General features: G+C 45.3%; 45 protein-coding genes and 2 pseudogenes (1 of these 47 running past the window's edge). 28 read left to right on the top strand and 19 right to left on the bottom strand.

Translation table 11 applies throughout. From position 1 onward, the window contains the following. The 5 genes from AB4384_RS10615 to xsc form a co-directional block, all read right to left on the bottom strand. Positions 1-778, bottom strand: partial view of a TRAP transporter substrate-binding protein gene (locus tag AB4384_RS10615; RefSeq protein ID WP_050620488.1) — the 5' portion only. 224 nt of this gene lie to the left of the window's left edge; 778 of the gene's 1,002 nt are visible here — the first part of the coding sequence; it begins with the start codon at positions 776-778; its stop codon lies off the left edge, out of view. Between the two features lie 120 nt (positions 779-898). Further along, positions 899-2,383, bottom strand: a complete 1,485-nt coding sequence (locus AB4384_RS10610) for an NAD(P)/FAD-dependent oxidoreductase (protein WP_372129474.1) — start codon at positions 2,381-2,383, stop codon at positions 899-901. Between the two features lie 48 nt (positions 2,384-2,431). Next, on the bottom strand, positions 2,432-2,869 hold the full coding sequence (locus AB4384_RS10605) for a nuclear transport factor 2 family protein (RefSeq protein ID WP_102393921.1): 438 nt from the start codon (positions 2,867-2,869) through the stop codon (positions 2,432-2,434). A gap of 262 nt (positions 2,870-3,131) precedes the next feature. Next, complete coding sequence (locus AB4384_RS10600) at positions 3,132-3,938, bottom strand: FRG domain-containing protein (RefSeq protein WP_372129472.1); 807 nt, start codon at positions 3,936-3,938, stop codon at positions 3,132-3,134. Positions 3,939-4,367: 429 nt separating this feature from the next. Further along, entirely contained in the window at positions 4,368-6,179 is a 1,812-nt protein-coding gene (xsc, locus tag AB4384_RS10595; protein ID WP_372129470.1) for a sulfoacetaldehyde acetyltransferase, read from the bottom strand. Positions 6,180-6,441: 262 nt separating this feature from the next. Here xsc and AB4384_RS10590 point away from each other — a divergent pair, with 262 nt between their 5' ends. Together AB4384_RS10590 and AB4384_RS10585 are read left to right on the top strand one after the other, a co-directional pair. Next, on the top strand, positions 6,442-7,425 hold the full coding sequence (locus AB4384_RS10590; RefSeq protein ID WP_372129469.1) for an AAA family ATPase: 984 nt from the start codon (positions 6,442-6,444) through the stop codon (positions 7,423-7,425). 3 nt (positions 7,426-7,428) lie between these two features. Beyond that, positions 7,429-9,147 (top strand): cobaltochelatase CobT-related protein, encoded by a 1,719-nt coding sequence (locus tag AB4384_RS10585; RefSeq protein WP_372129467.1) that lies wholly within the window; start codon positions 7,429-7,431, stop codon positions 9,145-9,147. A gap of 84 nt (positions 9,148-9,231) precedes the next feature. Here AB4384_RS10585 and AB4384_RS10580 read toward each other — a convergent pair whose 3' ends face one another. Then, positions 9,232-9,996, bottom strand: a complete 765-nt coding sequence (locus AB4384_RS10580; RefSeq protein ID WP_065605238.1) for a sulfite exporter TauE/SafE family protein — start codon at positions 9,994-9,996, stop codon at positions 9,232-9,234. Positions 9,997-10,069: 73 nt separating this feature from the next. Next, on the bottom strand, positions 10,070-11,143 hold the full coding sequence (gene pta / locus AB4384_RS10575) for a phosphate acetyltransferase (protein WP_108192241.1): 1,074 nt from the start codon (positions 11,141-11,143) through the stop codon (positions 10,070-10,072). Between the two features lie 153 nt (positions 11,144-11,296). On the opposite strand from pta, the gene AB4384_RS10570 reads away from it, so the two are divergent. Together AB4384_RS10570 and AB4384_RS10565 are read left to right on the top strand one after the other, a co-directional pair. Beyond that, positions 11,297-12,085 carry an IclR family transcriptional regulator gene (locus tag AB4384_RS10570; protein ID WP_372129465.1) on the top strand — a complete coding sequence of 263 codons (789 nt, stop codon included), beginning with the start codon at positions 11,297-11,299 and terminating at the stop codon, positions 12,083-12,085. A 216-nt stretch (positions 12,086-12,301) separates the two neighbouring features. Beyond that, a complete protein-coding gene (locus tag AB4384_RS10565) occupies positions 12,302-13,729 on the top strand; it encodes an NAD-dependent succinate-semialdehyde dehydrogenase (protein WP_065585104.1) in 1,428 nt (475 codons plus the stop codon). A gap of 210 nt (positions 13,730-13,939) precedes the next feature. Here AB4384_RS10565 and AB4384_RS10560 read toward each other — a convergent pair whose 3' ends face one another. Together AB4384_RS10560 and AB4384_RS10555 are read right to left on the bottom strand one after the other, a co-directional pair. Next, positions 13,940-16,123, bottom strand: a complete 2,184-nt coding sequence (locus AB4384_RS10560; RefSeq protein WP_372129464.1) for a malate synthase G — start codon at positions 16,121-16,123, stop codon at positions 13,940-13,942. A gap of 155 nt (positions 16,124-16,278) precedes the next feature. Next, a complete protein-coding gene (locus AB4384_RS10555; RefSeq protein ID WP_012600244.1) occupies positions 16,279-17,232 on the bottom strand; it encodes a LysR family transcriptional regulator in 954 nt (317 codons plus the stop codon). Positions 17,233-17,373: 141 nt separating this feature from the next. Here AB4384_RS10555 and AB4384_RS10550 point away from each other — a divergent pair, with 141 nt between their 5' ends. Together AB4384_RS10550 and AB4384_RS10545 are read left to right on the top strand one after the other, a co-directional pair. After that, complete coding sequence (locus tag AB4384_RS10550; protein WP_372129463.1) at positions 17,374-18,972, top strand: isocitrate lyase; 1,599 nt, start codon at positions 17,374-17,376, stop codon at positions 18,970-18,972. Between the two features lie 212 nt (positions 18,973-19,184). After that, positions 19,185-19,763, top strand: a complete 579-nt coding sequence (locus AB4384_RS10545) for a hypothetical protein (protein ID WP_017059982.1) — start codon at positions 19,185-19,187, stop codon at positions 19,761-19,763. A 103-nt stretch (positions 19,764-19,866) separates the two neighbouring features. On the opposite strand, the gene AB4384_RS10540 is transcribed toward AB4384_RS10545, so the two are convergent. Then, on the bottom strand, positions 19,867-20,259 hold the full coding sequence (locus tag AB4384_RS10540; RefSeq protein ID WP_017064277.1) for a cystatin domain-containing protein: 393 nt from the start codon (positions 20,257-20,259) through the stop codon (positions 19,867-19,869). Between the two features lie 668 nt (positions 20,260-20,927). Here AB4384_RS10540 and AB4384_RS10535 point away from each other — a divergent pair. After that, the gene (locus AB4384_RS10535; protein ID WP_372129461.1) at positions 20,928-22,139 is read left to right on the top strand and encodes an acyl-homoserine-lactone synthase; all 1,212 of its coding nucleotides are present in this window, start codon (positions 20,928-20,930) and stop codon (positions 22,137-22,139) included. Continuing rightward, complete coding sequence (locus tag AB4384_RS10530) at positions 22,132-24,741, top strand: response regulator (protein ID WP_372129459.1); 2,610 nt, start codon at positions 22,132-22,134, stop codon at positions 24,739-24,741. The genes AB4384_RS10535 and AB4384_RS10530 overlap by 8 nt, the downstream gene beginning before the upstream one ends. 122 nt (positions 24,742-24,863) lie before the next feature. Here the strand turns inward: AB4384_RS10530 and AB4384_RS10525 are convergent, their stop codons facing one another. Beyond that, complete coding sequence (locus tag AB4384_RS10525; protein WP_017059986.1) at positions 24,864-25,502, bottom strand: RpiB/LacA/LacB family sugar-phosphate isomerase; 639 nt, start codon at positions 25,500-25,502, stop codon at positions 24,864-24,866. Between the two features lie 53 nt (positions 25,503-25,555). Then, positions 25,556-26,317 (bottom strand): 2-dehydro-3-deoxy-D-gluconate 5-dehydrogenase KduD, encoded by a 762-nt coding sequence (gene kduD / locus AB4384_RS10520; protein ID WP_017059987.1) that lies wholly within the window; start codon positions 26,315-26,317, stop codon positions 25,556-25,558. A 317-nt stretch (positions 26,318-26,634) separates the two neighbouring features. On the opposite strand from kduD, the gene AB4384_RS10515 reads away from it, so the two are divergent. Beyond that, entirely contained in the window at positions 26,635-27,966 is a 1,332-nt protein-coding gene (locus AB4384_RS10515; RefSeq protein WP_372129456.1) for an MFS transporter, read from the top strand. A 191-nt stretch (positions 27,967-28,157) separates the two neighbouring features. Then, complete coding sequence (locus tag AB4384_RS10510) at positions 28,158-29,039, top strand: multidrug transporter (protein WP_372051486.1); 882 nt, start codon at positions 28,158-28,160, stop codon at positions 29,037-29,039. Here the strand turns inward: AB4384_RS10510 and AB4384_RS10505 are convergent. Next, positions 29,008-30,216, bottom strand: coding sequence for a GGDEF domain-containing protein (locus AB4384_RS10505; protein ID WP_372129454.1), 1,209 nt, complete (start codon positions 30,214-30,216; stop codon positions 29,008-29,010). The two genes, AB4384_RS10510 and AB4384_RS10505, sit on opposite strands and share 32 nt — an antisense overlap. A gap of 319 nt (positions 30,217-30,535) precedes the next feature. On the opposite strand from AB4384_RS10505, the gene AB4384_RS10500 reads away from it, so the two are divergent. The 8 genes from AB4384_RS10500 to AB4384_RS10465 all read left to right on the top strand — a co-directional run bounded on the left by AB4384_RS10500 (position 30,536) and on the right by AB4384_RS10465 (position 40,250). Continuing rightward, positions 30,536-31,324, top strand: coding sequence for a phytanoyl-CoA dioxygenase family protein (locus tag AB4384_RS10500; RefSeq protein WP_372129452.1), 789 nt, complete (start codon positions 30,536-30,538; stop codon positions 31,322-31,324). 20 nt (positions 31,325-31,344) lie between these two features. Next, entirely contained in the window at positions 31,345-32,334 is a 990-nt protein-coding gene (locus AB4384_RS10495) for a zinc-dependent alcohol dehydrogenase family protein (RefSeq protein ID WP_372129450.1), read from the top strand. Between the two features lie 301 nt (positions 32,335-32,635). Then, on the top strand, positions 32,636-34,540 hold the full coding sequence (locus AB4384_RS10490) for a bifunctional UDP-sugar hydrolase/5'-nucleotidase (protein WP_372129448.1): 1,905 nt from the start codon (positions 32,636-32,638) through the stop codon (positions 34,538-34,540). 742 nt (positions 34,541-35,282) lie between these two features. Continuing rightward, a complete protein-coding gene (locus AB4384_RS10485; protein WP_102321294.1) occupies positions 35,283-35,981 on the top strand; it encodes an ABC transporter ATP-binding protein in 699 nt (232 codons plus the stop codon). Positions 35,982-35,989: 8 nt separating this feature from the next. Further along, entirely contained in the window at positions 35,990-38,524 is a 2,535-nt protein-coding gene (locus AB4384_RS10480; RefSeq protein ID WP_372129446.1) for an FtsX-like permease family protein, read from the top strand. An 11-nt stretch (positions 38,525-38,535) separates the two neighbouring features. Next, positions 38,536-39,657 carry a lipocalin-like domain-containing protein gene (locus AB4384_RS10475; protein ID WP_372129488.1) on the top strand — a complete coding sequence of 374 codons (1,122 nt, stop codon included), beginning with the start codon at positions 38,536-38,538 and terminating at the stop codon, positions 39,655-39,657. A gap of 204 nt (positions 39,658-39,861) precedes the next feature. Then, positions 39,862-40,071, top strand: coding sequence for a hypothetical protein (locus AB4384_RS10470; RefSeq protein ID WP_048609786.1), 210 nt, complete (start codon positions 39,862-39,864; stop codon positions 40,069-40,071). Next, positions 40,068-40,250, top strand: a complete 183-nt coding sequence (locus tag AB4384_RS10465; RefSeq protein ID WP_065583542.1) for a hypothetical protein — start codon at positions 40,068-40,070, stop codon at positions 40,248-40,250. Before AB4384_RS10470 ends, AB4384_RS10465 begins: the two co-directional genes overlap by 4 nt. A gap of 100 nt (positions 40,251-40,350) precedes the next feature. Here the strand turns inward: AB4384_RS10465 and AB4384_RS10460 are convergent, their stop codons facing one another. Further along, positions 40,351-41,139: a helix-turn-helix domain-containing protein gene (locus AB4384_RS10460; RefSeq protein ID WP_029235520.1), complete on the bottom strand. Its 789-nt coding sequence runs from the start codon at positions 41,137-41,139 to the stop codon at positions 40,351-40,353. A gap of 98 nt (positions 41,140-41,237) precedes the next feature. On the opposite strand from AB4384_RS10460, the pseudogene AB4384_RS10455 reads away from it, so the two are divergent. The 4 genes and pseudogenes from AB4384_RS10455 (at position 41,238) to AB4384_RS10440 (ending at position 43,856) form a co-directional block, all read left to right on the top strand. Further along, positions 41,238-42,130, top strand: a pseudogene (locus AB4384_RS10455) (DMT family transporter). 48 nt (positions 42,131-42,178) lie between these two features. After that, positions 42,179-42,433, top strand: a pseudogene (locus AB4384_RS10450) (peptide ABC transporter substrate-binding protein); the annotation flags it as partial. A gap of 409 nt (positions 42,434-42,842) precedes the next feature. Next, entirely contained in the window at positions 42,843-43,346 is a 504-nt protein-coding gene (locus tag AB4384_RS10445; RefSeq protein ID WP_019822926.1) for an acyl-CoA thioesterase, read from the top strand. Positions 43,347-43,583: 237 nt separating this feature from the next. Further along, positions 43,584-43,856 (top strand): hypothetical protein, encoded by a 273-nt coding sequence (locus AB4384_RS10440; RefSeq protein ID WP_019822928.1) that lies wholly within the window; start codon positions 43,584-43,586, stop codon positions 43,854-43,856. Positions 43,857-44,417: 561 nt separating this feature from the next. On the opposite strand, the gene malG is transcribed toward AB4384_RS10440, so the two are convergent. The 3 genes from malG to malE form a co-directional block, all read right to left on the bottom strand. After that, positions 44,418-45,308, bottom strand: a complete 891-nt coding sequence (malG, locus tag AB4384_RS10435) for a maltose ABC transporter permease MalG (RefSeq protein WP_017060050.1) — start codon at positions 45,306-45,308, stop codon at positions 44,418-44,420. A gap of 11 nt (positions 45,309-45,319) precedes the next feature. After that, complete coding sequence (malF, locus tag AB4384_RS10430) at positions 45,320-46,891, bottom strand: maltose ABC transporter permease MalF (RefSeq protein WP_017060049.1); 1,572 nt, start codon at positions 46,889-46,891, stop codon at positions 45,320-45,322. A gap of 81 nt (positions 46,892-46,972) precedes the next feature. After that, complete coding sequence (malE, locus tag AB4384_RS10425; RefSeq protein ID WP_017067915.1) at positions 46,973-48,157, bottom strand: maltose/maltodextrin ABC transporter substrate-binding protein MalE; 1,185 nt, start codon at positions 48,155-48,157, stop codon at positions 46,973-46,975. Between the two features lie 664 nt (positions 48,158-48,821). Between malE and malK the strand changes: the two genes are divergently transcribed. Continuing rightward, complete coding sequence (gene malK, locus AB4384_RS10420) at positions 48,822-49,934, top strand: maltose/maltodextrin ABC transporter ATP-binding protein MalK (RefSeq protein ID WP_081229370.1); 1,113 nt, start codon at positions 48,822-48,824, stop codon at positions 49,932-49,934. Positions 49,935-50,173: 239 nt separating this feature from the next. Here the strand turns inward: malK and AB4384_RS10415 are convergent, their stop codons facing one another. Both AB4384_RS10415 and AB4384_RS10410 read right to left on the bottom strand, forming a co-directional pair. Continuing rightward, complete coding sequence (locus tag AB4384_RS10415; RefSeq protein ID WP_010431457.1) at positions 50,174-50,374, bottom strand: hypothetical protein; 201 nt, start codon at positions 50,372-50,374, stop codon at positions 50,174-50,176. 208 nt (positions 50,375-50,582) lie between these two features. Further along, positions 50,583-52,499: a methyl-accepting chemotaxis protein gene (locus AB4384_RS10410; RefSeq protein ID WP_372129444.1), complete on the bottom strand. Its 1,917-nt coding sequence runs from the start codon at positions 52,497-52,499 to the stop codon at positions 50,583-50,585. A gap of 454 nt (positions 52,500-52,953) precedes the next feature. Between AB4384_RS10410 and AB4384_RS10405 the strand changes: the two genes are divergently transcribed. The 5 genes from AB4384_RS10405 to AB4384_RS10385 all read left to right on the top strand — a co-directional run. After that, on the top strand, positions 52,954-53,910 hold the full coding sequence (locus AB4384_RS10405) for a MoxR family ATPase (RefSeq protein WP_017060045.1): 957 nt from the start codon (positions 52,954-52,956) through the stop codon (positions 53,908-53,910). A 10-nt stretch (positions 53,911-53,920) separates the two neighbouring features. Further along, entirely contained in the window at positions 53,921-54,847 is a 927-nt protein-coding gene (locus tag AB4384_RS10400) for a DUF58 domain-containing protein (protein WP_372129443.1), read from the top strand. Further along, complete coding sequence (locus tag AB4384_RS10395) at positions 54,844-55,329, top strand: DUF4381 domain-containing protein (RefSeq protein ID WP_372129441.1); 486 nt, start codon at positions 54,844-54,846, stop codon at positions 55,327-55,329. Before AB4384_RS10400 ends, AB4384_RS10395 begins: the two co-directional genes overlap by 4 nt. Then, positions 55,322-56,329 (top strand): VWA domain-containing protein, encoded by a 1,008-nt coding sequence (locus AB4384_RS10390; protein WP_372129440.1) that lies wholly within the window; start codon positions 55,322-55,324, stop codon positions 56,327-56,329. Before AB4384_RS10395 ends, AB4384_RS10390 begins: the two co-directional genes overlap by 8 nt. Next, positions 56,322-57,671 (top strand): VWA domain-containing protein (locus AB4384_RS10385; RefSeq protein ID WP_372129439.1); only part of this gene is annotated, 1,350 nt, incomplete at its 3' end. The genes AB4384_RS10390 and AB4384_RS10385, both read left to right, overlap by 8 nt.

Raw genomic sequence — 57,671 nt, 5'->3', positions numbered from 1 at the left:
CAAGAATGATTTTTTGCATTTCAGGAGTCTGTTGTTGGAAGACCGTTTCACTCACAATTAGAGGTTCCAAAGAGAAAATGTAGCGAATGTTGGTCACGTACTTTTGTACTTCGTTGAATTTCATCGCGTGGACTGTGATGTAAGGGTTATCTTGACCATCTACCACACCTTGTTGCAGGCCAGTGAAAGTCTCAGACCACGCCATTGGTGTTGGGTTTACACCCCATGCTTGGTAAGACGCGATCATGATTTCGTTACGAGGAACACGAATCACTAGACCTTTTAGATCTTCTGGTGAAGCAACAGGCTTTTTCGAGTTAGTCAAAACCCTAAAGCCAGAATAAGCCCAACCGACAATACGAACACCAGCGTCACGAATCGTGTTATCAACTAAATCTTGGCCTACTTGACCTTGAGTCAGTAGCACTGCTTCTTCTGCGCTTTGAATCACGTAAGGCATGGTCAATAGACCAACGGTTGGAGAGAAAGGCGTCACGTTGTTGATCGCCAGTACAGAGAAGTCGAGAAGACCGATTGCTGCGTCGTTTACGGTGTCTTGCTCATTGCCTAATTGGCCATTCGGGAACAGGTCGATTTTCACTTTACCGTCTGTTTTTTGCTCCATCAGTTCAGAGAATGAGGTCGCTAATTCCCACTGCGTACCACCAGCAGCATCGCCGATAGCCATTTTAAAATTCGCTGCTGCCGCGGTATGAGATAGCACCGCTGTTGCTACAATGGTGACACCAGCAATAATTTTATTTTTAATAAATTTCATAGTCTTAACCTTTCCTATCGTACAGACTTCCTGCCTGTACTTTGCTCACAAGGTGACCTGGTACAACTTTACCGGTCGTAGTTCTATTTCCCTATTTTGGAAACAATGTTCGAGTCGCGATTACAGCTTTTCATCCTTTAACGAATACCACTGATAAAGGAACCGCTGCCCCATTCTGCGAAACGGTGCAAACATCTCTGATTCCACCACTTCCCTCACGTTGGGGAACGGAAGTTTTGATTCAAAAATTGGCAAGTCCAACTTGTGGCCTTCACCTGCAATCCACTGAGCGAGGCGCTTACCTGCTTGAGCGGAGTACATCACGCCATTACCGCCATAACCCAGTGCGTAGAAGATGGATTGCTTTGGATTCGGCTGATAGATTCTTGGCATCATGTCGTGGCTAACATCCACCCAGCCCCACCATGAATAATCGATTTTGATTTGATCGAGAGACGGGAATTTTCGAGTTAAATCCGCTCTCAACATGTCTTCGTATTTCTTTTCAGGTGCGTTCTTGCCACTGATGGCACTGCGCGTCCCAATCTGGACTCGGTTATCCGGTAACAGACGGTAGTAATGACGCAGGATTCGGGTATCAGTAATCACCTGATTGGTTTTGAAGTTGCACGCGGCGATTTCGTCTTGAGTTAGCGGACGTGTCACCATCGAATTAGAAAGTACCGGCAACAAGCGATTCTTAAGCTCTGAATGCAAACCTTGGCTAGTGTATCCACCAGTACAAACCCCAACAGAACGTGCCTTCACAACACCGCCGGGCGTTTTCAAGTAGTGCACACCGTTGCGTGTTTCCCACCCCATTACAGGGCTTGCTGGGTGAACTTTTACTCCGAGTGCTCTCGCCTTTCTTAGATAACCAAACGCCAGTTTCCCGGCATGAATACCAAGCCCTTCGGGTTCATGCATCGCGCCTGCCGCTTCTTGGTCACCAACGTAATCTCGTTTTACGGTTTCCGCATCTAAGATCTGCGCATCGTAATCGAACGTGTCACGCAGCAACTTGGCTTCTTTCTCTAGTGTTGCCATCACTTTTGGACGGTGAGCGACGTATAAGTGACCACCCGGCTGCGGGTCACAATCAATGTCTTTGATTAGAGACTTAAAGGTGTTCATGCCATCGACGCATTCGCGGTGCATTTTCAGCGCGGTTTCGAGTCCCCAGCGTTCAATCCACTGAGAGCGTTTCAAGCGTCCTGACGCACACTGAGCCTGACCACCATTTCGGGTGCTGCAGCCCCAACTCAAACGGTTGGCTTCAATCACTGTCGCTTTAATACCGTACATTTCAGCAAGGTGTATCGCAGTGCTTAGGCCTGTGTAGCCTGAACCGATTATCGCCACATCAACATCCATATCCGATGTAATTGGACCATCATCTTCAGGTGGTGCGCCTGCCGTATCTACCCAATAAGTCGGGGCGTATTCCTTACCGTGACCTGGGCTCTTGTCTTTAAGTGGATCGTATTTTGGATCGTATCTTTCTTTTGCTTGGGTACTTTCTTTTGCTTGGGTGCTTTCTTTTGCTTGGGTGCTTGTCACCTTTGGCGACACATCGGCTGCCGGTTGTTCCATTACTAAACTCATAATTCGACTCTCCTAGTCATAACACGTGAACGGGTTGCGATTTCGTGTCTAGCTCTTGGGAGTATTGCTGGGAGTCAAAAGAGGTCGTGTTTTACGGAAGGCATTTTTTACGCTGATTTTTCCGTCTTTCAGGGTAAACACATCAACCATACGAGCTTCGATGACGCTGCCATCCGGGTTCGTCGCAGAAAACGTTGATTCACTCACAGCACGGTCACCGCATACAAAGTGGACAGGGTCGCTCCAAGCCGCATCTGGAAAGTTCTGCCAAACCAATTCAAAGCTATTTCGAACCGCTTCGTACCCTTCGATAGTGTTTCCAAGCAAGCCTTCTCCTGCCACCGTGTGGAATACACAGTCTTCTGTCATGAAAGACATGAGTGCTTCAATATCATGGTTATTCCACGCATCACTGAAAGACTGTAAAAAGGCTGTATCGACTTGGTTTTCCAGCACGAATGTCGCCGCATTGGTTTGCATATTCATATTCCAGAATCCTTTATGTTTTCGTTATTGGTTTAAATTTCAGTAGCTTTGCGCCACTTTTTTATTAGAGTGTTTAAACTAGATTTGTGAAAATTTAACAACTCGATAACAAGGTTCATCACTCTAACTTCGAGTTAGGTTATAAACAATCTCTAAGCTCACAGATTTCATCTTTTTATAAATTAATTAGTGTTCTAATTTTATTTAATCAACTTTTCACTGACGACATAAGAGGTATAATTAAATTAGAACGTGTTAGCCTTTAGTCGAAATCAAAGTCTTGATGATACTTTCGACCATACTGTTCAAGTTGACGATCATGAGTATTAACTTGCAATTCAATATTACCGTCACCTTTATTTATGACTTGGTTGTTATCTGCATGTGCTTCGTTTTTTAAATCCGTTAGTTTCTCTTCGACATACTCTGTCGGTTCATTTAAAACATTCATGGATATTAACTCCTTTATCAGGTTTACTTTCACTGATGGAAGAATATGAACGGACACTAGACCGTTTGAATATTCTTTCTCATCGTACAAAGGCTGAATGGCATCATTGCCACCTTCCTTAAATGGGTGAATGGAATACCACTTGTCCTTGCGTGGCTCTTGCTGATCGCAATCCGCCACATTAAATATCTGAGTTTTGTTGAGATCACACGGCGAGCTAAAAACACTAACTCGCTGATAATCAAGAGCTTTAATTATGTTTATGCAGTCTTTACTTTGGCTGTGACACACCGACCACAGCGCATTTAACAGGTTATCGGTCCATTCCAGTAAACGGGTGGGAAAGCCCTGCTTCTTGGCTAAACACATCAATAACCAGTCATTTATGTCGTGTGAGCTCAACGAGTGACCACCGTAAACTCTCACAGTTGAAAGCAACTCTTGTTCGACACGACGTATGTTCTTACGATTGGAGCGGCCTAAATTTGGCATTAGATTATTATTTTCATAATCACAAACGTTATACATCAAACCAAGTTGGTCACTGCATTCAGTCATTAATGAATCAATTATTTCATACAGTTCTTCGAGTGTGCTGATATAACGTTTATTGTTCATATTTGGTTCCAACCACTCGACAATATAAATAACTAAATTGAAATTTATTCGTTAAAAACTGACATATAATAAAATACACAGACCAAAGTCTAAGAACTCTATCGACTTATCGATAATTACTATTTAAAAGTTACTCATAATAATTATTAATAAGTCTCTATTACTGAAACCGCGCACCTATTCATCTTGATCATTTCATTAGGGCTCTAATATTTATAGCGAAATAATAGAAATATATGACCCAATACTTAGATATCAATACTATTAAGAATCTTTGAAAACAACTCGCTCATTGAGCCATTCTGTTTCATCATCCAATTTGCAATTAATCGCTAGTTTTGAATCCTAATTTGTTTGCCCGACCACATTCTCGATAACGCTTTATCTAGCGTTCATGAGACTGTTTTGGCCGGGCAAACTTCCTATGACTTATACGTAGTCTTTGTACTTATCTAGGAAACGAACCGGCGTTGATAGTGCATCTCGGCGGAACGGGTCGCCCAATTCCTGAGTACACATGATTTCAATGATGGTTGTTTTGCCTTCGTTCATTTGCATGTCGATGGCTTTCTGTAGAGTTGGACCTACATCTTCTAGCTTATCAACCGTGATACCTTCAGCGCCCATTGCTCGTGCGATTTCCGCAAAGCTTTGGTTGTCCAGTTCACCAGCAACAAAGCGTCGGTTGTAGAAGTCGACTTGATTCTTCTTCTCTGCACCCCATTGACGGTTGTGGAATACCACGGCTGTCACTGGAATGTTATGACGAACACATGTCATGGTCTCCATCAAGCTCATGCCCCATGCGCCGTCACCTGCATAAGAGATAGCTGGACGATGAGGTGCTGCTGCTTTCGCACCAATGATGGTTGGGAACGCGTAACCACAGTTACCGAAACTCATTGCCGCAAAGAAGCTGCGTGGTTTTTCAAAACGTAAGTAGCTGTTTGCCACTGAGTTGATGTTACCGATATCCGTTGAGACCATTGCATCTTCTGGCATCGCTTTTTCTAGCTCACGCAGTACTTGGCGTGGGTGTAGATATTCGCCACCAGAGAACGGAGTCTCGTGTGAGTTTTCTTCAATCATATCCAAGCTGAACGAGTCACGTTCGTGTGTCCACTCATCAAGCTCTTTTTCCCACAACGCTTTTTCTGTTGCTACTGTGTCTTGGCGAGCGCCTTTGTTGTCATCACACAACAGTGCACGACCTTCTAGTCTTTCAGCTAATGCCACAGCCGCTGCTTTTGCGTCGCCACAGATGCCAACAGAGATCTTCTTGACCAAGCCAAGCATCTTGTTGTCTGCATCGATCTGAATGATTTTCGCGTCTTTCGGCCAGTAGTCCATACCATGTTGAGGCAAGGTGCCGAATGGACCAAGACGTGTACCCAAAGCGATAACCACATCCGCTTGAGCCATCAACTTCATTGCGGCTTTCGAACCTTGGTAGCCTAAAGGACCACACCATAATGGGTGACTAGCAGGGAAAGAGTCATTGTGTAGGTAGCTGTTTACTACGGGTGCGCCTAGTCGTTCTGCTAGTGCCGCACACTCTTGAACTGCGTCAGCCATTACCACGCCGCCACCAGAAATGATGACTGGGAATTTCGCTTCAGCAATCAGGTCTGCCGCTTCATTCAGAGACTTCTCGCCGCCCGGGCCACGGTCTAAACGCGCTGGTTTAGGGATCTCAGTTTGAGTTTCGCCATAGAAATAGTCACGTGGAATATTCAGCTGAGTCGGACCCATTTCGCTCATTGCGCGGTCAAAGCATCGGCCTGTGTATTCCGCCATACGATCTGGGTGCGTTACGTGTCCTTGATACTTAGTAAATTCTTGGAACATTGGAAGTTGGTTACACTCTTGGAAACCACCTAAGCCCATTGTTTTAGTACCAGTCTCTGGCGTCACAATCACGACTGGGCTGTGTGCCCAGAATGCCGCTGCAATCGCAGTTACACAGTTACTAATACCTGGGCCATTCTGCCCGATAACCACACCATGGCGACCCGATACACGAGAGTAACCATCTGCCATGTGAGCAGCACCTTGCTCGTGTACCACTGGGACCAATCGAATGCCAGCAGGAGCAAAGATATCCATTGCGTCCATAAATGCTGACCCCATGATGCCGAACATGTCGGTAACATCATTAGCAACCATAGTTTCAACGAACGCTTCTGATGGTGTCATTGTTACTGTGCCGGAAACAACCGTACGTTTTTCTTGCTCGCTCATTCTTCCATTCTCCTTGAGTTAACCAAAATTTCATTTTTCGGAATGAATTGTCTCTTTTTCGAATTCATTTTCACCTTAGTAGTAGAATTTTTGCGCGTCAACTTTTTATATTAAATTGGAACAATTCATTCCAATTAATAAAACTAGATCACATTATTGGTAGTTTTTCGTACAAAAAGTGCCGTTAACTTAGGTTGAGCTGTTAATAATCGACGACATAGCGCAATAGCATCGACAAATAATGGGTTATATAGAGGGAAGAATGATGAAAGAGTCGGAATTGATACCAACGCGACAGGTAAGTGTGAGAGAGTGCTTTGGGATAGACAGCAACCTAACGGTGATGGCGTTTGAACATGCAGAAGAGTATGTGCCAAAAATCGATCCTAACTACTGTTTTGATCCTGAAGTGACGCTGGCTATATTGGCGGGGTTCACCTCCAATCGTCGTACATTGATACAAGGCACGCACGGAACGGGCAAGTCGTCTCACATTGAGCAAATTGCCGCGAGATTGAATTGGCCGTGTTTGAGGATCAACCTAGACGGACACTTAAGTCGATTGGATTTCATAGGTAAAGACAGCATCGTCATTAAAGACGGAATGCAGGTGACTGAGTTTAAAGAAGGCATTCTTCCACAGAGCATTCAACAACCCATCGCACTGGTGTTAGATGAGTACGACGCTGGTCGTCCTGACGTGATGTTTGTGATTCAACAGCTATTAGAACAAGACGGCAAATACACCTCTTTAGAACAAAACCGAGTGATCACGCCTCACCCTTCTTTCCGCTTGTTTGCAACCTGCAACACGCTTGGCTTGGGTAACTTCTCAGGTTTGTATTCTGGCACTCAAGTGCTTAACCACAGTCAGTTAGATAGATGGAACATCATCGCTACGCTCAACTATTTAGACCCACAACATGAAACCAAGATCGTGTTATCTAAGCTTCCGGAACTGAATAATGAAAGTGGTCGACAACTGGTCGAGAAAATGATCGCCACCGCAGGATTAACGCGTAACGGGTTTAGGGCTGGTGACCTTTCAACGGTGATGTCTCCGCGAACGGTGCTCACTTGGGCTGAAAACATCCAAATATTCGATGATGTAGCCACCGCATTTAGGTTGTCATTCTTAAATCGCTGTGAAGACGAAGAGAAAGAGCTGGTTAGCGAATACTATTTCCGTTGCTTTGGTGAAGCCTTGGAAACGCCTACTCAAAACTATTCGCACTCGGAGTCGTAAACCATGGCCAATGTTTCTTCCCAGCAGAAAAAGATCCTCGATATTGGTGTGTCTGTCGCCAGAGCGATCAGCGGTGAGTTGAGTCTGAATTATCGGGGAGAACGTCTCTATAAAGGCAATAGCCCCTGCTATTATCAGTCTGCGCATACTAACGATCTCACCTTTGTGTCTCGCCACGAGCTAAAAAACAGCAAGCTATCGATGCAAGGCAAGATCGATTCATCGGCACTGCGATTATTACTTTCAGACGCTGACCTCCATTATTCATTGCGCCCTCAAAACGAGATAGAACGCCTGCTTTACGACTTCTGCGAACAGGTTCGAGTTGAATCTCAAGTCCCACCTTATCTAAAAGGCGTGACCACTAGCATCCAATTCAACTTTGCGTATTGGAGCGACCAATATCATCAGAATGGCTTCACCGAATCACGAATCGGCATGTTGCTGTTTACTCTGATGCAAGTCATCCACACCCGTTTAACTGGTGTTCCCGTTTCTGAGCCTATCGCTGAGACCATTGAATCGACTCGCGCCGGCATCGTGCCTACCTTTGGTCACAGCCTTAAACGCTTAAAGCAACATAGAACCGACCAAGAACAGTTTGCACACTGCGCCAATGAACTTGCAGCCCTTGCACAAGAGTTAATCATCCAAGAACAAGAAAGTGATAACTCGCCCACGCCAACGGTCGAAGAAGACATTAAGATCCTTGCACAGCTTGCCTTGATTGTTGATGGTGACATTCAAGATCAAGACGTCGATACCGACATCACAGGCAGTAGCAAGGTATTCGAGTTGTCGGGCGCGAATTATCAGGTCTTTAATTCAGAATTTGATCGAATTGTCGCCGCAGATAAACTCGTCAGACGCTCCCTATTACTCGAACTGAGGCAGAAACTCACTGATGACATCATGGCGAGACAAGTCAATACTCGCCGTTTAGCCGCTATGCTCGCCAACTTTGTCGCGACGCCACAAAGGAACCGACGTCAGGACCATTTAGAAGAAGGCATTGTTAACGCCACCACCATCACCAAGCTCATCACGTCGCCATTGGATCGCACTGTCTTTTATCAACCTGACATCTGTGCATCTCATCAATGTGCTATCACGTTTTTGATGGACTGCTCAGGCTCAATGCAAAAACACAGTCACAAGCTAAGTTTGTTGATGGATACGATTCTCAAATCCGTTGGATTGGCTGATATCCCATTTGAGATCATTGGCTTCACTACCAACAACTGGAACGGTGGCAAGGTCTATCGACAGTGGCTTAAACAAGGCCAACCAAAGCACCCAGGCCGCTTGAACGAAGTTCGGCACATCGTGTTTAAGGATTTTGATACGCATTGGAGACGATCTCGCCTTGGTATTGCGAGTCTTCGTAAAGCAGACGTCTTTAAAGAAGGGATTGATGGCGAAGCGGTACAGTTCGCGAGCCAGCGGTTGCAACAGCACGCTGCTCAACGAAAGGTTTTGATCGTGTTCTCAGACGGCTGCCCAATGGATACCGCCACCAGCACTGCCAACGATCAGTTCTATTTGGATAACCACCTCAAACAAGTGATTGAACGTGAGTCGACCAAAAACGGAATTGAGATTCATGGCGTGGGGATGGGAGTGGATTTGAGCCCATATTACCGCAACAACATTACCTTGGACGTACAAGAGAGCTGCTTGTTCGGGTTATCTAGGAACATCTTTGAGATGCTAAAGCGCTGACGTGTCATTGAGGAGGGTGTCATCAAGCATTAAACGAGAATCAAGCCCTCCTCCTTCAAAGGTAATTTTGATAAAGAAAACGTTCTAAGCCAAAAACAACGACCATACAGAGACCGCCATCAAGTACCCACCAATCAACATCAACACAATAAACACTAACTTTCTGAGTTGATCATTAGACAACGGCGGTGGGAAACGTCGAGCAAACATCGTGACAAGCGCTACCAAGGGAACAGCAATAGCAGATAACCACAGTATGCTCTGTTCCATGTCGCCTGCAGCGTAGACATTGACAGTACGCGACATCGACGTACAAGCGAAAACCATCAGCAGTGTGCTTCGCACCAGATCGAGCGTAAAAGGCTGCCGATAAAGATGATAAACAATCGGTGGACCTGCCATCCCAAACAACCCACCCGCTAACCCAGAGCTAAAGCCTGAGACAAGGAAAGATACGGTTGCCGAGCGATCCTTTCTGGTTTTAGGTTTGAACATAAAACTCAAACCTGCGAATAGCACCATCGCACCTAATAGTCCTCGAAGAATATGCGTTGCCGAATCGCTTAACTCGTCCAGCAAGTACACCCCCATCGAAACGCCGGGAATAATACCGATGACCAACACCACCAGAATCTTGAGTTCCCCAAGCAGTGGCTTACCCATCAATGCGACCAAGCAATTGAACAAGGTCACAATACTGACCACAGCGGCTATAACGGGTAAGGAAACCAGATTAAGGCTAACCGTTAAACCAATCACGATGATACCGAGGCCAAATCCGGTGACAGTTTGAAAATAGGTACCCACCGCAATAGTGGTAAGAATGGCGAGTAAAACAGGTAACTCCATTAGCTATCCTAATTTGGTTGTTTGGGGGTTGGATATGAGTGCGAATTTGAGTGCTAGATTCAGGAGCGAGATGTTAATACCTAAAATCAAACGTCGACTCTTGTCTTTCTTCAACCTCAGCTTCAGTATCAGCCTTAGAGTCAGACACTTTCCCTTGCTGCGCTTGTACTGCGGTCACCGCGATTACATTAAAGATGTCTTGTGCGCAACACCCTCTTGATAAGTCATTCGCAGGTTGATTCAACCCTTGTAACAGTGGACCAATCGCAACTGCCCCGCCTAACCTTTCCGCAAGCTTATAACCAATATTACCGGCTTCTAAATTGGGAAATATCAACACGTTCGATTGACCTTTCACCTCTGAATCTGGCAGCTTTTTCGCGGCAATCTCAGTCACAATCGCGGCATCGAGTTGAACATCCTGATCGACGGCGATTCCGGGACAACGCTGTTTCACGAGTTGAGCCGCGTTACGAACCTTATCGACTGATTCGTGCTTGGCGCTGCCGTTGGTCGAAAAAGACAGCATTGCGACTTTAGGTTCTTCCATCAGTAGCGTTTGAGCACTGTTTGATGCGGCTACGGCAATCGATGCTAGCTCGGTTTCATTGGGGTTAATCACCAAACCACAGTCACTGAAAATCATGCCGCCTTTAAGATTATGGAAAGGCTCACACAACATCATCAGAAAAAAACTGGACACCAATTCACTGTCTGGCGCGCGGCCGATAATCTGAAGCGCAGCTCGCACGACATCAGACGTGGTATAAACCGCACCATTAACTGTGCCATCCACCAGCCCCTCTCTGACCATCAAATTGGCAAAAACGAGTGGGTCTAGAACCAACTCTAGCGCGTCATCGTAAGTCATACCTTTCGCTTTTCTTAACGTATACAACCGCTCAGCGAGCACTTCTTTGAGTGATGACGCCTGTGGGGAAACAATATGAATGCCTACAAGATCAATGTGATGTAATTCTGCAGCAGCGATGATCGCCGGTTCATCCCCGACTAAGGTGATGTAAGCGAGCTGTTTGTCTATCGCCATTCTTGCGGCTGCTAGTACTCGCGGGTCCTCAGCTTCACTCAAAACCACTCGCTTACGATCTAAGTGAGCCTTATCAATAATCCGTTCAATCGCCTTCATCTTAAATTCCATTTATTGAGATTAACTGTTCCATAATTTATATTTATATTATTGGAATAATAAAAAAGGTCAAATTTTATTCAGATAATTGAAGAATAATGATTTGGTATGTACACTCTTAAGCATAGACATATCGCAAGGATGGATCATTATATGCAAACAGAAACACCACCAGTTCAAGGGGATACACCGACTCTCCGACTTTTTGCACTATTAGAGGTGATAGCGCAAAAAGACGAGTTTATTTCTCTTCAAGGATTAGTCGAAGAAACTGGACTGCCAAAACCTACGCTGCACCGAATGCTTCAGCAGTTAGAAGCGGCAGGCATTATTCAAAGAGACGGTGATGAGAAGCACTACAGCTCAGGTATTCGACTCAGAAAGCTTGCCGAAAACCTATTGTTGAATAGCACCATGCACAGTGCCCGACGCACTATTCTTGAAAACCTGAGAGCAGAAGTTGGTGAAAGCTGTAACCTAACGGCGCTATCAAGTGGCGAGATCATCTATCTTGATCGCGCAGAAACTGAAGCCCCCCTTCGTTTTCATCTACACCCAGGTTCTCGCGTCCCAGTGCATTGCTCAGCAAGCGGAAAACTGTTTTTGGCGCACATGTCTAAGTCACAGCGCAGACGATTAATTGAAAATGTGCCACTGACTCAATACACCGTGAACACCATTACAGACTATTCGATGTTAGAGAAAGACATCGAAGAAGCGAAAATCCAAGGCTTTGCGATTGATGACGAAGAATTTTTGCCGGGCTTAGTCTGTATCGCCGTGCTGATCCCATCATCTACGGGTCAATCAAACCTCGGCCTAGCAATACAAGCGCCCGTAATTCGAGTCAAACCTGATGAAGCGATCAAGTACCTACCCGCTCTTCAGAAAGCCGCAAAAGCGCTAGCGAAGATCGAAGCTGATAATTGGAGTCAGCAGTAAGCACTTTCTTAAAGAATTTCGAAGTCCATGACTTAGCTGCTCATGGATTTCGAAAGCCCTACTTTGGTAAACAATGCTTGCGCAAACAAGGGCTTCAAAACTATCGAATTAACAACGAAAATCTGCGACTAATCAACATTTGGTCGAAGTGATCTGAACACTCGCCAACCCGCACATCAGCAACACGTCTAAAGTAATCACGACAAAGGAATCACGATGCTAAACATTGATAACCAGCACTTACTCTCTTTTATGGTGACAGAAGCGAACAACGCAGTTGCAGTCACAAACCCAGCAACGGGTGAACTCATCGGGCACGCACCGATATCATCAGAAACAGAGTTATCGAGCGCGATTGAACGAGCTCATGTAGCGCAAAAAGAGTGGGCAAAAATCCCTGCTAAATCTCGTGCTGCACTACTTCATCGCTGGCACCAGTTGATCCTCGAAAACAAGAATGACCTTGCTCGAATCATGACGATTGAACAAGGTAAACCGTTAGCCGAAGCGGCAGGCGAAGTGGTGTATGGCGCGAGCTTCATTGAGTGGTTTGCAGAAGAAGCAAAGCGCACTTATGGTGATTCCATTCCTAGCACAGTCGCAGGCAAACGTTTGGTGACCATCAAGCAACCGATCGGAGTGGCGTGCGCGATTACGCCATGGAACTTCCCTATTGCAATGATCACTCGTAAAGCGGCTCCTGCCTTAGCTGCGGGTTGTAGCTTTGTCGTGAAACCTTCGGATGAGACACCGCTTTCCGCGTTTGCTGTGGTTGAACTGGCTTATCAAGCGGGTATCCCTAAAGATCTACTTCAAGTGGTGCTTGGTGAAAGCCCTGAACAAGTGGGCAACCTATTCACTTCGCATCCGCTTATCAAAAAAATCTCTTTCACTGGGTCGACCCGTGTGGGCAGTATTTTGATGGCTCAAGCTGCAAAAGGCATCAAACGCACCTCTATGGAGCTTGGTGGCAATGCACCTTTTATTGTGTTTGACGATGCTGACATCGACGCGGCCGTTCAAGGCGCAATGGCGTCGAAGTTCCGTAATGCAGGTCAAACATGTGTCTGTGCGAACCGATTCTACGTTCACAGTAAAGTGTACGATGAGTTTGTGGCTAAATTCGATCAAGCGGTTCAGCAGCTTAAGATTGGTAACGGTTTAGATGAGGGTGTCACGATTGGACCTGTTGTCAGCCTGAATGCGAAGAACAACATCCAAGCTTTGATAAACCGAGCGATTGAACAAGGTGCTGCGCCTGTCACGCCAACTCAGGAGCTTAATGGGCTTTTCATTCAGCCTGTTGTTCTTAAAGATGTAAAACACAGCATGGACATCGTTCAACAAGAGATCTTTGGCCCAGTCGCGCCTGTGATGAAATTCGACACGGACGAAGAGCTTATCGAGATGGCCAACGATACGATTTATGGTTTGGCGTCTTACTTCTACAGTCAGAACATCCACCGAGTGTGGAACATTGCAGAAGCGCTTGAGTACGGTATGGTCGGCATTAATGATGGTCTAATCTCAACCGAAGTCGCGCCTTTCGGTGGTGTGAAACAATCAGGTATTGGCCGTGAAGGTGCGAAAGAAGGCATCGATGAGTACATGGACATTAAGTATCTTTGCTTTGGCGGAAAATAAGGTTGGTAGTAACTAAGTTCTGGCAGTGATTAGGGCTCGGAAATAATTAAGTCTTAGTGAGCACTAACCTGCCCCATTCTCCCCCCTTCCCACCACAAAAATGAATCAAAAAAAAGCCGCGCTATAAAAGCGCGGCACCTTGGGCTCGGTTAAAGGGGGTTTCTTTTTTTAGTATTTTACATTCTCTGTTTTTGTTATTCGGTTGCTTCACTATCCCTGCGCTTTCAGTTTTAGACGCATCGCGTGCAGCACTGGCTCGGTGTAACCGCTCGGCTGAGCACAGCCTTCGAATACCAACTGACACGCCGCTGAAAATGCAATGCTGTTTTCAAAATCAGGCGCCATGTTACGGTAACTCGGGTCGCCAGCGTTTTGCTCATCCACCACTGCGGCCATACGCTTCATGGTTTTCATTACCTGAGCTTCCTCGCAAATGCCGTGACGTAACCAGTTCGCAATATGCTGGCTTGAAATACGCAGCGTCGCTCGGTCTTCCATTAACCCTACATCGTTAATATCAGGTACCTTCGAACAACCAACGCCTTGGTCAATCCAACGAACCACATAACCCAAAATACCTTGGGTGTTGTTATCCAGTTCACTTTGAATATCTTGCGCGGTAAGCTTTTGATCGCCCAGTAACGGGATAGTAAGAATATCATCGACATTGGCTCTCACTCGCTCACGAAGCTCTTTCTGACGGCTTGGTACACTCACCTTATGATAGTGCAGCGCGTGCAAAGTCGCGGCGGTTGGAGAAGGAACCCAAGCGGTATTGGCACCCGCTTGTGGATGTCCGATTTTCGCGTCCATCATCTTCGCCATATTGTCTGGCTCTGGCCACATACCTTTACCAATCTGGGCTTTACCTTGCAGGCCACAAGCTAAGCCAAGATCAACGTTTTGATCTTCGTATGCGCCAATCCAAGTCATGGTTTTCAGCTGTGTTTTAGGAGCAAAAGGCCCCGCTTCCATACTGGTGTGAATCTCATCACCCGTTCGGTCTAAGAAACCTGTGTTGATAAACACAACACGATCTTTAGCTGCACGAATACATTCTTTAAGGTTAACCGAAGTACGACGCTCTTCGTCCATGATGCCGACTTTTATCGTGAATCGATCTAGCCCTAATGCATCTTCAATGCGGCCAAACAATTCATTAGTAAACGCGACTTCTTCAGGGCCATGCATCTTAGGTTTTACGATGTTGATGCTGTTCGCAGTCGAGTTTTGGTACGCGCTGTTGCCTTTTAAATCATGCATCGCAATTAACGAAGTGATCATGCCATCCATAATGCCTTCAGGCACTTCATTACCATGAGCATCAATGATAGCTGGGTTGGTCATCAGGTGGCCGACATTACGGATAAACAACATGCTGCGGCCTTTTAGTGAAATCTCACCACCCGTCACGCTGGTATATTGGCGATCGGGGTTAAGGTTACGAACAATGGTTTTGCCGTTTTTCTCTAGCGATTCTTGCAGATCACCTTTCATCAAGCCTAACCAGTTACGGTAAGCCAATGCTTTGTCTTCACCATCAACTGCAGCAACCGAGTCTTCACAATCCATAATGGTTGTTAAGGCTGCTTCGACCAACACATCTTTAATACCTGCCACATCAACGCTACCAATCGGTGCACTTGGGTCAATTTGAATTTCGATGTGCAGATTATTGTGTTTAAGAAGAATGCACGAAGGTGAACTTGCATCACCTTGATAGCCAATGAACTGGTCGCTATCAATGAGAGTGACTTCTTCGCCGTTATCGAGTGTCGCTATTAGTTTATTGCCGATGCTAGCGTTACTGATGCTATATTGGGTGACGTCTTTATGAGATACACCGTTTAATGGCGCTGCGTCATCAAGGAACTCACGAGCATAAGTCACTACTTTAGCGCCACGAGCAGGGTTAAAGCTTCCGCCCTTTTCCGCGCCATCACTTTCACTGATCACGTCCGTTCCGTAGAGCGCATCATATAGACTGCCCCAACGCGCATTGGCTGCGTTAAGTGCAAAGCGTGCGTTCATGATTGGCACCACAAGCTGCGGCCCTGCTTGTGTTGCGATCTCAGGTTCTACGCTCGCTGTCGTCACTTGAAAGTCATCGCCTTCAGGAACCAAATAACCGATCTGCTGTAAGAACTGTTTGTACTCCACAGGATCTAGCGTTTGCCCAGCACGCTCTTGGTGCCAAACGTCAATTTGATGTTGAAGATCTTCACGCTTGATAAGCAATGCGCGATTTTTTGGCGCCAAATCTTCAAGAATGGTTGCAAATGATTGCCAAAAGTCTTCAGCGACAATGCCTGTTCCAGGAATCACCTGCTCATTAATTAATTGGTAGAGGGTGCTATCAATGTTCAAGCTTCCCTGTTGAATACGACTGCTCATAAAATCTCTCTCAAACTAATTGATGGCTACTCAATAAATTTTCGTGACTAGCTCAAATTTACTTTACTGATTTAAACTTACTTAACGGACATGAATTTAGCTAATTTATGCCGGTTATATTGGATATTCATATAAAAAATACCCTACAAACTGTGTTATTCCGTCACTCCACTCTCTATTTCGTTAGCGACACTTTTAATCAAACGACGCATCCACTGATGGTCTGGATTGGTTTGTAACAATGGACTCCACGCCATCTTCACCTCAAAGGGTTCAATCGCAAATGGCGCAGGCTTGATCAACAATCTAGGGTTATTGCGCTGCAGTTGAGCGGCTTTGGTAGGAATAGTCAGGATCAGGTTCTTCTGTTGTGCGAAGAGAATCGCCGACAAGTAGTGTCGCGTAAACACCGTGATGTTACGGGTTTTACCAATGCGCATTAGTGCTTCATCTATCCAACCAAGCTTTTGTGCTTCGCTTGGGTTTATCCCCACTCCCGTTCCCATGCCGGTCTTACTTACCCAAATATGTTGCGCCTTTAGATAAGACAAAATATCGAAATTGTCGGCTATCGGGTTGTCACAACTAAATAGACAAGAAAACCCGTCGTGCCAAAGGCTCATCTGGTGAAAAGACTGAGGAATATCGTCAAATCGGTTGATAATTATATCAACGGTACCTTGCTCTACATCCTGATAACTCACGTCACTTGGCGTCATGATATCCAGTCGTATTTTCGGTGCGATCTCACTTAGCCTTTTCAGAAGAGGTTGAATAATGGTCGACTCTGCATAGTCACTCGCCATGATACGAAACACGCGTTCACTGTCTTCTGCATTAAACTCTGTGGTCGGCTGCAGTGTCTTCTCTACATTCGCCAAGATGTTTCGAATCAGTGGCTGCAACTTGTGCGCGCGTTCGGTCGGTATCATCCCTTCACTTGTTCTCACTAATAGCGGGTCTTCAAACAGATCACGCAATCGGCGAAGGCCATTACTCATGGCTGGTTGAGTAATACCCAATTGATTTGCTGCTCGTGTAACGTTTCTTTCACGTAGCAACATGTCTAAATACACAAGCAAATTAAGGTCTATACGAGCAATATTCATACGAAAAATACCGAATATAATAACTATAAATTAACAAAATTATCACATACATGATTATTATTTGTCCATGGTTAGATTTAATCCAAATCAAATGACCTCGCCAAATTGGCCAACATGTCCACGTGAAACTAAGGAATAGTTATGTCGCAAATTACACAAGATATCGAAATGATTGAAGTTGCAAAAAGCGCTGCTGGTGCTCCATGGGATGCAATTAACCCTGAATCTGCTGCTCGTATGCGAGCTCAAAACAAATTCAAAACAGGTCTGGATATTGCGCAATACACGGCAGATATCATGCGTGCAGACATGGCGGCTTACGACGAAGACAGCTCTCAATACACTCAGTCTCTGGGTTGCTGGCATGGTTTCATCGGCCAACAAAAGCTGATTTCTATTAAGAAGCACTTTGATGGCAAGACTGACCGTCGTTACCTATACCTTTCTGGTTGGATGGTTGCTGCACTTCGCTCTGATTTTGGTCCACTTCCAGACCAATCTATGCATGAGAAAACCTCCGTTGCTGGCCTAGTAGAAGAGCTATACACCTTCCTACGCCAAGCCGATGCTCGTGAACTGGGTGGTTTATTCCGTGAGCTAGACGCTGCGCGTGAAGCAGGCGATGTGAACCTACAAGACCGTATCCAAGACAAAATCGACAACCACGTGACACACGTAGTGCCAATCATTGCCGATATCGATGCTGGTTTCGGTAACGCAGAAGCGACTTACCTAATGGCTAAGCAGATGATTGAAGCGGGTGCTTGTTGTCTACAAATCGAAAACCAAGTAGCCGATGAGAAACAATGTGGTCACCAAGATGGCAAAGTTACAGTTCCACACGCTGACTTCCACGCAAAACTTCGTGCGCTTCGTTACGCTTTCCTTGAGCTAGGCATCGACAACGGCGTTATTGTTGCTCGTACCGATTCTCAAGGTGCTGGCCTAACAAAAGAAATCGCGGTAGTGAAAGAGCCGGGCGATCAAGGTGACATCTACAACTCTTACCTAGATGTTGAAGAGATTGATGTTGCAGATATGGCAGAAGGCGATGTTTGCTTCAACCGTGACGGCAAGCTAGTTCGACCTAAGCGTCTACCTTCAGGTTTATACCAATTCCGCCAAGGTACTGGTGAAGATCGTTGTGTATTTGACTGTATCGAAGCAATCAATGCAGGTGCTGACCTACTTTGGATTGAGACTGAGAAACCACACATCGGTCAAATCAAAGAGATGATGGACGGCGTACGTGAAGTACACCCTAATGCGAAACTGGTTTACAACAACTCTCCATCATTCAACTGGACGCTAAACTTCCGTCAGCAAGCTTACGATGCGATGGTAGCAGAAGGTAAAGATGTTTCAGCTTACGACCGTGCAAGCCTAATGAGCGCGGAATACGATGAAACTGAACTGTCTGCAAGCGCTGACGAGAAGATCCGTACATTCCAAGCAGACGCATCACGTGAAGCGGGTATTTTCCACCACTTGATTACGCTACCGACTTACCACACTGCTGCGCTGTCTACTGACAACCTAGCGAAAGAGTACTTCGGCGACCAAGGCATGTTAGGTTACGTTGCGAATGTTCAGCGTAAAGAAATCCGCCAAGGCATCGCATGTGTTAAACACCAAAACATGTCTGGTTCTGACATGGGTGATGACCACAAAGAGTACTTTGCTGGTGAGAACGCACTAAAAGCTGCAGGTGAAGCGAATACATCGAACCAATTTGATTAATCGCTAACGCTAAAGCCTCCCCCGTCCTTCTCTCTTACTTAGGTAAGATCCGGGGGAAGGCTTTGAGATAAAGCTTGTACTGCCAGCTTTATCTCAAAGCCTCAGATTTGTGTTCCACACCACGGTTAACCGAACAACTTCTGTTTAAGCTAACTGTATACGTATTTGTTCAGATTCCTATTTGTTAAGATTCTTATTTTTTGAGAGTGCCTATGACTTCAATACCTACACACCTACAAGATGCAAAAACACTGTTATCAGAGAATGGTTTCGCGACGGGTGATACTTGGTATCACGGCACATCTTCCGCTTTATTGGCTTCTATTCAAGGCCAAGGTTTAAAACGTTCTGGAGACAAAGCGCTCAACGAAGCAGCTTCAAAAACTATGGCAACCATCGGCAACAACTACACCGAATCGGTTGAGCCAGTGTTTCTCACCCAGAGCAAAGAACTGGCATATTACTGGGCTCAACAAACCGTTCGTGAGCGAGGCGTTCGCTTCGAAGGTGAAGAACAGCCTATCGTATTAGCGGTAAACCTATCTGAAAAGCAACGCACCAAAGTAAGACCGGACGTAGGCGCAATGAGTCTATTGATGATGAGTGTGGGCGAGCAATTCATGTCTCATCTCACTGAAATTTATCAAGCCAACAACATTGCAGGCCCCGACATCGAGCTTCGCACTGCCGATCGCATGGACTACCTCAATAAACTCGGTATGGCCTACATTGATGAAGACATCAGCCGAGCTTGTGTTCAGGAGTTAGCCGAGCCCGAGCTGGCCGACTGAAATCGTTCAGTGAATCAGTCTTCTTAAAAACAAAAATGGCTCCCAATACGGAGCCATTTTTATTTGCTATCAGCCTATCTCACAAGATACAGACGCATCTAGATTATGAGCACAGAAGACCTTTCTGTGCAGGTTGCGTCATTTCGATGTCACCTTGTAGAGAACGGTAAACGATGGTGTTCCACACTTCACCATTATCCATTTCAAACTCAATAGCGTAATTCAAACCCGCGACAACCTGAGTTCGAACACTCAAGATCTGCTTGAGCTCAGCTGAAGTGTTCATTTGGCTAAGAACTGCGTTTAAAGCTTGCTTGGCTTCTGGTGTTATCTCACTTTTCGACCAACCACCCGTCAGGTTTTTAGTGCTGCAGATGGGGTTCGCATTCTCTTGCGGTTGAGTTGGTACCTCTGATTTCTGACTACACCCAGCTAACGCCACGACACTAAACAAGGTTGCTGTTCCAAGTAATGATGTTAATCGTACGTTCTTCATAAATTCTCTCTACCTCAATCATTTACGAGGGATTACTCGCAATAATGTTTCATATGCAGGCAAGCTTAAACCTCGAATGTCATCACTTCATCAGAGATTATGGTGTAACTACTCTATAAACACAGGAGATTGTCAGGAAAACAAGACGAGCACTGGAGCTCTGCTTTTATCCACCTGATATTTAAATCATTAAAATGAATAGCGAGAGAATAAGCGAGTAATAATACAGACATAATTAATCAGATAATTACATGCTTCACACCAAAAACATTCCTATCACGATTAATAAGATGAGCTCATCTTGATGTGGATTATGATATTGGTTCAAAAAATAGATATTTGAAATTATTTTATAAATCCAAAAGTTTATGCTCGACTTAATCATGTCTGATTTTAAAACTGTGATCCAACCCTACAAGTTGTTGATAATAATGTATTTTGTTCATCTTTGAATTCATTCAAATATGGAAAATCTTTATTGTTGAGGGTGAGTGCAAGTAGTAAAATCTCGCCCGATTATGCAACTTACTTCTCACACCATGGACACAAGTAAAGTTACGATTGGCTCTCTCAAAGTAACGTAACTTCAAACACATACCTAAAATCAGTGTCCTATAGATAGTGCAGATCAAATAAAAATAATTATATAAACCTAGGCTAGGTTAAACATGAAATTAACGTCGTCTTTAGGCTCACTGTTGGCTAGCAGTCTGTCTATCGAAATAAAACAGCGAGCGCTGATAGAGCTCGTCATCAACACTTATCAGCCACATGAGCGCACTGAGCTTTTTCAAAACGTGACTGAATATCGTAGAAGCCAGTTAGAATTGCTTTTCCCAGAGCATCAAAACAAAAGCTACTCTGTATTGTTTGAGGTGATGGACTACCGCGATCTGATTCTGCGCTATCCAAATACACTATCTGCAGAAATTGCTCTTCTAGAACAGGCTGTAGGGCAGTGCTATATGCATTGGCTAGATTTCTGGTGTGAGTGTGAAATTGCTGCGATCAAAGCAAAATCTCCATTAAATCCAAGCTCCATTTCTCATGTCGACCTCCCTATCAATGACAGTGCTTATTACGGTGCGATCATCGAACAGATAGAACATGAGCCACTTTTGGTACAAACACCGAGTCACCCACAAGGAATGCCAATCAGCGATGCCATTGCTTTAAGCAATCTTGAGGTGTTCATCAAGGGTGAAAAATGGTTTGAGATGCTGCCTTTATTACACCTTTCTCAGGCAGGTAAGCATTTTATTCTGCTCAAACACCCAGTCGATGAAGCCTTTCCAACACTGGTTTCCTCTGCGCTGATTCAAGACTGGTCTAAGAATGACACTTGGCTAAGTTACGCACCGCCATTTAGCAATGAGCAATGGCAATACTGTTTGCCCAATTACGGCTACGATGAACTCGCAGGGTTACAACTTTTCACACCGCCTACACTGTCAAAATGTTACTCTCTCCCAGAATTTGACCAACAATTCCAGTTACAATTGTCCGACAAAGATGCCCTGTGTGAGGTGTTGCGTCTGACAGTCAGTGGCAATACCCAACAAAAGCTCTATTTCCTCTACCTTGCTCAAAAAGAGTTGATGAGTTTCTTACACCAAATAGGCTATAAGATTGGCTTCACTATTATCGAGCAACCTTTCATGCTTCAGTTTTATCAAACCATTGATTCCAATGCATACTTCCATTCTGGGTATTGCGAATTAAATGATGATGGCACAACCATTTATCGTGGGTTCTGGAATTTCGAGATAATGGTAAAAGCGTTCAATAATGTCGATTCCCGCGGCTACAAACGCGCAGTGCGAGAGAGTAGAAAGTCATTAGAAAAGTTGCGCTCGGCAAAAAAGGATGAACATGTTTGATTTCGGCCTTGAGGCGATCATCTATGCAAAAGCAATCACCCTGCTTGCAACCGTGGCAGTGGTTGTCATGTGGTTGTTCTATTACTGCTACCGCCTGAAACAAAAGAACGAAGTGATCGCGGGGACACACCACGCTCCTTACATCGCGTATTCGATCTGTATTGTTGCATGGATCAGCAGTAACGCTTATTTCCATACCGACTTATTACCGGAACTTGGGGCCTCGGCCGCTGTGTTCGCCGCAAAGTTTGCCAACCTCGCCTCGTTCTTTGCGTTTGCCTTTGCCTATTACTTCTCGTGTAAGCTCGCCGCCGAACAACGCAGTGGTAAGGTTCATGTGTGGCAACAAGCCATTTTCGTCACCCTAACCGTCTACTCCTTCTTTATCAATTTAAGTCCAGGGTTAACCGTTGAACACGTCACCATTGCTGGCCCAAGCCAGTTCGTGATTGAGTTTGGACCGCATACGCCGTACTTCTTCATTGGGATGATTAGCTTTGTAGTGCTAACACTACTCAACCTGGTGGCCATGCGCGCCAACAGCAGCAAGCTAACCTTAGCCAAAACCAACTACATGATCGCAGGCATTTTAGTCTTCATGCTGTCTACTGCGACGATCCACCTAGGCATGACCTACTTCTTGCGTGATTTCTCGCTCACTTGGCTGCCACCAGCTTTGTCGATAAGTGAAATGTTGTTCGTTGGCTATGCCCTGCTGACCTCTCGCTTCTACAGCGTGAAATACCTTGCGTACATGAGCCTAAATGCGCTGTTGGTGTGTGTAATTTTGGTGATACCTTTTGGCGCGATATTTATCCCACTGACAGACGATAACCAATGGCTCATTGCTATCCCGATCTGCGCGGTTATCGGCATCACTTGGCATTTACTCTACAAACGTGTGAGCGACTACGCCTCCTTCTTTATCTACGGAAACAAGAAAACGCCAGTACAACAGATCCTCGCGCTAGAAGAGGATTTCAAGCTATCAATTGATGATGCAATGCGTCGTTTGGGTAGCCTACTGCAAATTCCAGAAGATAAGCTACGTCTAGTCAACAGCAACTACAACGAAACCTTCTACGAAGATTATCTGTCTACTAACAAGTCCGTTTTAGTGTTCGATGAGTTGTCTCAGGAGCTTGATTACACCGCACCAGCCAAGCGCTCAATCAAAGCCCTGTATGACAAAATGAGCTCCAACGATACCGCTTTGGTGATGCCTCTGTTTGGCCAGGGGAAATCGGTCACGCACTTGTTAGTATCGTCACACAAGAGCAACGATCAGATGTTCTCTAACGAAGAGATCTCTGCCCTGCAAACCTTATTAACTCGAGTACAAAGCACTATCGAAGCCGATAGACGCATCCGCCAAAGCCGTGCCCTTGCTAACTCAATCGCTCATGAAATGCGTAACCCGCTGGCTCAAGTGCAGTTGCATTTTGAGGTGTTAAAACAGCACATTGATAATCAAGCTCCAGCGAAACAGATCTTACTTGATATTGAGAACGGCCAAGCTGCGATTCAACGTGGTCGACAGCTGATTGATATAATCCTGCGCGAAGTCAGTGACAGTACGCCTGAACACGGCCCTGTGACCATGACCTCTATCCACAAAGCCGTAGATCAAGCCGTAAGCCACTATGGTTTTGAGAATGAAAAGATCATTGAACGCATTCGTTTACCACAACACGCTGATTTTGTAGCAAAGCTCAATGAAACCTTATTCAACTTCGTCATTTTCAACTTGATACGCAATGCAATCTATTACTTTGATTCTTATCCAGAAAGCCAAATTGAGATCAGCACCAACACCGGACCGTACGAGAACGTTCTAATATTCCGAGATACCGGCCCCGGCATTGACGAAGCCATTACACATAAAATTTTTGATGATTTCTTCTCTTACCAAAAAAGCGGTGGTAGCGGCCTAGGGCTCGGTTATTGCCAACGAGTGATGCGTTCATTTGGCGGCCGAGTTGAGTGCCACTCTAAACTTGGGGAGTTTACTGAGTTCCACCTGTACTTCCCGGTGGTACCCAATGCCCCCAAAGCAGACGCACTTCGTACGCCTTACTTCGATGATTGGAAAGGTAATCAAACTGCAACTGAAAACAAAACCAACGCTGAAGCTAAGCCAGACAACCAAGCGGCAACGCAAAATTCAGAACCAACAAGCACGCTAACCCCAGGGAATCATTTGGCTCCAACCGTACTGATCGTCGATGATAAAGAAGTACAACGCACGCTTGTTCAAATGTACTTGAGTCGACTTGGCGTCAATAGCTTACAAGCCAAAAACGGTGAGAATGCCGTCGAACTGTTCAAAACACACAAGGTCGATTTGATCTTAATGGACGTACAAATGCCGATAATGAATGGTTTTGACGCAAGCCAAATTATCAAGGCACGCTCTCCTCAAACGCCAATCATTGCTTTGTCTGGCGAATCAGGACAACACGAGTTAGATATGATCAGCAAACTGATGGATGGTCGCCTAGAGAAGCCAACCTCTTTGAAGGCACTGCAACACGTACTGAACAACTGGCTAGAGAAAGGCTGTGCCTCGAATGCTTCCAAAGAAACCGAAGATGAAGAGTAGATGCAGGAAAACACGAATCGCAATTTAGCCAGTTGATTACTGTTTGTCTCATTACATTGCTTTAATTATTCATCAAAAAGCCAGCCGAACAAGGCTGGCTCTATCAGAACTAAACGCTCTAATTAATCTAAAAGTGAACGAACATAATCAGCGATTTCTTGGTTTTGGCAATGCTCAAAGAAGCATTGTTGGAAACGCTCGCTGCCAACCGCTGTTTTCACTAGATCTTGGTCGATAGCTCTCAGAGAATCAATAAAGTTATCTTTTACCACCGCCGCTTTCACTTCATTCAAAATTGCTGCATTACGTTGCTGTGGTTCTGCACGTTCTAGTGGATACCCATTACCACGCTCGCCTGTGAACGCTTTTTCAAAGATATAACGAATGTTGAGTTCACCTGCCCAGCCAAAGCCTTTAGCAAAAGCGAGAGCGAGAGCATTGCCGTTGTTGATTTGGTTAAACAAGAAAGCATCTGATGGCTCTAGGCAGTAACCACAAACCACACCCGGGTGCAGGTTCAGTGACATCAAAGCACCTTGCCCTGTTCCACATCCCGTCACAACAAAGTCCACAGCCTTTGAGTTGATCAGAATACTGGCCATGATACCTAAGTGGATATACGTTAAGTGGTGATCATTCTCGTCGGTCATACCTAAGTTGAAAACATCGTGACCAATGCCACCCGCCACTGACTCTAGCTCAGCTGCAACCATGGCATTTTTACCTGCCTGACTGTTTTCCATCATTAAAGCGATTTTCATTTATCTTCTCCTGCAAGATTGCTGCAAACTCAAAATTTAGAATAAAAAACCAACTAGCGTGCTAACCAACCACCGTCAACCGCAATGGTATAGCCATTAATGTAATCCGATGCTGATGATGCTAAGAACACACAAGGACCTGCGATATCTTGCGGTTTACCCCAACGCTCAGCCGGAATACGCTCAAGAATCGCTTGATTGCGCTCAGCATCTTCACGCAGAGCTTGAGTATTGTTCGTTTCCATATAACCGGGTGCTATCGCATTCACATTGATATTGTCGCGCGCCCATTCGTTCGCCATAGCACGTGTCACTCCCATCACAGCGCTTTTTGAAGCCGTATAGGAAGGAACTCGAATGCCACCTTGGAATGAGAGCATCGATGCAATGTTAATGATCTTTCCGCCAGTACCTTGAGCCTTAAACTGCTTTGCAACAGCCTGAGACATAAAGAACACTGTCTTGGTGTTCACGTTCATTACGTCATCCCAATCTTGCTCTGAGAACTCAATAGCATCTTGGCGGCGAATAATTCCTGCATTGTTCACGAGAATGTCGACTTGGCCAAACTCAGCCAAAGTGCGCTCTATAACCCCTGGAATGCACGCTTGATCGAGAAGATCAGCACTCACGTTTAAGAACGAATGGCCTGCTGCACTCATTTTTTCAATAGTCTCTTCAGGTTCTGTTCGGTTAACACCGACAACCATACAACCAGCTTCCGCTAGGCCTAATGCTATGCCTTGCCCAAGACCCGTATTGCAGCCAGTCACTATCGCTACTTTACCTTCCAGACTGAATGACTCTAAGATCATGCTCGCTTCCTCAATTACATTGGATTCATTGCGTATCATTACTACCAACAATTAAATCATACAATAAGATGTAAATGCGAGAGCGACGTTGTAGAATTTCGATCTTGCACCAAAATCAGTCGAACAAGTGAAACGAGCACCACAAACTAAATGAATGGGGGGAAGTGATTTGGAGAACAGAAGCCTATAACCCACCATGAACCATGCTCTCGAAGATCACCCAAACCAGATATTGTAGGGATTTGACAACAATTCATGATTTAAAAGAGTAAAAGGGTTATACATAATAATGTGTTATCTAAATTACTGAAATTATCATGACGCTCAAAGAGATCCTTAAAATTCCCAATGTCCGCTACTTCTTAATGTTTAGAAGCAGCTACTTTGCGCGTTTTTATTACCCAGTATTCACTCTACTCTACTTAGATTACGGGCTAACCCTTTCTCAATTCGCGATGCTCAATGTAGTTTGGGCGGCCACCATTGTGCTTGCTGAAGTACCGTCGGGTGCATTCGCCGATACCTTAGGCCGCAAGAAACTAGTGGTGCTGTCTTCGATCGTGATGTTTGTTGAGATCGCGATGATAGCGCTCGTACCAACCGGAAACCCTGACTTGGTGTTCATAGTCTTTCTGATTAACCGGATTCTCAGTGGCTTAGCGATGGCACTGGCCAGCGGCGCCGACGAGGCATTGGCTTACGACACCTTAAAAGAACAAGGCAATGAAGAGTTGTGGCCTCGAGTGCTGCAAATCCAGCTTCGTGTCGCCTCAACGGTCGGTATCTTTGTCACGCTGATTGGTGCGGCGATGTACGACGTGAACTTTATGACGAACATCTTTCATTTCCTTGGACTAGCCGAACCAGAAAGCACCAAAGATCTGATGCGTATTCCTGTGTTCGCCACCCTATTTGTAGCGATGATCGCTATCTATGCCGCGATTAATATGCGCGAAGAGAAAAAGCTGATGCCAAGCGACCAAACCAAATTGGCAACCACCATCTCAAGTCTTAAATTGACGATCGATGCAGGTAAATGGGTATTCGCTACGCCTTACGTGCTGTTCATCTTGCTCTACTACAGCCTATTCGAACACACCTCACGCATGTTCCTAACCATGAACAGCCAATACTATCTGGCCATTGATATTCCAATTATCTACTTTGGTTTTATTGGTGCGGGTATCAGCTTGCTTAAGATTATATTGGCAGGACAAAGCCGAAGATTAGCAGAGAGTATGGAGGCTAAAACCTTCATTGTGGTTATGGGATTGGCAAGCATGGCGACTTATTACTGGATCAGTTTAGGTTGGTCGATTTACGGAGTCATTCCGGCACTAGTATTAATCTTTATCATCATGACGATGAACATTTTCATCAGCTACCACCTGAATAAAAAAACCGAATCACACAACAGAGCCACCGTTCTTAGTTTCAAAGGTTTGATGTTTAACCTCGGATACGGTCTGATCGGTATCTTGTACGCTTACTACTATAAGTTGGTGTCTCAGGGCTACACCGAACAAGAAATAGAACAGAACCTTGCCTTCTTGGCCTCACTGTCTTCTTTTTTCTATTACTTCACCTTACTGTTCGTTTTGATCAGCGCGCTGTTCTACTTCAAGAACAGAAAAGAAGCGATTTTCTAAACAATCGATTGATGTCGAGTGACAAGTAAATGAAGCCGTTAAGGTTTACAGCGCAAGTTTTAAAGACCGAATATTCTTCAAAACCGAGCGATTCACGCAACTGACTATTGCTTATTAAAAGAACAAGTCGCTTCTTATATTGGTTTTATTTGTTAATATAATCAGCAAATTACATAACACATGGACGCGTCATGTCTTTTAGTTGGATAGCCTTTACTCTCCTTGCTGCCTTTAGCCAATCTTGGCGCAATGCCTTTCAAAGTAAATTAAGTGGCACCATGAGCGTTGCTGGCGTGACGTTAGCGCGATTTATTTGGGCTGGCCCAATCGCCCTTATTTACCTCTGCGCCCTCTATCAATGGCAGCCCGTATCCGCACCGGATTTTTCGGGTGAGTTTGTTTTCTATATTGTTGCTGCCGCCATCATGCAGATCCTCGCGACCGGCTTAATGGTGATGCTGTTCAAGCTAGAAAACTATGCGATAGGCGCAGGATTAGCCAAGTGTGAAGCCCCCGTGTCTGCGGTGCTATCCGTACTGTTTTTTGGTACTGCTTTGACACTAACAGGTTGGGTCGGCGTACTTATTGGTACTTTAGGCGTGCTAATCATGAGTAGTGCTTCTGGCTGGCGAAGCTTGTCCCCGAGAGTGTTCTTGCTAGGTATGGCGTGTAGTACTGCTTTTGCTTTAACATCTCTTTGGGTACGGGAAGCAAGTTTGAGCATAGGGTTGCCCTTCCCTCATAGCGCCGCATGGGTGCTGTTCCTCGTCATTTCCCTTCAGACAGTGATTATCTGTACGTATCTCTTTTTCAGAGAACGCGACACGCTGCGCCTGATATTCAAGAAGTCGAAACTGGTCGTAATGACAAGCCTAGCGAGTGTTATCGGTTCTCTGGGTTGGTTTAGCGCAATGTCACTTCAAGCCGTTCCGTACGTAAAGACGCTTGGGCAAGTCGAAGTGATCTTCATGGTGTTGATATCCTACTTCTGGTTAGGACAAAGCATCGCACGCAAAGACATTCTTGCACTCATCTTACTCTCTATTGCAGCGGTATTGGTGATGTGGCAGTGACGATCTCGTTAATATGACTAGGACAAATTGAAGTCATATTGCGACCGTTTGTTTTCGCTTGATATAACGCTTTGTCGGCTCGAGTAATAAACCCATCCCAATTCTCATGTGGGTGAAGCTGAGCGACACCGAAACTCGACGTCAGAAACATCTCATTCCCTTGTACGGCTGAGATCTCTGAAATAGATAATCGCAGCTTACAAGCAATAGCCTGTGCTTGTAGGAAATTAACATTGGGCAATAAAATCATTATCTCGTCTCCGCCAAAACGAAACGCACTGGCTGTTGGCGATGTTTTGATTGCACTTTGAACCATTTCAGCAAAAGACTTGATCACGAGATCACCCACAATGTGTCCGTGTTGGTCATTGATCGACTTAAAGTTATCAATATCCATCATAATGGCACTAACAGGTGCAGTCCCCGCCTGCTTCATGATAACTGGAACCATCTCATCTAATGCTCTGCGGTTTCCCAGTACCGTTAGAGGATCGCTGTAGGACAGCTCGTGAATAGAACTAAGCAACCTTGCGTTAATCAGCCAAAGCATTGTAAAGCTCATCGACACAATAAGAACGATGCTCACTAAAAAGGCAAGTTGATGAATGAGAGTGGCCGCCATGAAATCCTGGAGCTCAGCGGAAAATAGTGTCACCACAACTCGAAAAACCATAAACCCGCCATATATCGTAAATGACAAGGCCATCATCCGAATACCTAGAGTCAAGTCATCACGCCGGCCCTTTAATACCGCAAAGGCAGTGCAAAGAGTCACAAAAGCCAGATATAAACTAATGAGGATAATTCGAGCCTTTATGGAAGGTTCATAGTACGTGAAGTGAATAAAACCTAGCAAAAGAGCCAACATCATCAGACTGCTGAGGTAGGTGCATTTTAGGGAATATTCTCGAAACAGGCACAAGCTATACAAAGCGAGATGAAAGCCAAGCGCAATGACCATGTTGGCGCCAATAACAGTGATCCAATCAGGGAGTTCCCCTCTTAGGCTCAACATCAACGGCCCACTTCCGATAACAAATATTGAAATGGAAAAAATTGAAAGCCCTTTAATGGACTGTTGGGTAAATTGGAACAGCAACAAGCCAATGCAGTAAATGAAAGAGAACAAAATAATAATAAAATTAAGTGTTCTCATATCCAGCGAAAAACCATCCATGATTTTCTATCTTCCATACGCAACCAAATTTCAACATGGTCAATAATTATGCAAACCACAAAAACATTCACCAAATGAATCTTTTCATTTTATAAAAAAAGGGGGTAGATCACATATGCGGAGATTTTTATCGCATGAGTCCATGATATGGATAGGCATGTAACACTCGCCCCCATAGAGTTTTATCGCATCACTGAATCTACAGGCTTCTGCACTCGTAACTTGGTTGAATGACGACTGTCTGGCATTATGCGCCCAAGAAATCTCTAGGGCTGTTGACCTTAGTTATTATACAGCAAAGAATGAACGAAGGTAGTCAGTGGTAGAAAACAGCCAACAATTAAGTGACCGTTACGACGAACATGGTTACTTTGTTATCAGAAATTATTTCAATGAAGCTCAAATTGCATCGCTTAGAAAAGTCGTGCTGAAATTTCATGAATCATGGAAAGCAGACAACGAAGAATTCTATAAAGAAGAAGCATTTAACTCGTCTTTAATTACGGGAAGCGAGTATTTGCCTGCCGAGGATAGAAGCGTGCTTTTCGACTTCATAAGCTCGAAACAAGTGATGGATGTGGTTGATGCGGTGATTCCGAACAAGCCGGCATTCATGAATACACAGCTGTTCTTCAACCCAGTAAACCCGCAGCAAAAAGACTTCTGGCATCGTGACTGTCAATACGACTACGACATTGATGACCAGATGAAAGTCATCATGGAAACCCAAGTATTGCATCTGCGAGTGCCCCTTTTTGATGAGCCCGGCATGGAACTTATCCCCGGCACGCACAAACGTTGGGATAACGAAGAAGAGTACAATGTTCGCCAAGAAGAAAACGGCAAAGTGAGCAGCGATGACATCTCTGGTGGTAAGCAGATACCGTTAGCCGCAGGTGACTTATTGGTGTTTTCAGCGGATATGATCCACCGAGGCCGATATGGCTTGGATCGTTTGGCTTTGGATATTTTGATCTTCGATTCGGCGGCAGACTATGTCGACTACGTTGATGACGACTGTTTACCGACGCCAGCTATGTTAAGCAATATTAGCGACCCAAGGTTGTTTATGAACACGCTACACTTAAAATCAATGCAGTACTCATAATCCATAAAGGTGCCCAAACTATGACTGACACTAAGCAAAATACCCGAATTAGCCAGTTCCGTTTCGGTCAGCCAAAAGAATCTCTCAAGTTAGAACATGTCGCTTTAGGGGTACTAGACAAAGATAAAGTTCGCGTACAAATTGAAGCGACTAACATCAACCCTAGTGATCTGTTGTCGATTTATGGTGTGGGCCAATACAAACATAGCCATCAGCCGCCGAGAGTACCGGGATTTGAAGCGGTAGGAAGGATTGTAGAATCCAGCAGTGCTAAGTTTATAGTGAATCAACGAGTGCTTGTGGCAACCAGTGGAACATGGCAGAACTATGTCGATGTATCACCAGATGATCTGTTCCAAATTCCTCAACATTTAGACAATGGCTACGCCTGTCAGTTGTACATTAATGCGCTAACCGCATGGGTGCTAACGACAGAAATAGCCAAGCTGACCCAAGAGGATGTGTTGATCATCAACGCGGGCAGTTCAGCCATCGGTAAGATCTTCTCCCAGTTATCAGCATCACTCGGCTTCAACATCATTGTCGTTACATCACAGCAGACACAATACCCTGCCACTTCCTGTTGGGTAATAGATGCGAACGCTGATCTAGTTTCTCAAATTAAGGCATTAGGCTTGCCTATGCCAACCGTTGCCTTTGATGCGATTGGCGGCTCACCCGGAACCGATCTTGTTCACACCCTTGGCAACAACGGGCGCTTTATCAACTATGGGACGCTGTCGTTGGATTTTTACGAGCCACGCTTCTTTGAGTACGCGAAAAGCCAACACATCGATTTCAGCACCTTCTTCTTGCGTTATTGGGAGGAAGCAGAAGGTAAAGATGTTCGCCGTGATAAGTTCACGACCATGCTAGATCACTTCATCACAAACGACATTCAGCTCGACGTTGACCGCTATCTACCATTCGATGAAGTGCAAACCGCGATTGATCTCATTGAATCGAAAACCACACGCCTAGAGGGCAAGATCATCTTACTGCCACAGTAAGTGAGAGTTGGACGATATATACCTTGTTTATTTCAACAGGCAAGACGTTCAACAGCTTACAAGCGTGCTTGTTAATACACCATCGCTTAGGAAGTTTGATTAAAGAAATCGAAGATTGAAAAGATAGCGAAGAGTTGTGGTGCATTTCTCCATAACTTAAGTGGTTACGAGATGGTCATGAATCACATTTATTTGAAACATCAATTAGTTATATCAGTAGAAATATGATACTGATCACCCATAAGATAACCTCGATTCTATATGGTAGCGTCATACTTAAAACCACGATGTGAACATACTTATGAAAAGACACATACTATCAAGCGCCATCCTACTCTCTCTAGCCTTTCCCACCTTTGCAGCTGATGGCGATATACACGATGTCACGATACTGGGTACTTCAGATATCCACGGTCATTTTATGGCGTGGGATTACGCGGCAGATAAACTCAACACTCGTGGTAGCTTGAGCCAAATCGCGACCAAAGTTGGTGAGATCCGCAAAGAGCAATCTAACATTATCCTTGTCGACGCTGGCGATACCATCCAAGGCAACTTCGTAGAAACCTTCAAAGACGAGCCCGTTGATCCAATGATGCTTGGCTTTAATCACATGAAATACGATGTGTGGGTTTTAGGTAACCACGAATTCGACTTTGGCCTCAAAACCCTCAACAGGGCCGTTACCCAATTTAAAGGGCAGTCTCTCGGTGGCAACATCAAGAACAAAAACGGAAACCCATTCCTGCCTGGTTACACCTTCCTAGAACGCGGTAGCATTAAGATCGGCGTGATCGGAATGGATACCCCAATGACGGAGGTCTTTGCGCAAGGTACCAACCGTTTAGAAGGCGTCACTTTCACTAATCCAACCTTGGAAGCGAAGAAAATCGTCAAAGAGATTGATGATAAAGTGGATGCCATCATATTGGTTGCCCATATGGGAATTGAGAACGAGAATGACATTGCCGACACCGGTGTCACCGACATTGCCAATGCAAACCCAGAGCTTGATGCCATCGTCGCTGGCCACATGCACACTCGCATCGAGAAAGCCGTTGTAAATGGCGTTATTATTACTGAACCCGACAGATATGGCCGCGCCCTATCTCGTATCGATCTTCAATTTGAAGAGCGCGATGGCACATTCACTCTCGTCAACAAAGACAGCTTCACCTATAAAATTAAAGGTATCGACTCTGATGAGAATATGGACGAGTTATACCAGCCTTACCACAAACAACTCCGAGAAATGGCGAACAGACCTGTCGCTCAACTTACCGGCGTTGATTTAGTCCCAGAAAACGAAATCCGCGGTATCCCTCAAGTCCATGTTCAAGACACAGGCATCAGTGCGCTATTCCAAGAAGCGAGCTTCTTCTATGCACCCAAAGCCAATGTCATTGCACTTCAAATAGACAACGACAATGCAGAGCTCGATGTTGGCCCAATCAAAGCCAAAGACATCGCGTACAACTACCAATACGCAGGTGGCGAAATCACTGTCTATCAGATGACAGGCAAAGAGTTAAGAACCTACATGGAATGGTCTGCAGGCTACTTCAACTCAGTACAACCTGGCGATGTGACCTACAGCTTTAACCCTGAACGTAGAGCTTCAAAATATTCGACCAATGACTTCTTCGCGGGCGTGACTTATACCATCGACCTCACTCAACCTGCAGGTACCCGCATCACCAACCTCGCGTTTGCTGATGGCACACCGGTTACTGATCAAACAGAGATCCGTATTGGTATGAATAGCTATCGAATGGGTCATCTAACCAAGAAAGGCGGCGTGCTAGAAGGTGAATCATTCCCTGTACTCTTTGATACGGAAGCAGAGTATGGAGAAGAAGCAGGCACGATTCGTAACATGACTATCAAGTATCTTAAAGAAGAAAAGAACGGCCAGTATGAGGGTAAGCCTCAACAACGATGGGCACTTTCTGGTTTAGAGAGTCGTTACAATGAACAGCGTGAGATCGTAAAATCATTGATTAATGATAAAACCATATCAATCCCAACCAGTGACGATGGCCGCTACACAAACATCGCTTCTATCAACGTAAAAGAACTGATGTTCAAATCTGACGAAGCCAAACAAGCAGCCATAACCACACGCGAAAAGAAACTGGCGCAGGCGACTGAGCAAGAGAGTAAGCAAATCAAACGCGAAATCACTCTGATTGAAGCGCTCAATTAACCCCTGACCTCAACCAATAACGACTTAACAACGCTTGGAGCGTGGTTAGGTCGTTGATTACGGAAAGTTGAGTACGATCCATATTAAGTGACGTTGAAAAATAGAAGTAAAAGCAGACTCTTTGACACACTCATTACTATTGTAAGCAAGTACTTTGCAACTTGAAGGCTACACCGCCTCCCCCCCTTTTAGTAAAACCTAATAAATCAGATAGTTATCCACAGGTAGCCCCATTTCTTTATCTTGCCTTCCACCACATGCATGTTGATAATACGAAGAATCTCTCACATAAGGCGAGAGCTTCTTTATAGGTAATAATATGAATAACCCTGAATTGGTTTTCGCTATCGCTGCTTTGTTAGGTGCCTTAGCAAAATTAATCCTCGCAATAAAGTCCAAGTAACTAGATTTTCTTGGGCCTTACTAACCCTGATTGGCTTCAACCAATCGGGGGCGTTTTCTTTTAAAACGAATTGGAATTGGGAAAATTTTTAACATAGATATTTATTATCTATAAACAGCCCCAAAAGCCTCCTAGGTGACTCTAAGCTCCCACTTACACCTGTATTCCATCTCACACTGATCTATTCCCCTCTTTTTGCAGTACAAGTTATTAATAATTCGATATAAATCGCTCTATTGTTTGAAATTGTTGTCTACAGTTTTATAGAGCTTGTCGCTTCAATAATTGCCACAAGTAACGACACCTTTTGATGGTAAGTTTTGGTTATAAGGAAAGGAAATGGAAAGCCCAATTGTCACACTTACACATGCCAGCAAAAGCTTTGTTGATGGCAACGATACCCATCACGTGCTGGAAAATGTCGACTTCGCTTTGGCGACAAGCGCAAGCGTGGCTTTAACAGGGGCGAGTGGCAGTGGAAAGAGTACTTTACTCAACCTAATCGCGGGCTTTGAACCTCTAACTGGTGGCGAGTTGTGGCTCGATAACGAGAACACATCAGATTGGAGAGATCCACAGTGGAGCCGATTCCGCCATCAAAAACTAGGCGTGATCTTTCAACAGTTCAACTTACTAACCCCACTCAACGTAAAACAAAACATCGCCTTCCCGCTCCATTTGAATCAACAAAAATGGAGCGACTGGTGCGATTATTTAGTTGATGCATTGGGTATCAACGAGTTACTCGAAAGACACGTATCCGCCCTCTCTGGCGGTCAGCAACAACGAGTCGCAATAGCGCGCGCGCTAGCCCATAAACCCAAACTATTGCTTGCCGACGAACCCACAGGCAACCTCGACCACAAAGCAGGGTTAGAGGTTATGAAGCTGCTGAGTGAAATCACCACTCAAGGCAACACTGCGGTGCTTTTGGTTACGCACAGCCCAGAATGCGCCAGCTTTATGCAGACAAAATTGGTGTTAGACGATGGTTGTTTAAGGAACGTAGATCTAACCCCAAGAGCAGCAACGTTGTGAGTCATTCAATGAAGCAAACTGGCTTTGCTCAGAACCAGCTCACCCATACCAAACTGACTCTGAATCTATTCGCGGCGCACTATCGTCAATCACCATTGCAAGCCGCAGCGATTCTGATCGGCATTGTGTTAGCGGTCACCTTGTTTGTCGCAGTGCAAGCCATCAACCTCAATGCCAAGCGCAGTTATGCAGAATCGACCGAGCAACTTAGCGCTCAAGCGCAGAACCTTATCATTCCACCAGCAGGGCAAAACTATTTGCCGGAATCGCTCTACTTCAGCTTAAGACAAAGTGGATTAAGCGCAGCGCTACCTGTTATTGAAGGGCGAGTAAGAGACGAGCAAGGTCGACGTTGGTCAGTTCAAGGCAGTGAGTTGATCGCCGCCCTCACTTCAAGATCTCGTCACGCTCGCATCGACGAACAAAGCAACACTCAAACCAAAGAACCAAACATTTCCCTGTTCGACAATGCCTTACCTTTGCCGCAACTCTTAGCGGGTGAACCCATTGTGATGATGAGCCAGTCGCAACACCAGAACTTGGGAGGAGTAGACACACTCACTTTTGATGAAGTGCTCACTCAAGTGGTAGTGCTACCAGATGAATGGCAGCTAGGTAGCCGAATGTTGATGGATATTGGGTTCGCTCAGCAACTGCTTAACAAACAAGGGCAACTGAGCTACATCGCTATTTTTGACACTAAGAACGACACTAACAGCAATGCTCAGGATAAATGGCAAAGCCTTATTGGCGAGCAAGGGCAATGGATATCCAACAACCAAAGCACGGATCTCGGTTCAATTACCGATAGCTTTCACCTTAACCTCACCGCCATGAGTTTGTTGGCGTTTTTGGTTGGCCTGTTCATCGCTTACAACGGTGTGAAGTACAGTTTGCTGAAACGTAATCGGCTGTTGGTACAAATTCAACAAGCTGGGATTGCGCCAAGCATCGTATTTTCAGCTCTGTTAGTCGAGCTGACTGTTTTAGTCACACAGGGCGCGTCGCTTGGTTTCATTCTCGGCATTCAACTCAGCCATTGGCTACATCCCACCGTCGCAATAACGCTTGAGCAACTTTATGGTGCAACACTGCTTCCCGGCACATGGCAGTGGCAATGGTTAGTGCAGGCACTGCTACTCACGCTAGCCGCAACGCTTGTCGCGTGTTGGCAGTACTTTAAACAGCGAGTGCGACAACCCCTCTCTTCCCATGGCGGTTTCTATCAAGCGCCGGAAACGTCTAACGAAAATCAGCTGTTTGTTATCGGGTCAGTATTAACCATTGTCGCGTTAGCAGGGTTATGGCTGAGCGAACATCATCGCTTCACCATGGCATGGCTCGGTGTGTTAGTGGTATCGATTCCTTTGTACCTGCCCAAAACGCTAAGCGTGCTAGCGAACTGGAGCGAAAAACGCACCCAATCGGGGTTAATACAATATCTGTTTGCTGAGCTACGTGAACTTATTTCCCCTCTCTCCCTTGCCATGATGGCGTTGCTTCTCGCTGTCACCGCCAATATCGGAATGAATACCTTAGTCGGCAGCTTTGAATCCACGTTAAAGCAATGGCTTGAACAGCGCTTACATGCCGATATTTACGTTAGCCCTGCCCAAGGTGAAATCGCGAATGTGGAACGTGCGTTAGAGCAGTTTGAAAATGTTGAAACCGTTTATAAGCAATATTATGTCGATGATAACTTGCAGGGCTTACCTACTTTGCTCGGCACCAAAGACAAAGACACACTTGAGCAAACCATGGTATTTCAATCCCACCTTGATGATTTCTGGACGCGCTTTTACCAAGGTGAATTCGTGGCGATCAGCGAACCTACGGCAGTGAAGCTCGGCTTGCCGCTTGGAAGCCGACTCAAGCTCGACGCGATCCAAGACAAAGCGCTCATCGTCGGGGCGATTTTCCACGATTACGGCTCACCGAATGGCGAAGTGTTACTTGCACCTAATTTGTGGATCGAAAGCGGATTTACTGACTTACCCACCAGCTTGGGAATCAAAGTCTCTGGCGACCCACAAGTGGTGTACGAACAGTTACGCCAACAACTCAATCTGCACCCAGGTCAGCTTTACAATCAAGCACAGATCAAATCGATCGCGTTGGATATATTCTCACAAACTTTTGCCATCACGCGGGCGCTTAATGGCGTCACATTAATGGTGGCGGTGATTGGGTTGTTCTGCGCCTGTTTCATGTTGCTCGATGCACGTAAAGCCGCCATTGCAAGGCTGTATGCACTCGGTGTTAGTCAGAAAAAATTGATGGCAATGGTGGTCGGGCAAATCGTTGTTCTGGTCGCCTTCACTCTGGTTATCGCTTTACCACTCGGCGCTATGGTCGGTTATGTGTTGACGGACATCGTTACCCTACGCGCCTTTGGTTGGAGCTTAAATTACGTATGGAATTGGAGTGATGCACTCAGCATCGCAACCATCACCATTTTAGTGGCAGTGATTGCGACCTTGATTCCACTGTGGCGTTTGGTCAGCAAACCCGTGGTATCCAGTTTACAGAGTGAGGTGTTGTGATGAATCGAACAATGAGAGTTTTCGTTCTCACACTTGGCATCTTGCTCCTTTTAGGGTGCGATGAATCCACTCAACCATCAGCTCAAAATATGGGCTCAATACTTGGCACTGGAAAACAAACCGACGATGAAACACAAAAAGAGACTGATCAATTCACACCGGTAGTTAAAGGTATCGACATCGCCTTCCCTGCCGACCATCAAGCACATCCAGATTTTCGTCATGAATGGTGGTATTTAACCGCAAACTTAATTGATGAAGAAGACAATGTGTTAGGTGTGCAATGGACACAGTTCCGCTTTGCGGCTGCACCACAGGAAAGTGGCAATAGCACCAAGGAAACTACGTGGCAAAGTCAGCAGATTTACATGGCGCACAGCGCTGTCACCACTAAAAATAAACACTATGCCGATGAAAAATGGTCACGTGACCAAGCTGAACTGGCGGGTGTAAGCGATTCGCCGTTTCGTGTTTACCTCGATGATTGGCAATGGACGTCGACGACCGATGACCTGTTCCCAGCTACATTGGTCGCTAACTCGGGTCAATTTGGATATTCGCTTAAGTTAACCAACAACGCGCCATATCAAAAGCAAGGCGAACAAGGCTACAGCACTAAAAGTAGCGATGGCAAAGTGGCTTCCTATTACTACAGCCAACCATTCATCAATGTATCGGGCGAGGTAACTATTGATGGCGTCACCCATCAAGTTTCCGGCAAAGGTTGGATAGACAGAGAATGGAGCTCGCAGTTTTTACTCGACTCGCAACAAGGTTGGGATTGGTTTGCGCTAAGGCTGAGTGATGAAACCAGCTTGGTGGTATTTCAACTTCGAAACTCAACTACAGGCAAAGCCAGCTATTCTCATGCGAGGTTGATGAATCAAGATGGCTCCGGCATCGCGATTAAGCAGCAAGACATCAGCTTAACCGCCATCAAGCAAACTAAAATCGACGGGCGTGACTACCCAACAGAGTGGCAAGTTTCGATTCCAAGCCAGCAAATAGAACTGACCGTCTCGGCACTCAATCCAAATGCCAAAATGCCGCTGTCGGTTCCTTATTGGGAAGGGCCAATTGAAATCAAAGGTTCTCATTCTGGGTCTGGCTATATGGAGTTGACTGGGTATTAGATTGTGTATTAATACAGGTGGAATCTAACAACAAATACATCGCGATAACCATCAACTAAAACACTTTCAACCAAAACCTCCACCACGGAGGTTTTTTGTTATTCCATATGTTCTATTTACCTTAACGCCTGTTGAAAAATATCTAATTTAACCAAACACTGGGCTCCCCTAAAATACCAATCAAATGGTTAGAGGAGATAGAACATGCTTAGCTCAGTGCACAATGACGAACTTAACAGATACATCGAGAAACTAGACTTAAACCTTACCAAGGATCAGGTTCGTGAACTTGGTTGGCAGCAAAGTAATGAAGAGGTAGGAAAAGAAAAAACAGTATTAGGCTCGTGGTTTTTCTTTTCTTTCTTTGGCTTATGTACGTCTGCATGTCTTGCGCTGCTAATGTATATCTCATGAAGATAAACAAAACAATGACCACGTATAACCAGCATGGAACCTTCAATTGGTTCGAGGTCGACGGAGAAACGTACATACTGTTCAAAGTGAGCAGCAACAGTGCTCTATTGAACCAACACTATGAGGATGTCACCGAACAACAGAGCGAAATATATGGGCTGTTAGGGGCGATTCCATAAGCTCATACTGCACGTATTCACTTATGGTCTATCTATTCACTTGTGGTCTATCTACGCACTAACTAGCGCAAACATCCGTTCTTTTGGCAACAAGACCGAGCTACAACAAACGGTTCTTATACTGCTCTGGCGTTTGGTTCGCGTAACGTTTGAACATGGTGATAAATGGGCTTGCTTGGTTATAACCCAATGTAAGAGCGACCTCTTTAACCGATTGGCCGTTTCTCAACAAGTCCATTGAGTATAGGTAGCGCACTCGCAGTCGCCACTCGGTAAAGCTCATTCCAAGCTCGGTCTGGCAGTGGCGAGAAAGGGTTCTTTCCGTGGTGTGGACACGTTCAGCCCAATCTTTCAGCGTCACTTCATCGGTTGGGTTCTCTTCAACAGAAGCCAATATAGGCGCTAGATACTTATTATCGGTTGAAGGCAAGAAGTGGTGTTCAACCTCACGCTGCGCAAGTTGGTCAAGCAGTACCTGAACGAGCCTTTGGTCTTGCTCGGTTTCCGCAACATTGATCCCACGATCGCGAAAATCATCGATAATAGAAGACACAATCGGCGTGATCTTTATAAGGCTGGTTTTATCTGGCAGGTGTTGCGTGAGTTCTGGGGCGATATTTAGTGAACAGTAGTCCAAAGGCTTACGGTTATAACTGCAATGCATCACCCCGGCCGGTACCCAAATCGCTAGATGTGGTGGCGCTAGAAATCGAGTGCTTTCCGCTTCCATCTCTAATATACCACCACTGATCAATTGAACCTGTCCCCATGAGTGGCTATGAACTCGGGTTTCAGTGTTCGAAAGAAACGCTTCAAAATTCATAAATACGTTGGATGGTGCCTTATCAATTAATAAGGATGGATGAAGGTTTCTGGAGTGTTTTTTCAAACTTGTCTTCCTATCGCGCTTAATGTCTTTCTAAAGATACTTGTAAGTATAACGACCTGTCAAACTAGCCGCACCAACTCATTCGCCACGGAATTCACATGCATTACCTATTACCATTTTTTACAGTCTGTATCTGGGGCGCCAATGCAATCGTCAACAAGCTTGCTGCAAGCACCATAGAACCTAGCGCAATGAGTTTTTACCGCTGGTTTTTTGCGATGTTAATTCTCACGCCTTTCTGTATTCGCCCAGTGATGAAGCAGTGGGCTGTCATTAAGCCAAACTTATCTAAATTAGCGTTCCTCGGCTTTTTGGGCATGGTGTTGAACCAATCTCTAGGTTACTACGCAGGCTTAACCACAACCGCCTCTAACATGGCATTAATCACTTCTTTGGTTCCATTGGTCAGTGTATTTTTAAGCGTCCCTTTGCTGCACAAGTCGATTTCTAGTTTGAGTATTGTTGGCGGTGTGTTGTCACTATCAGGCTTAGCCCTGATGTTAGGCAAAGGCGATCCGTTATTCTTCATGCATCAAGAATTGACTCAAGGCGATGGCTATATGCTAATTGCAGCCTTTGTTTATGCTTCTTACTGTGTACTACTGAAACGCTGGAAAATGCCAATCAGTAGCTGGGTGGTGATATACATTCAGGGTCTGTTTGCTGTCGCGATGCTTACGCCACTTTGGCTTACCAGCGAACAACTTTTACCACCGCAACAAGCGCTCCCATTGATAGCTTACGCAGCGGTTGCCGCTTCGATTTTAGCGCCTTGGATGTGGGTGAAAGCGATTGACACCATTGGTGCTGACTCAGCGCGATGTTCATGAACTTGCTTCCGGTTGTAGCGATCGTATTAGCCGCGACATGGCTTGGCGAAGAGATTAACCAGTTCCACATCATTGGTGGTGTGATGGTGATTTCAGGTGTCATCCTTGCTCAAATCAGAAGAAAACCAAGGCTTGAGGCTCCTCTCCCTCAACAAAGCTAAACGCATTACCCAACGCTCACATTAGGGTAGAAATTCAAACTCACGTTTCACACAGCAAATGAGAGTGGCTACTGTAATCCATACTATGATGAGCCCTTACAGCAAGCGAGTAAAACGGAAGATTAGTCTAAACGCTTTACTTTATATCAGCACGATGAGTCGTTACTCAACTATTCTTCAGCAGTTATACCTTTATATCATTAAAATCACACACGATTAGTGCGAAATACACTAAAAGGCTTCCCAAACAATAATCCGAAAGGAAATATCTACGCGAAGGATCTATACTTTTTAAAACAGTAAAAGTGAGCTGATAAGAAAACAATAATCACTACCACTTTAGTGGTAACTGAGATACAGTCACTTTAACTAAACAAAATCAACAGCGGTTAGTTGGCTAACACAAAAAAGGTACCGACATGAGTACCACACGGCTTAGAAACACCTAGCATTGCGCTAGGTGTTTTTTTTTTGCAATCGACCTATCTAGTGACTTAATCAGTATTTCTATTCTCTTGCTTGATATCACTTCATCCATGTTTGCTATTCGCCTGATACGCCTTTAAGCACCAATATTCATCAACTGATCATCTGTTTGAAAAAAATAGTCTTAACCGTGAGATTATCCGCTTTAACTTATGTCATCTTAAGTATATTGTTACTAGCAAGTAACAAGCATGTTATGTAGCAAAATAATAATGAAGGAAGATAGATGAGCAGTAGCAATAGCCGACAAGATGGTAAACGAGACGTTACTCTGCGTTTTTTAGCTGAACCCGGGGATGTGAACTTTGGTGGTAAAGTTCATGGTGGTGCAGCAATGAAGTGGATCGATTTAGCAGCCTACGCTTGTTCTGCAGGTTGGAGCGGTAAATACTGTATAACAGCCTATGCAGGCGGAATTCGATTCGTTGCCCCAATTCATGTAGGCAACCTTGTGGAGGTAAGTGCAAAGGTCATCTACACAGGTTCATCTTCAATGCATATCGCTATCGACGTGCAAGCAAGCGACCCTAAAGAGCTCAATAACCGCCTAACAACTCACTGTATCGTTATTATGGTCGCTGTTGATGAGAATGGTAACCCGACTAAAGTACCAGAGTGGATACCAGAGACGCCAGAAGACATCGAATTACGAGATTCGGCTATTCGCCTAATGAACATGCGAAAACAGATTGGTGAAGAGATGGAAGCTCACGTGAAGTACCTGAAATAAGGTCCACCAGCAGCCCTCCCCCTACAAAACCTTATTACAATGCCAAGCGCCTGCTTGGCATTGATCTATTTGATACCTTCGTGCTCTACACAGCCAAACCTGCTGCACACCCAATACAGACGACAAGAGCGTGATACCCAGCCAAAGGTTGAAATGAATCGGCACTTGTTCACCGATTTATTTTGACTGTAATAAAGTCGTCATTTTGCTCTGATTAAATACCGCCAATCATAATAGATGCATTTGAATTTCTTGGAGCCACTCTTGAGCGTCATACGCCCCACTCTTAGCGAGTCTACACTGAACAATTTAAAGGCTGTTGAGTACCAATGGGTTAGAACTTTGTACGTCGAAGGCTACGACAGCAATGAAATCAACCACTATATCCAAACGTGTTTCGGCGGAGATCCAACATTTGCCGATCTATTTCGTCGCGTGGCACTCGATCAAGAAAGCATCTATGTGTTATTGCAACACTTAGGCTGTGCTCCCTCGAGCAAAGAGTTCTGACTTCTAAGTCCCACCAAAAACCAGAAGCATAAATATGCCCACCTCCATAACCCTCATGAATATCACTTAAATATTCTGTAACTATCTCTCGCTTACCCATACATTTTCAGTGCAATTTCAGGTTTTGTTGCATACAAATCATTGAAGTATCACGCATTGGAATATTCACAACATATCAATAGTACAACAGCCACTTATACTGAGTGTCTGATTTGTGAGACTCGTTCATTTCTACAAGTAACCAAAATGAAGTGGTCGGTATTTAGGAGAGAAGTAACTCGAAACTTTGGGTTTTAAAGTAGATAAGAGCGCGATGGTTGACGAGTAACGCTGACACAAAAAACAAAAAGTAGTAGGCATAAAAAAACCCAAGTAAATACCTGGGTTAGAGTTACAAAAACCACTAATCATTAATAGCGTAAGGAACCTGATTAGTAGCCAGCTATGCGTAACCTGAGGGTTATTTTTATTACTGATCGGCGGCCAAACCAAATGATGTAATAAAAATGCCAATATAGAGCGACCTAACGGTCGCTCTTTTTCTTTCTTATAGAGTACAGCTTATCCTTTTACACCACCTGCCGTCAAACCGCCAACTAACCAACGTTGAGCAAGTAAGAACACGATAGTAATCGGAAGCGCTGATAGTACAGCCGCTGCCGCAAAGTCACCCCATAGGTAGTTCTGAGGGTATAGGTACTGCTGCATACCTACTGCTAGCGTGTAAGAGTTCACATCTGTAAGTAGGATAGACGCTACTGGTACCTCACCCACCGTCGCGATGAAAGATAGGATAAACACAACCGCTAGGATTGGCACAGACAGCGGTAGTAGAACCAGTCTGAATGCTTGCCAAGGCGTTGCACCATCAAGGGCAGCTGCCTCTTCCAGAGAGTTATCAATCGTTTCAAAGTAACCTTTAATCGTCCATACGTGCAGTGCAATACCACCTAGGTAAGAGAAGATTAGACCACCGTGTGTGTTCAAGCCTAAGAACGGAATGTATTGACCAAGTTTGTCAAACAGCGCGTAGATTGCTACTAGAGCCAGTACTGCTGGGAACATTTGGAAAATCATCATCGCTTTCAGGATTGTGTTCTTACCTTTAAAGCGCATGCGAGCAAACGCGTAAGCCGATGTCGTAGACAGTGTCACAATCAGAATCGATGTAATACCTGCAACCTTCACTGAGTTCCATAACCAAGTTAGCACAGGGAACGGAGGTGACGTTACCGAGCCATCTGCGTTCGTTACTGACATACCCAATGCTAGCTTCCAGTGTTCCAATGATGGGTTATCTGGAATCAAACTACCGGTAGCGAAGTTACCTTCACGGAACGAGATCGCGATGATCATCAGTAGCGGGAAGATAATCATTGCCAAGAAGCACCACAACACTGCATGCGTTGCCCACACTCGGTATTTAAGGCCTTTACCTTGTACCATAGCCATTGTCGTGCTCCTTAATCTTGAGACAGTTTAGTGAAACGAAGGTTTAGTAACGCTAGTGCACCAACCAATAGGAAGATAAGCGTTGCGATAGCACTTGCTAGACCGAAGTCTTGACCGCCGCCGCCTTCGAATGCAATTCGGTACGTGTAGCTTACAAGCAAGTCTGTGTAACCCGCTGGCTCAGAAGTACCAATCATGTTCGGGCCACCGTTCGTCAATAGTTGAATCATTACAAAGTTGTTGAAGTTAAAGGCAAACGCTGCAATCAATAGCGGTGTAAGCGGTTTAATCATCAATGGGAACGTAATGCGCTTGAAGTTATCAAGGAAGTTCGCACCATCAATTGCTGATGCTTCGTATAAATCATCAGGAATCGCTTTAAGCAGACCCATACATAGAATCATCATGTAAGGGAAACCTAGCCATGTGTTAACCATCAACACCATGGTTTTCGCTAAGATAGGGTCTGAGAACCAGTTCGGGCTTAAGCCGAAGATATTCTCGAGCACCATGTTGATCTCACCAAAGCTTTGGTTGAATAGACCCTTAAAGATAAGAATCGAGATAAACGCGGGTACGGCGTAAGGCAGAATCAGTAGAACACGATAAATAGAACGACCTTTCAACTCTTCCCATTGCACGATGTTAGCTAATACAAGGCCGATAACTAGCGTGAACGCTACGGTACATACCGAGAAGATAACCGTCCAAATAAAGATGCTGATAAACGGTTCTTTAATGCCGTCATCTTTCCATACACGCTCAAAGTTATGCGTACCAATGCTAACCACGAAACCTGGAGAGATGGTATTACCCGTAAACTCACCATTTGCATCAACAGGCTGGTAGAAACCTACATCCATATTTGGCTTGAGAACTTCACCCGTTTCATTGTTGATTAACGTTTCTTCATCGTCTTGTAGCGTGTAAAGCGGAGCAACAGAAGCAAACTTACGTAAGCCACTCATGCGGATGTCACCACCGTCAGGTAGATTGAAATCAACACCACTGATTGCTGCTCGGTTTTGGATGATCGCTTTGATCTTCTCTTTTTCACCTTGCGCAGACTCGATTACAGATAGGTCCATCTCTGTTTCTGTCATATTGTCTAGAGAAAATACGTCAGTCGCTAACAGTTGATCGCCATCTTTTACAACGATCTGGTGACCGTCATCTGTCTTGTACAAAGTAAATGGGTAGCTCTCACCGCTTTGGAAAGAACGGTCTAAAAGAACGGTTTGAGTACGCTCTAGAGAAAGCTGGTTTTTCGCGCTGTAGTTAGTAAACGCAAGCCCTACGGTGTATGCCAATGGGAAAAGAATGAACAAGATCATTCCGGCAATACCTGGGTAAATATAACGGTGGGCGTAAGTTTTTTTACTACCAAAAATGTAAAGTGCCAAAGCCGTTAAGATCACTGTAAGCAGCGCAAAAGCGAGCTCACCGCGAGAATACATTAGAATTGTAGCGTAGCCGTTTATTAAGCCAACGCTACCAAGCAACCCCCATTTAATGAAGACGCTTTTACTGCCTGGAAGGCTTGATGGTGCTGGGATAGCATCTGTACCTTGAACTGACTGCATAGAGGAACCTGCTAGCGATATAGATAAAAAATAGAAAAGTAAGGAGAGGTTACCCTCTCCTTAAAAGGTAGTGCCTGGGTGTTACTTAACCATACGACCTTCAGCAGCTTTTAGTGCTTGGTCTACTGATTGACGGCCGTCAACTACGTTGCCGATCGCTTCTTCCATGCTGTACCAGAATGTTGTGAACTGAGGGATGTTAGGCATGATTTCACCGTTCATCGCGTTGTCCATTGTTGCTGCAATACGAGTATCGCTGTCTAGTTGACGTTGGAAAGAGTTAAGAGCAACAGCGCCTAGTGGCTTGTCGTCGTTCAGGCTCTTCATACCTTCATCTGTTAGTAGGTAGTTTTCCATGAACTCAACAGCTAGATCGCGGTTTGGAGACGCAGTGCTGATACCACCCGCCCATACACCAACGAAAGGTTTAGACGCTTTACCGTTGAACTTAGGTAGTGTTGTTACGCCGTAGTCTACGCCAGCTTTCTTGATGTTTTCCCAACCCCAAGGGCCGTTGATTGTCATTGCAACGTTACCTGCAACGAATTCAGACTCAGCTACTGAGTAATCCATGTCTGCAGAGATAACTTTGTCTTGTACCATCTTCTCGATGAAACCTAGAGACTTCTGAACACCTTCAGTCGCTACGCCCGCATCTTTAATGTCGTAACCTTCTGCAGTCTGTTTGAATGCGTAGCCGCCGTCAGCTGCAAGTAGAGGCCATGTGAAGTAAGCGCCGCCACGTAAAGGCCACATGATCGCTTTCTTGCCGTCTTTCTGAAGTTCAGCGTTAAGTGCTGGGATTTCTTCCCAAGACTTAGGTGGGTTAGGAACAAGTGCTTTGTTGTAAATTAGGGAAACTGACTCAACAGCAACAGGGTATGCGATTGTTTTACCCTCGTATGAAACAGCGTCCCATGCGAAGTCTACGATACCTTCTTTAGTCTCTTTAGAAGGTTTGATATCTACAAGAAGTCCCGCTTCTGCATAGCCGCCAAAACGGTCATGTGCGTAGAAGATCATGTCTGGGCCATCGCCAGCTGCTGCTACTTGAGGGAATTTTTCTTCTAGCTTGTCAGGGAAAGCGACGGTTACTTTAACACCAGTATCTTCTTCGAAGCGTTTACCTACTTCAGCCATGCCTTCATAAGCTTTGTCACCACCTACCCAGATTGTTAGTTGTCCTTCTTCGATAGCAGCATTTGCACCAAAAGAACCCAGAGCAACTATTGTACCTAGAGCTACAGCGCTTAGAGCGTTTTTCATGTGAATATCCTTTTTATATTTATACGTAGGGCACATCTACCAAGATGAGCCAGTTTTCGGAGGTTATGATCTGAGAAAACAGACCCTAGCTCATCATCCTAGCCACTACGCCCTAGCTATTATGGCTTAAATTCGTGATCGCCATCCGGTCAGATTAGAGACTGCAATCACAAAACGTATACTCATCGTGATCAACATCACCGTTACGTGGTGGATTTATTTGAACTGGATCGCCAATTATTAATAACCCCGTATATCTACTCCTCCCCTCCTACTCCCCCTAGTTAATTTCCCATTGGGAGGATGTACCCTTACGCCATTTCACCGAAACTGCATTCATCCAAGAGTGGATAGTAAGAACCCTTTACCGGCAAGTGTTATGCGTTGACGCATTATTCATTTAGTTGGCTTCACTGCCCGCTGGTGTCTTATATTAGCATCGAGCTAAATCTGTGATTGAATCACGGGGGAGGTTTAGCTGGATGTGGGGGAAATGGGCATCAGTTTGGCTATGACGGGTGGGCTTGGTTAAAGAAGCCAAGTCTCACCCACTTTTTTCTTACTCATTCAATACTTACCAATTCCTACAGTTACTGCTGACCCAAAAATTTCTTATAATGATAAGCAGTAAAACTTAAAATTTGATCGATCGAGGACAAGCTAGATGGCGAGTGTCACGTTAAAAAACGTTTATAAATCATATGGTGATGTACAGATTTCTAAGGACGTAACCTTAGACATCAACGAAGGTGAATTCGTAGTATTCGTTGGACCATCAGGTTGTGGTAAATCGACGCTATTACGTTGTATCGCAGGTCTAGAAGACATTACGTCTGGTGATTTGTACATTGGCGACCAACGCATGAATGACGTTGAACCGTCAAAGCGTGGCGTAGGTATGGTATTCCAGTCTTACGCGCTTTACCCTCACCTTAACCTATACGACAACATGTCTTTCGGTCTTAAGCTAGCAAACGCAAATAAAGCTGAGATCGACAAGCGTGTTGAACATGCTGCAGAAATTCTTCAGCTTGGTCACCTTCTTGAGCGTCAACCTAAAGCGCTTTCTGGTGGTCAACGTCAACGTGTTGCTATTGGTCGTACTCTGGTTTCTCAACCAAACGTATTCCTACTTGATGAGCCTCTATCAAACCTAGATGCAGCACTACGTGTTCAAATGCGTTCACAAATCACCAAGCTACAGCGTCAACTGGGTTGTACCATGATCTACGTTACCCACGACCAAGTGGAAGCGATGACAATGGCGGATAAGATCGTTGTTCTTGATGGTGGTTATGTATCTCAAGTCGGTAAGCCGCTTGACCTTTACCACTACCCTCAAAACCGTTTCGTTGCTGGCTTTATTGGTTCACCGAAGATGAACTTCATGTCGGTACACATTGAACAAGCGGAAGCAGAACGCGTACAAGTTCAACTTTCTAACGGTATGACTTTCTGGATCCCAGTTGATGGTACGACTGTCAATGCTGGTGACCGTATGTCTCTGGGTATTCGCCCTGAACACTTGATGTCTGCTGAATCAGGTGACGCGACGATTGAAGCTGACGTGATGATGGTAGAGAAACTAGGTAACGAAACTCAGGTTTACCTAAACCTTGAAAGTGCCGACGCTGATGTTATCTATCGCCAGCCAGACACGTTGAAAATCGAATCAGGTGACAAGTTGGCGATTGGTATTCCAGCGCACCGTTGTCACCTGTTCCACAGCGATGGCCGCGCATGTCGTCGTTTGTACAAAGAATACGGCACAGACTAATCGCTTAGCCTTTTAGGATATAACTGCCCATATCGAATCCCTCTTACTCAGTAAGGGGGATTTTTTTATGTGCTGGAGACGGTATCACTTACATTGAATAGTTCATGAGTCAGCTACTCGGTCTTTCGTTAGCGGCAATAAAAAAGGCCTAGCAATCGCTAGACCTTTATCTGTTAGTTAGGCTATCAGCTCAACCGCTAATATCACTTCTTTCAGACATGAAACCTGTCTAAATCAACTTAGTGAATTGGCGTATCATTCTGTTTGTTGAACTGGCCAAAATGCTTCTCTAACACTTCAGGTGTCAGTTTGCCTTCCGCTTCTAGTCGCTTGAACTCAGCAACAATTGCTTTTTGCTCTTCAAGTGATGGCAGTTTCACCTCAGGCTCATCGCCCATCTCTTGAGTCATCTGCTCTAGTTCTTTTTCAAAATCGCTCATGATACTTACCTAAATATTAAACCTAACCAGATTTTACTCATTTACGCCCTATGATGCTAGGGCGATTGAGTGCAAAGCCTGAAACCAGATCAAGCGAACGTCAGTTAGAAGAAAACAAGCCCGTAAATAAAAAGAGCTGAATTCACGATTAAATGAATCCAGCTCTTAGTTTATGTCTCTTTCTAAGCCATGCTACAGCTTAAAGGGATTAAAGCTTAAACGAACCAACCATCTTATCTAGACGAGAAGAAAGGTCTCGAAGCTCTTGGCTCGCTTCTGCAAGTTGCTCAGCCGTGCCCGTTGTCACTTCGTTGATTGCGTTAATCTCTTCAATGTTCTGGTTGATGGTGTGAACTACGGTTGATTGCTCTTCCGTTGCCGTTGCCACTTGAGTGTTACGGTCTGTGATATCAACGATACGGTCTGAAATACCACTCAGCACGTCTACCGCTTCATCCGACGCCGATACACCTTCAAGGGTAATCACCTTACCCGCACTCATTGCCGTTACTGCATCTTTCGCATCGCTTTGCAGTTGGTTGATCATCTTTTGAATCTCTTCCGTTGAATCTGCGGTACGGCTTGCTAGGTTACGTACTTCATCCGCTACAACCGCAAAACCACGACCTTGCTCACCGGCACGGGCTGCTTCAATCGCTGCGTTTAATGCGAGTAAGTTAGTTTGCTCTGAAATATCACGGATAACACCCAGAATAGAACCGATGTCTTGAGTTGTAGAAGCCAGTTGCTCTACTACCTGACCCGTGCTTTCGATATCTTGCGCCAAACGGCTGATCGCGTCTTTTGCTTTGTTCACCACAGAGCGACCTACTTCCGTATTGCCTGAAGCTTGGGTAGCCGTTTCTGCTGCGGTTGCCGCGTTCGATGCAATCTCGCTGATGGTCATACCCATTTGGTTAATGGCAGCCACCACTTGAAGCGTTTGGTCACGCTGTTCTTGGCTGTTGTCGTGGGTGATGTGGGCTTTGTTAGAGACACTCTCTGCTGCCACTTGAAGCGCTTGGCTTGTCGAACACACCTCTTTCATCGACTCGTGAATTTTTTCAATGAATCCGTTGAAGCCTTTTGAAAGCTGTGCGATTTCATCGTTGCCTTTCACTTCAATACGCTGTGCCAGGTCGCCATCACCTTCGCCAAGGTCGCCGAAACGCTTAGCCAGAAGTTTAATCGGTTGAGTAATGCTGTTCGCCAGAACTACGCCCATTAGGATAAACACTAATGCCACAACCGCAGTCATGATCAGCATCTTTTGTGCAGTCGCATCTAGCTCTGCAAATACTTCATCAGTCGGAACGACACCAATAACAAACCAGTCCATTGACGACACATACAAGCTCGCCACGAACAGCTCTTGGCCTTGGCTTTCAGTGGTAATCAGGCTAAAGCCCGACTTGTTCAGTAGTTGACTTGATTGAGGGCCGTAAAGTTGTTGAAGTGAAGAGTCACTGCGAGAACGCTCACGGTGAATTTGAACATCACCTTGGCTATCGGTTAAGAAGACAAAACCGGTATTTTCAATCTTGAAACCGTTCAGCAGGCTAACCATGTCATCCATCGACTTTGATAGACCAGACATCGCCAAACCAGAAGGCTGCTGATAGTTAGCAAACATCTTCACTTCGCCATTGGCTTCTTGGAACATGCTCACCATGGTCGGCTGTCCAGATTGCGTAAAGCCAAAGAACCAACCATCTTGTTGTTGGTTTAACTGACGTAGGAAACCATTTTGATTCCAGTAGTAAGCCGTTTGACGGTTCGCCACTGATGCATCGTTCAACTGATACTGGTTACGAACATTGTTCAGCTGTTTAACCAGTTTATTTTCTAGTGCCGGATCGCGATCGGTCGATTCGATAGCATCAGAAATAAATTCATTTGAAGCAATTTGCTCCGCCGCTAGCAATAGCTGAGAGACTTCTCGGTCAATTTCACCATTGATTCGCTCTAGCATTCCTGGAAGTTCAATATCGATCAATCGATGACTTAATACATCTCTTGCTTGTTGTTGTGCCATTGCGCCGACAATCACTGTCGATGCAAGAACCGCAAAGGTAATTCCAAGTACAACTTTTTGCTTGATACTCAGAGAGTTAGTTTTAAACATATTTGGACCTTTAAAAAGAATCGCTCGTTATTGGTATACCCTGAACAGGACTTTTTTAGTGCACTCCAACAAGCAATGCACAATCTGAGTGATGTATCGGCCACAACCAATAAAACTAGAGACTTTCTCTCAAAAAATTGCAAATGTGATGTAACAATTAGAAACATTCACCTTGAACATGAATTAACTAAGCAAATACCGCATTGTCGAGAGTCGATTTTAGCTCTCAGCCCTTAGATCCACCCGAACTCAAACCACTATCCACCGCCTAGCTTTTGTATATAAAAACCAATTGATATGGTAATAATCACAACCTAACGATGTTTTTAGCTAACCACTTGTAAATCTTTCCAATTTTGAAAAAATAAATTACGCAAATGTACTGGAACTTTTTCCTCGAAATCAGTGACCAATACACAAAATAAAAATCAAATGGATACCCAGAGAGTCCAAAATGCACAAAACAAATTTCGAAGTCCTTCAAAACTATCTAGAGTCTCAAATCATTGGTCAAAAAGAGCTCGTTAAGCAACTGATGATCGCCCTTTTAGCGGATGGTCATATCCTCGTTGAAGGACCTCCCGGCTTAGCAAAAACTCGCGCAGTAAAATCATTGGCTGACTGTGTTGAGGGCGACTTCCACCGTATTCAATTCACTCCCGATCTATTACCAGCCGATTTGACGGGTACCGACATTTTTCGTCCTGAGACTGGAGAGTTCACCTTCCAATCAGGCCCGATTTTCAACTCGCTGATTCTAGCGGATGAGATCAACCGAGCTCCGGCGAAAGTTCAAGCGGCAATGCTGGAAGCAATGGCAGAGAAGCAAGTAACTGCCGGTCGAAAAACCTATGCGCTGCCTGAGCTATTTTTGGTAATGGCAACACAGAACCCAATTGAACAAGAAGGGACTTACCCGCTACCGGAAGCTCAGTTAGACCGATTCTTGCTTCACCTAGAGGTTGAATACCCAGATATGGAAAGCGAGCTTGAGATCTTACGACTCAACCGTGGTGAGGCTCAAGGTAACGAATCAGCTCAGCCACAACAGATATCTCAGCAAACGATCTTTGAAGCGCGCCAAGAAGTGCTCAACACTCACATGGCAGACACCATTGAGCAGTACATCATCAGACTGGTAATGGCGACTCGCCAACCTAAGCAATACAGTGACCAACTTGATCAATGGTTAGACATGGGTGTCAGCCCGCGTGCAACCATTGCGTTAGACCGTTGTGCCCGCGCTCACGCTTGGCTTGCAGGACGCGACTATGTTACACCCCAAGATGTTCAAGCGATGGCATTCCCTGTGTTACGCCACCGTCTACTGCGCAGCTACCACGCACAAGCTGAAGGTGTCACCGCAAACCAAGTGATCGCACACCTTATTTCATTGGTTGGCAGCGCATAGGGATACGCGCATGAATAATCAACTACCTAATCATAGTGACGGTGTCACGTTAAATTTGGATGAGCTGCTGCAATTCAAAGCGCAGTCTGTTCGTTGGTTGCCTCCAGCCAAGAGCCTTTGGTCTCAACTCAATGGTCAACACGAGAGCAACCGCAAAGGTCGCGGGATGAATTTCTCTGAGGTTCGTCAATATCAAGCGGGCGATGACATTCGCAGCATTGATTGGCGTGTAACAGCCAGAACGGGCAAAGCGCATACCAAGCTTTTCTCTGAAGAGAGAGAACAGCCTGTCATTTTATTCTTGGATCTATCAAGCAGTATGATTTTTGGCTCAACCTTACTGCTGAAATCGGTTCAACTTGCTCACTTTGCTAGCCAACTGTGCTGGCTTACTGTGGCTCAAAAAGACCGAATTGGCGCGGTGATCGATACTGGCAAAGAAGTCATTGAGATTAAGCCAAGTGCAAGCAACCATGCTCCACTGCGTATTTTGCAAAAAGTCATAGAAATCAATAATGCGGCACTGTCTAATCACGACAATCATAATGACACGACCTTAGAGCATGGGCTGAAATCTCTGCACCAGCTTTGCCCTAAAGGAAGCGATATTATTATCCTCAGTGACTTTGTGCGTTACCAAGAAAGTGACTACTCACTTATCAGTCAAATTCGGAGGCACAACAGAGTACGTCTGGTGCATTTCTACGATCCGCTGGAGCAAGGTGAAACCGCCTATAAAGGTTCTAAGCAGGTCACCGATGGCAGCAAAACTCAATGGTTTAATTTCTCTTCTAATAAAGAAAAGCAAAAGCTTAACCATGCTTTTTCGCTTAAGAAACAGCAGCTGCAACAGATGGGTTTGTCTCTCGCTATACCCTATAGCTCGCTGTCGAGTGCGCAGTCACTCATGAGCCAGATATCAGGAGCTCAGTCATGAAACAGCCCTTAGATTTAAGTCCGGTTATTGCGCCAGACGCACCGACTTGGTGGCCTTTGGCGTGGGGTTGGTGGGCAGTGGTTATCACAGTCATTACCCTGATTTCCTTGGTGTTTTTCATTCTAAAACGTAGAAAAAACAATCAACAGGCGAAGCAAGAAGCGCTGTCCTACTTTAGCAATAGTCAGTCCCAAGATGGCTTGTCTCCGAGCAAAGCGCAAGACATCGTTCGTCAGGCAGCACTGAGCTATTTCCCTCGTGGAAAAATTGCAGGCTTGTCTGGTGATGATTGGTTGACGTTCTTAGATACACAATTAGCGAAGCCGTTATTTGTAGCAAAACAATCCCAGTGGCAACAAGCGCTCTATCAAGATGCAGCCCTTATGAACGACGACCAGAAAAAGGCTCAACAGCAATTGGTTAATGACTGCGAAACCTGGCTTCGTAAAGCTCTTCCTCCTAAGCGAGGTCTTTATGAGTGATTTTCTAAGCCCTATGTTTCTAAGCAGGGACTTGCTAAACATCGAGTTCGTTTGGTGGTGGATGTTCTTCATCGCGCCACTGCCGTTGCTCGTTTACTTGTTCTCACCAAAGTCAGAATCGAGCAATGCCCTAAGGCTTCCATTTCTGCCAGAAGACAGCAATACCAAAACACCGAGCAGTCGTTTACCAAAGGCGTTGTCCGTGATTATCTGGCTTCTGCTGGTTACGGCGAGCGCGCGCCCTGTATGGTATGGCGAACCGGTAGAGTTTCAACCGAAGCATCGTGATTTGATGTTGGTCGTCGACCTCTCCTACTCGATGAGCCAAGAAGACATGCAGTTCAATGGCGAATACATCGACCGCTTGTCGGCGGTGAAACGCGTATTGAGTGACTTTATTGAGCGTCGTAAAGGTGACCGAGTCGGATTGGTACTATTTGCTGATCACGCCTATCTGCAGACGCCACTGACGTTAGATAGAGACACGCTTTCACAACAGCTCAATCAAGCGGTGTTAAAGCTGATTGGTACTCAAACCGCGATTGGTGATGGTATTGGCCTTGCCACCAAAACCTTTGTCGATAGCGATGCGCCCCAGCGTGTAATGATTCTACTCAGTGACGGCAGCAATACCGCCGGGGTATTAGACCCGCTAGAAGCCGCGGATATTGCAAAGAAATACGACGCGACGATTTACACCGTGGGTGTCGGTGCCGGCGAGATGATGGTCAAAGAGTTCTTCATGACGCGCAAGGTCAATACTGCTCAAGACTTGGATGAACGCACACTAATGGAAATTGCCAAACGCACTGGCGGCCAATACTTCCGAGCACGTGACAGCAAAGAGTTAGCGACGATTTACGACATCATCAACCAGTTAGAACCCGTGACGAACGCTACTAAGATCTGGCGACCACAACAAGAATGGTTTGTGTGGCCACTGTCGGCGGCAATGTTCTTCGCATTTATGCTGTTAGCCATTAGGAGAAACAATGTCTAACTTTACTTTTATCTACCCATATTGGTTCTTGGCGCTTGCTGCATTGCCCGCTATTTGGTGGCTAAGCAAGACACAATCCAAGCAAGGATTACTCGCGTCACACATCGCTCGATACTTGGCGCCAGAATCGAGCAAGCCATCGAAAAATCGCAGTACTTACTTCGGTATTTGGTGGCTGGTCGGCGTTATTGCATTAGCTGGACCAAGCTTCGAGAAAAACGAACAGCCGAGCTTTGAAAAAACGCAGGCACGAGTTGTGATCATGGATATGTCGATGTCTATGTATGCCACCGACATTAAGCCGAATCGCTTAACTCAAGCGCGATACAAGGCTCTGGATCTGCTTTCATTATGGAAGGAGGGGCTAACAGGCATGGTGGCATATGCTGGAGATGCTTACACCATTAGCCCGCTAACCTCAGACATCAACACAATCAAGAACCTAGTCCCTAACCTGTCTCCAGATATCATGCCTTATCAAGGCGGTGACGCCGCATCAGCCGTTAAGCTTGCGATTGATATGATGACTCGCGCGAAGATCTACCAAGGTGATTTGGTATTGATTGCTGATGACATCGATGACCAAGAGAAGAAACAGATCGACTCGCTGCTATCTGGTAGCAATTGGACGCTATCCATTTTAGCGGTGGGTACTGAAAGTGGCGCACCCATCTCTTTGCCAACAGGCTCAATGCTGCAAACCGACTCAGGACAAACCGTGGTGGCAAAAACCAACTTGAAGAACATGCGCGAGCTTACACGCAGCTATGGTGGCACGTTTACTGAAGTTCAATTTGATAACTCAGATGTTGAACACATCGCGAGCTACCTCGACCGCGTTGCAACAACATCAGAAGTCACCAAGACCAACAACTCACTCAACACCAGAGTGAACAACGGCTTCTGGTTACTGCCTTTGCTATTACTTCCCGCACTTGGATTATTCAGGAAAGGGGTTATTTGGTGTGCCTTAGCTGGAGTTATCTCTTTTAGCCAACCAAATACTGCGTTTGCGAACCCGTGGAAAACCGATGATCAAGTAGGCTATCAGCTGTATCAGAACGAGGACTTCCCACAAGCTGCTGAACAGTTCACCCAGCAAGAGTGGAAAGGCATTGCTCAATACAAAGCCGGTGATTTCGAAGCCGCAGAGCAGACGCTGCAAGACCTTTCTGGTGAAGATGCTCGCTACAACCTTGCTAACGCCCAAGCCCAACAAGGTAAGTACGACCAAGCGATACAAGAGTATCAACGTATTCTTGAAAGCAACCCTGAGCATGCTTATGCCAAGAAGAACCTAGAGATTGTCGAACAGGCTCAGAAGCAACAGCAACAGCAACAG

The sequence above is a fragment of the Vibrio sp. 10N.261.51.A4 genome, from assembly GCF_041471945.1.
GTDB classification, from domain to species: Bacteria; Pseudomonadota; Gammaproteobacteria; order Enterobacterales; family Vibrionaceae; genus Vibrio; species Vibrio crassostreae_C.
The sequence above is the reverse complement of the archived record's forward strand: the minus strand, read 5'-3'. Positions and strand labels throughout refer to the sequence as shown.

Excerpts from the sequence above, each read along its gene's own strand:
- AB4384_RS10610 (WP_372129474.1), bottom strand. The coding sequence starts at position 2,383 with ATGAGTTTAGTAATGGAACAACCGGCAGCCGATGTGTCGCCAAAGGTG.
- AB4384_RS10605 (WP_102393921.1), bottom strand. The coding sequence starts at position 2,869 with ATGAATATGCAAACCAATGCGGCGACATTCGTGCTGGAAAACCAAGTC.
- AB4384_RS10600 (WP_372129472.1), bottom strand. The coding sequence starts at position 3,938 with ATGAACAATAAACGTTATATCAGCACACTCGAAGAACTGTATGAAATA.
- xsc (WP_372129470.1), bottom strand. The coding sequence starts at position 6,179 with ATGAGCGAGCAAGAAAAACGTACGGTTGTTTCCGGCACAGTAACAATG.
- AB4384_RS10590 (WP_372129469.1), top strand. The coding sequence starts at position 6,442 with ATGATGAAAGAGTCGGAATTGATACCAACGCGACAGGTAAGTGTGAGA.
- AB4384_RS10585 (WP_372129467.1), top strand. The coding sequence starts at position 7,429 with ATGGCCAATGTTTCTTCCCAGCAGAAAAAGATCCTCGATATTGGTGTG.
- AB4384_RS10580 (WP_065605238.1), bottom strand. The coding sequence starts at position 9,996 with ATGGAGTTACCTGTTTTACTCGCCATTCTTACCACTATTGCGGTGGGT.
- pta (WP_108192241.1), bottom strand. The coding sequence starts at position 11,143 with ATGAAGGCGATTGAACGGATTATTGATAAGGCTCACTTAGATCGTAAG.
- AB4384_RS10570 (WP_372129465.1), top strand. The coding sequence starts at position 11,297 with ATGCAAACAGAAACACCACCAGTTCAAGGGGATACACCGACTCTCCGA.
- AB4384_RS10565 (WP_065585104.1), top strand. The coding sequence starts at position 12,302 with ATGCTAAACATTGATAACCAGCACTTACTCTCTTTTATGGTGACAGAA.
- AB4384_RS10560 (WP_372129464.1), bottom strand. The coding sequence starts at position 16,123 with ATGAGCAGTCGTATTCAACAGGGAAGCTTGAACATTGATAGCACCCTC.
- AB4384_RS10555 (WP_012600244.1), bottom strand. The coding sequence starts at position 17,232 with ATGAATATTGCTCGTATAGACCTTAATTTGCTTGTGTATTTAGACATG.
- AB4384_RS10550 (WP_372129463.1), top strand. The coding sequence starts at position 17,374 with ATGTCGCAAATTACACAAGATATCGAAATGATTGAAGTTGCAAAAAGC.
- AB4384_RS10545 (WP_017059982.1), top strand. The coding sequence starts at position 19,185 with ATGACTTCAATACCTACACACCTACAAGATGCAAAAACACTGTTATCA.
- AB4384_RS10540 (WP_017064277.1), bottom strand. The coding sequence starts at position 20,259 with ATGAAGAACGTACGATTAACATCATTACTTGGAACAGCAACCTTGTTT.
- AB4384_RS10535 (WP_372129461.1), top strand. The coding sequence starts at position 20,928 with ATGAAATTAACGTCGTCTTTAGGCTCACTGTTGGCTAGCAGTCTGTCT.
- AB4384_RS10530 (WP_372129459.1), top strand. The coding sequence starts at position 22,132 with ATGTTTGATTTCGGCCTTGAGGCGATCATCTATGCAAAAGCAATCACC.
- AB4384_RS10525 (WP_017059986.1), bottom strand. The coding sequence starts at position 25,502 with ATGAAAATCGCTTTAATGATGGAAAACAGTCAGGCAGGTAAAAATGCC.
- kduD (WP_017059987.1), bottom strand. The coding sequence starts at position 26,317 with ATGATCTTAGAGTCATTCAGTCTGGAAGGTAAAGTAGCGATAGTGACT.
- AB4384_RS10515 (WP_372129456.1), top strand. The coding sequence starts at position 26,635 with ATGACGCTCAAAGAGATCCTTAAAATTCCCAATGTCCGCTACTTCTTA.
- AB4384_RS10510 (WP_372051486.1), top strand. The coding sequence starts at position 28,158 with ATGTCTTTTAGTTGGATAGCCTTTACTCTCCTTGCTGCCTTTAGCCAA.
- AB4384_RS10505 (WP_372129454.1), bottom strand. The coding sequence starts at position 30,216 with ATGGATGGTTTTTCGCTGGATATGAGAACACTTAATTTTATTATTATT.
- AB4384_RS10495 (WP_372129450.1), top strand. The coding sequence starts at position 31,345 with ATGACTGACACTAAGCAAAATACCCGAATTAGCCAGTTCCGTTTCGGT.
- AB4384_RS10490 (WP_372129448.1), top strand. The coding sequence starts at position 32,636 with ATGAAAAGACACATACTATCAAGCGCCATCCTACTCTCTCTAGCCTTT.
- AB4384_RS10485 (WP_102321294.1), top strand. The coding sequence starts at position 35,283 with ATGGAAAGCCCAATTGTCACACTTACACATGCCAGCAAAAGCTTTGTT.
- AB4384_RS10480 (WP_372129446.1), top strand. The coding sequence starts at position 35,990 with ATGAAGCAAACTGGCTTTGCTCAGAACCAGCTCACCCATACCAAACTG.
- AB4384_RS10475 (WP_372129488.1), top strand. The coding sequence starts at position 38,536 with ATGAGAGTTTTCGTTCTCACACTTGGCATCTTGCTCCTTTTAGGGTGC.
- AB4384_RS10470 (WP_048609786.1), top strand. The coding sequence starts at position 39,862 with ATGCTTAGCTCAGTGCACAATGACGAACTTAACAGATACATCGAGAAA.
- AB4384_RS10465 (WP_065583542.1), top strand. The coding sequence starts at position 40,068 with ATGAAGATAAACAAAACAATGACCACGTATAACCAGCATGGAACCTTC.
- AB4384_RS10445 (WP_019822926.1), top strand. The coding sequence starts at position 42,843 with ATGAGCAGTAGCAATAGCCGACAAGATGGTAAACGAGACGTTACTCTG.
- AB4384_RS10440 (WP_019822928.1), top strand. The coding sequence starts at position 43,584 with ATGCATTTGAATTTCTTGGAGCCACTCTTGAGCGTCATACGCCCCACT.
- malG (WP_017060050.1), bottom strand. The coding sequence starts at position 45,308 with ATGGCTATGGTACAAGGTAAAGGCCTTAAATACCGAGTGTGGGCAACG.
- malF (WP_017060049.1), bottom strand. The coding sequence starts at position 46,891 with ATGCAGTCAGTTCAAGGTACAGATGCTATCCCAGCACCATCAAGCCTT.
- malE (WP_017067915.1), bottom strand. The coding sequence starts at position 48,157 with ATGAAAAACGCTCTAAGCGCTGTAGCTCTAGGTACAATAGTTGCTCTG.
- malK (WP_081229370.1), top strand. The coding sequence starts at position 48,822 with ATGGCGAGTGTCACGTTAAAAAACGTTTATAAATCATATGGTGATGTA.
- AB4384_RS10415 (WP_010431457.1), bottom strand. The coding sequence starts at position 50,374 with ATGAGCGATTTTGAAAAAGAACTAGAGCAGATGACTCAAGAGATGGGC.
- AB4384_RS10410 (WP_372129444.1), bottom strand. The coding sequence starts at position 52,499 with ATGTTTAAAACTAACTCTCTGAGTATCAAGCAAAAAGTTGTACTTGGA.
- AB4384_RS10405 (WP_017060045.1), top strand. The coding sequence starts at position 52,954 with ATGCACAAAACAAATTTCGAAGTCCTTCAAAACTATCTAGAGTCTCAA.
- AB4384_RS10400 (WP_372129443.1), top strand. The coding sequence starts at position 53,921 with ATGAATAATCAACTACCTAATCATAGTGACGGTGTCACGTTAAATTTG.
- AB4384_RS10395 (WP_372129441.1), top strand. The coding sequence starts at position 54,844 with ATGAAACAGCCCTTAGATTTAAGTCCGGTTATTGCGCCAGACGCACCG.
- AB4384_RS10390 (WP_372129440.1), top strand. The coding sequence starts at position 55,322 with ATGAGTGATTTTCTAAGCCCTATGTTTCTAAGCAGGGACTTGCTAAAC.